This is a genomic window from Streptomyces sp. RKAG290, from assembly GCF_023701695.1.
GTDB lineage: Bacteria > Actinomycetota > Actinomycetes > Streptomycetales > Streptomycetaceae > Streptomyces.
Genome location: NZ_JAJOZC010000001.1, coordinates 859370 through 917040 on the forward strand (window position 1 = coordinate 859370; position 57671 = coordinate 917040).

At 72.3% G+C, this 57671-nt stretch carries 37 protein-coding genes and 7 pseudogenes (2 of these 44 running past the window's edge); 18 read left to right on the top strand and 26 right to left on the bottom strand.

Features of this window, described 5'->3' with window-relative positions; genetic code table 11:
• From LNW71_RS03680 to LNW71_RS03695, 4 genes and pseudogenes are all read right to left on the bottom strand, one after another.
• Positions 1-43, bottom strand: the beginning of a protein-coding gene (locus LNW71_RS03680; RefSeq protein ID WP_250966899.1) for an ABC transporter permease. Its footprint begins 857 nt before the window's first position; only the first 43 of its 900 coding nucleotides appear in the window; the start codon lies at positions 41-43; the stop codon falls past the left edge of the window.
• On the bottom strand, positions 40-1107 hold the full coding sequence (locus tag LNW71_RS03685; RefSeq protein ID WP_250966900.1) for an ABC transporter substrate-binding protein: 1068 nt from the start codon (positions 1105-1107) through the stop codon (positions 40-42). Before LNW71_RS03685 ends, LNW71_RS03680 begins: the two co-directional genes overlap by 4 nt.
• Positions 1108-1145: 38 nt before the next feature.
• A complete protein-coding gene (locus LNW71_RS03690; protein ID WP_250966901.1) occupies positions 1146-1667 on the bottom strand; it encodes a flavin reductase family protein in 522 nt (173 codons plus the stop codon).
• 364 nt (positions 1668-2031) lie between these two features.
• Positions 2032-3284, bottom strand: a pseudogene (locus LNW71_RS03695) (ROK family protein).
• A gap of 542 nt (positions 3285-3826) precedes the next feature.
• On the opposite strand from LNW71_RS03695, the gene LNW71_RS03700 reads away from it, so the two are divergent.
• Positions 3827-6253 carry an endonuclease/exonuclease/phosphatase family protein gene (locus LNW71_RS03700; protein WP_250966902.1) on the top strand — a complete coding sequence of 809 codons (2427 nt, stop codon included), beginning with the start codon at positions 3827-3829 and terminating at the stop codon, positions 6251-6253.
• 22 nt (positions 6254-6275) lie between these two features.
• Here LNW71_RS03700 and LNW71_RS03705 read toward each other — a convergent pair whose 3' ends face one another.
• From LNW71_RS03705 to LNW71_RS03715, 3 genes are read right to left on the bottom strand one after another with little or no spacing between them, the layout of a single operon-like run.
• Positions 6276-7190, bottom strand: a complete 915-nt coding sequence (locus LNW71_RS03705) for an alpha/beta fold hydrolase (RefSeq protein ID WP_250966903.1) — start codon at positions 7188-7190, stop codon at positions 6276-6278.
• A gap of 29 nt (positions 7191-7219) precedes the next feature.
• Positions 7220-8464, bottom strand: coding sequence for a beta-ketoacyl-[acyl-carrier-protein] synthase family protein (locus LNW71_RS03710; protein ID WP_250966904.1), 1245 nt, complete (start codon positions 8462-8464; stop codon positions 7220-7222).
• A complete protein-coding gene (locus LNW71_RS03715) occupies positions 8461-8694 on the bottom strand; it encodes an acyl carrier protein (protein WP_250966905.1) in 234 nt (77 codons plus the stop codon). Before LNW71_RS03715 ends, LNW71_RS03710 begins: the two co-directional genes overlap by 4 nt.
• Before the next feature lie 286 nt (positions 8695-8980).
• Here LNW71_RS03715 and LNW71_RS03720 point away from each other — a divergent pair, with 286 nt between their 5' ends.
• The gene (locus LNW71_RS03720; protein ID WP_250966906.1) at positions 8981-9700 is read left to right on the top strand and encodes a nitroreductase family protein; all 720 of its coding nucleotides are present in this window, start codon (positions 8981-8983) and stop codon (positions 9698-9700) included.
• Positions 9701-9932: 232 nt separating this feature from the next.
• The gene (locus tag LNW71_RS03725) at positions 9933-11486 is read left to right on the top strand and encodes a peptidoglycan-binding protein (protein WP_250966907.1); all 1554 of its coding nucleotides are present in this window, start codon (positions 9933-9935) and stop codon (positions 11484-11486) included.
• Positions 11487-11586: 100 nt separating this feature from the next.
• Here the strand turns inward: LNW71_RS03725 and LNW71_RS03730 are convergent, their stop codons facing one another.
• Positions 11587-12408 (bottom strand): NAD(P)H-binding protein, encoded by an 822-nt coding sequence (locus LNW71_RS03730; RefSeq protein WP_250966908.1) that lies wholly within the window; start codon positions 12406-12408, stop codon positions 11587-11589.
• 97 nt (positions 12409-12505) lie between these two features.
• Between LNW71_RS03730 and LNW71_RS03735 the strand changes: the two genes are divergently transcribed.
• Positions 12506-13099 carry a TetR/AcrR family transcriptional regulator gene (locus LNW71_RS03735; protein WP_374119332.1) on the top strand — a complete coding sequence of 198 codons (594 nt, stop codon included), beginning with the start codon at positions 12506-12508 and terminating at the stop codon, positions 13097-13099.
• Positions 13100-13114: 15 nt separating this feature from the next.
• Here LNW71_RS03735 and LNW71_RS03740 read toward each other — a convergent pair whose 3' ends face one another.
• The gene (locus tag LNW71_RS03740) at positions 13115-13519 is read right to left on the bottom strand and encodes a nuclear transport factor 2 family protein (protein WP_250966909.1); all 405 of its coding nucleotides are present in this window, start codon (positions 13517-13519) and stop codon (positions 13115-13117) included.
• A gap of 220 nt (positions 13520-13739) precedes the next feature.
• Between LNW71_RS03740 and LNW71_RS03745 the strand changes: the two genes are divergently transcribed.
• Both LNW71_RS03745 and LNW71_RS03750 read left to right on the top strand, forming a co-directional pair.
• Positions 13740-14780, top strand: a complete 1041-nt coding sequence (locus tag LNW71_RS03745) for a hypothetical protein (RefSeq protein ID WP_250966910.1) — start codon at positions 13740-13742, stop codon at positions 14778-14780.
• A 220-nt stretch (positions 14781-15000) separates the two neighbouring features.
• A complete protein-coding gene (locus LNW71_RS03750) occupies positions 15001-16248 on the top strand; it encodes an MFS transporter (RefSeq protein WP_250966911.1) in 1248 nt (415 codons plus the stop codon).
• Between the two features lie 120 nt (positions 16249-16368).
• On the opposite strand, the pseudogene LNW71_RS03755 reads toward LNW71_RS03750, so the two are convergent.
• The 6 genes and pseudogenes from LNW71_RS03755 to LNW71_RS03780 form a co-directional block, all read right to left on the bottom strand.
• Positions 16369-20126 (bottom strand): annotated as a pseudogene (locus LNW71_RS03755) (S8 family serine peptidase).
• A 105-nt stretch (positions 20127-20231) separates the two neighbouring features.
• Positions 20232-21383, bottom strand: a complete 1152-nt coding sequence (locus tag LNW71_RS03760; RefSeq protein WP_250966912.1) for an XdhC/CoxI family protein — start codon at positions 21381-21383, stop codon at positions 20232-20234.
• 71 nt (positions 21384-21454) lie between these two features.
• Positions 21455-22912, bottom strand: coding sequence for an NCS2 family permease (locus LNW71_RS03765; RefSeq protein WP_250966913.1), 1458 nt, complete (start codon positions 22910-22912; stop codon positions 21455-21457).
• A 267-nt stretch (positions 22913-23179) separates the two neighbouring features.
• Complete coding sequence (locus LNW71_RS03770; protein WP_250966914.1) at positions 23180-25564, bottom strand: molybdopterin cofactor-binding domain-containing protein; 2385 nt, start codon at positions 25562-25564, stop codon at positions 23180-23182.
• Positions 25565-25567: 3 nt separating this feature from the next.
• Entirely contained in the window at positions 25568-26161 is a 594-nt protein-coding gene (locus LNW71_RS03775; RefSeq protein WP_250966915.1) for a (2Fe-2S)-binding protein, read from the bottom strand.
• A gap of 2 nt (positions 26162-26163) precedes the next feature.
• Positions 26164-27054 carry a xanthine dehydrogenase family protein subunit M gene (locus LNW71_RS03780; protein ID WP_250966916.1) on the bottom strand — a complete coding sequence of 297 codons (891 nt, stop codon included), beginning with the start codon at positions 27052-27054 and terminating at the stop codon, positions 26164-26166.
• A 261-nt stretch (positions 27055-27315) separates the two neighbouring features.
• Between LNW71_RS03780 and LNW71_RS03785 the strand changes: the two genes are divergently transcribed.
• The gene (locus LNW71_RS03785) at positions 27316-29046 is read left to right on the top strand and encodes a PucR family transcriptional regulator (protein WP_250966917.1); all 1731 of its coding nucleotides are present in this window, start codon (positions 27316-27318) and stop codon (positions 29044-29046) included.
• Between the two features lie 263 nt (positions 29047-29309).
• Complete coding sequence (locus LNW71_RS03790; protein WP_250966918.1) at positions 29310-30095, top strand: hypothetical protein; 786 nt, start codon at positions 29310-29312, stop codon at positions 30093-30095.
• Between the two features lie 148 nt (positions 30096-30243).
• On the opposite strand, the gene LNW71_RS03795 is transcribed toward LNW71_RS03790, so the two are convergent.
• Positions 30244-31005, bottom strand: coding sequence for a GntR family transcriptional regulator (locus LNW71_RS03795; protein WP_250966919.1), 762 nt, complete (start codon positions 31003-31005; stop codon positions 30244-30246).
• Positions 31006-31151: 146 nt separating this feature from the next.
• Here LNW71_RS03795 and LNW71_RS03800 point away from each other — a divergent pair, with 146 nt between their 5' ends.
• The gene (locus LNW71_RS03800) at positions 31152-32000 is read left to right on the top strand and encodes a (2Fe-2S)-binding protein (protein WP_250966920.1); all 849 of its coding nucleotides are present in this window, start codon (positions 31152-31154) and stop codon (positions 31998-32000) included.
• Positions 32001-32191: 191 nt separating this feature from the next.
• The gene (locus LNW71_RS03805) at positions 32192-33277 is read left to right on the top strand and encodes a DUF2637 domain-containing protein (RefSeq protein ID WP_250966921.1); all 1086 of its coding nucleotides are present in this window, start codon (positions 32192-32194) and stop codon (positions 33275-33277) included.
• Positions 33278-33343: 66 nt separating this feature from the next.
• Here the strand turns inward: LNW71_RS03805 and LNW71_RS03810 are convergent, their stop codons facing one another.
• The gene (locus tag LNW71_RS03810; RefSeq protein ID WP_374119506.1) at positions 33344-33706 is read right to left on the bottom strand and encodes an ATP-binding protein; all 363 of its coding nucleotides are present in this window, start codon (positions 33704-33706) and stop codon (positions 33344-33346) included.
• Positions 33707-33978: 272 nt separating this feature from the next.
• On the opposite strand from LNW71_RS03810, the gene LNW71_RS03815 reads away from it, so the two are divergent.
• The 4 genes from LNW71_RS03815 (at position 33979) to LNW71_RS03830 (ending at position 40342) form a co-directional block, all read left to right on the top strand.
• Complete coding sequence (locus tag LNW71_RS03815; protein ID WP_250966923.1) at positions 33979-34371, top strand: ribonuclease domain-containing protein; 393 nt, start codon at positions 33979-33981, stop codon at positions 34369-34371.
• A gap of 145 nt (positions 34372-34516) precedes the next feature.
• The gene (locus LNW71_RS03820; protein ID WP_250966924.1) at positions 34517-36217 is read left to right on the top strand and encodes an immunity 49 family protein; all 1701 of its coding nucleotides are present in this window, start codon (positions 34517-34519) and stop codon (positions 36215-36217) included.
• A gap of 152 nt (positions 36218-36369) precedes the next feature.
• A complete protein-coding gene (locus tag LNW71_RS03825; RefSeq protein WP_250966925.1) occupies positions 36370-39483 on the top strand; it encodes a glycoside hydrolase family 38 C-terminal domain-containing protein in 3114 nt (1037 codons plus the stop codon).
• Positions 39484-39739: 256 nt separating this feature from the next.
• Complete coding sequence (locus tag LNW71_RS03830) at positions 39740-40342, top strand: ALF repeat-containing protein (RefSeq protein WP_250966926.1); 603 nt, start codon at positions 39740-39742, stop codon at positions 40340-40342.
• A 72-nt stretch (positions 40343-40414) separates the two neighbouring features.
• On the opposite strand, the gene LNW71_RS03835 is transcribed toward LNW71_RS03830, so the two are convergent.
• From LNW71_RS03835 to LNW71_RS03845, 3 genes and pseudogenes are all read right to left on the bottom strand, one after another.
• Entirely contained in the window at positions 40415-42157 is a 1743-nt protein-coding gene (locus tag LNW71_RS03835; RefSeq protein WP_250966927.1) for a pyruvate dehydrogenase, read from the bottom strand.
• 121 nt (positions 42158-42278) lie between these two features.
• The gene (locus LNW71_RS03840; protein ID WP_374119333.1) at positions 42279-43421 is read right to left on the bottom strand and encodes a protein phosphatase 2C domain-containing protein; all 1143 of its coding nucleotides are present in this window, start codon (positions 43419-43421) and stop codon (positions 42279-42281) included.
• A 919-nt stretch (positions 43422-44340) separates the two neighbouring features.
• Positions 44341-48107: pseudogene (locus LNW71_RS03845) on the bottom strand (S8 family serine peptidase).
• Positions 48108-48317: 210 nt separating this feature from the next.
• On the opposite strand from LNW71_RS03845, the gene LNW71_RS03850 reads away from it, so the two are divergent.
• The 3 genes and pseudogenes from LNW71_RS03850 (at position 48318) to LNW71_RS03860 (ending at position 52403) form a co-directional block, all read left to right on the top strand.
• Entirely contained in the window at positions 48318-49307 is a 990-nt protein-coding gene (locus tag LNW71_RS03850; RefSeq protein WP_250966928.1) for a helix-turn-helix domain-containing protein, read from the top strand.
• 103 nt (positions 49308-49410) lie between these two features.
• Positions 49411-49892 (top strand): annotated as a pseudogene (locus LNW71_RS03855) (DUF456 domain-containing protein).
• 370 nt (positions 49893-50262) lie between these two features.
• Positions 50263-52403: pseudogene (locus LNW71_RS03860) on the top strand (glycoside hydrolase family 95-like protein).
• 4 nt (positions 52404-52407) lie between these two features.
• Here LNW71_RS03860 and LNW71_RS03865 read toward each other — a convergent pair.
• A pseudogene (locus tag LNW71_RS03865) lies at positions 52408-53774 on the bottom strand (DNA-3-methyladenine glycosylase 2 family protein).
• Between the two features lie 72 nt (positions 53775-53846).
• Complete coding sequence (gene rsgA / locus LNW71_RS03870; protein WP_250966929.1) at positions 53847-55031, bottom strand: ribosome small subunit-dependent GTPase A; 1185 nt, start codon at positions 55029-55031, stop codon at positions 53847-53849.
• A 374-nt stretch (positions 55032-55405) separates the two neighbouring features.
• On the opposite strand from rsgA, the gene LNW71_RS03875 reads away from it, so the two are divergent.
• Positions 55406-55906, top strand: a complete 501-nt coding sequence (locus LNW71_RS03875; RefSeq protein ID WP_250966930.1) for a DUF5949 family protein — start codon at positions 55406-55408, stop codon at positions 55904-55906.
• 130 nt (positions 55907-56036) lie between these two features.
• Here the strand turns inward: LNW71_RS03875 and LNW71_RS03880 are convergent.
• The 4 genes and pseudogenes from LNW71_RS03880 to LNW71_RS03895 all read right to left on the bottom strand — a co-directional run.
• Positions 56037-56443, bottom strand: a pseudogene (locus LNW71_RS03880) (rodlin).
• A 118-nt stretch (positions 56444-56561) separates the two neighbouring features.
• The gene (locus tag LNW71_RS03885; RefSeq protein WP_250966931.1) at positions 56562-56762 is read right to left on the bottom strand and encodes a hypothetical protein; all 201 of its coding nucleotides are present in this window, start codon (positions 56760-56762) and stop codon (positions 56562-56564) included.
• Positions 56763-56942: 180 nt separating this feature from the next.
• Positions 56943-57353: a rodlin gene (locus LNW71_RS03890; RefSeq protein ID WP_250966932.1), complete on the bottom strand. Its 411-nt coding sequence runs from the start codon at positions 57351-57353 to the stop codon at positions 56943-56945.
• A gap of 182 nt (positions 57354-57535) precedes the next feature.
• Positions 57536-57671, bottom strand: the final stretch of a protein-coding gene (locus LNW71_RS03895) for a hypothetical protein (RefSeq protein WP_250966933.1). The gene runs 155 nt beyond the window's last position; 136 of the gene's 291 nt are visible here — the last part of the coding sequence; the start codon falls outside the window, past its right edge; it ends in the stop codon at positions 57536-57538.

Consider the following 57671-nt stretch of genomic DNA (forward strand, 5'->3'; position numbering starts at 1 on the left):
CGACCCGGCCGGCCGCGCGGGTGTTCGTCAGCAGTTCGGTCATGACGTCTCCCGATAACGGGCCGGTACGGCCTTGGCCGCCAGCCCCTCGAAGCGGCGGTCGAACAGCTCGGTGACGTCCTGTTTCGGCACGAAGCCGCCCGCGGCCATCAGGTCGGCGGTCTCCTGCTCCCACGCGATCGCCTTGTCCCAGCTCACCGGGAACTGCGGTTCGTGCAGGGAGGCGACGATGCGCTTGCCGTCCTCGCGTGAGACGCCCTGGTCCTTGACGTAGTACGTGTCGATCCACTCGTCGCCGTTCTCCCAGGCCCAGGTCAGACCGCGGGCCCACAGCGGGATGAAGCTGCGGACGGCGGCCGCCTTGGCCCGGTCGTTCAGCACCTCGTTGGGTGCCCAGAGGACCGTGAGCAGGTCCACGACGTCGGTCTTCACCCCGCGCGCCCCGTCCTTCCCGTACTGGGTGAGGTACTTGGTGAGGGTGGGCTCGCCGAGCGGGGCCACGTCGACCTGCTTGGACTGCAGGGCGGTGAGGAACTGGGTGCTGGGCAGCGCGACCAGTTCGACGTCCTTGTTGTCGATGCCCGCCTGCTTCAGTGCGCGCAGTACGACGACACCCTGTGCCTGGCCCTGCGAGAAGCCGATCTTCTTGCCGCGGAAGTCGTCCACGGCCTTGATGTCCGAGCCGGGCGCGGTCGCGAACACGTACGACGGGTTGTTGCGCACCTGCACGGCGACGATCTTCGCTCCGACACCGATGGCGTGGGCCTGGATCGGCGGAATTCCGGCGTTGACCGCGAGGTCGATGGAATGGGCCCGGAATCCCTGGATGATATCGGGACCTGCATTGAGGTTCGGCCATTGTGGAACGGAGAACGAGAGGTCCTTCTGCAATCCGGCGGGCTTGAGCTGGAGCCGTGTGGTGCGGACGGCTATGGAGAGTTTCGTGCCGGGCGGTGGAGCTCCCGAGGGGAGTTTCCCCGCGGGCTCCGCACTCGCCGCCGTTTCGGCCTGCGGCGAGCAGGCGGCAAGGCCCCCGATGATCGCTCCACCGGTGAGTGCGAGAAAGGACCTGCGACCGACGGTCCGGTATGTGTCGTGGCGTGCCATGGTGAATTCCCGATCAGTAGTCGTCGACGGCGCAGGTTTCAGAGGGAGTGGTAGGAGCCGTCGTGGAAGAGCAGCGGACTGCGCCCCTCGTCGAGCCATGCGTCCACCACCCGGGCTATGACGATGCGGTGGTCGCCGGCCGGGACCAGCTGCTCGGTCTCCAGCCGCAGCCAGCCGGCCACGCCTTCGAGCACCGGCTCCCCCTCCGGGAGGCGCCGCCAGCGGGTGGGAGCGGCGAACCGGTCGATGCCGCTGGTGGCGAAGGTGGTTGCCAGCGAGTGCTGTTCGGCGCCGAGGAAGTTCACGACGCTCGTGCGGGCCCGCTCGATGTGCGGCCACGACGAGGTGGTGGTGCCGATCCCGAACGACACGAGCGGCGGGTCCAGCGAGAGCGAACTGAGCGAGGTGGCGGTGAATCCGACGGGGCCGTGGCCCGCGTCGGCGGTGACGACCACGACTCCGGCGGGGTAGCGGCGGAAAGCCTGCTTGAAGCGGTCCGGGGCCACGCCCGTCGCGGCGGCCGCGGCAGGGGCCCGGTATGAGGACACGGTGACGGTCAACGTCTCTCCCGAGATGGAAAGCTGAAAAGGGGCAGGAAAATGCGGCAGGCGCACGGAAAATGGCAGGCCGGACAGGGCCATCGAATTCAGCAGGGCGAATTCGGCAGGACGCGCGTCGGCGCGAATCGTCCGCCGGAATTCAGCAGGTGATTACCGGAGGCCCGGACAGGGGCTACAACACAGGAGCCGGGCGGAGAGAGCCGACGGCGCGACCGGGCAGCACGAGCGCGTCACCGAGGAGGCGCTCCCTGAAATCCGCTGCTGGCTGGTCATGAATCCATCATCCCGTTCGGCTTCGCGCCCGGTCAACAATGCAACTGCCTGAATTAAGTCGGTTACGGGATCGGCCGAGGGTGAGGAGGCGTCAGGAGACCGCGGGCAGCGCCGGCCAGGGGCCGAGCGGGTCGGTGTACAGCGCGCCGAGCGCCACCGCTCCCCCGGCCGTGGCCAGGACGGAGCCGGTGAAGCTGGTCGGCACCACGGCCCGCTCCGGATCGTCACAGACCCAGGACCGCTCCGCCACCTCCGCCCGCAGGTCGGCCAGGCACTCCGGGATCCGGCCGGCCCCCGGCTCGACGACGACGAGCACCTCGGGGTCGAACATGTCGAGCAGGAGGGCCGCGGCCCGGCCCACCAGACGCGCCCGGCGCCGGAACAGCGCCACGGCCCGCGGATCACCGGCAAGGGCCCGCTCCAGCAGCTCCGGGAACGATCCGACGACCAGGCCCTTCTCGGCGGCGCGCCGCACCATGGCGCGCTCCGACACCTCCGACTGGAGGCAGCCGGTCCGGCCGCAGGAACAGGGTTCGGCACCGCCCGTCCCCCGGCGCCGAGGGGCAGATGCGCCACGCTGCCCGCTCCCGAGCGCGGGCCCCGGTGCATGGCCCCCTCGGTGGCGAAGGCCGCGTCCACGACCGCGCCGACGAACAACAGGACGGTACTGGTCCGGGTCGACTCCTCGCCGAACAGCTGCTCCGCCCGCGCCAACGCCCGGGAGTGGCTGTCCACGTGGACCGGCAGCCCGGTGGCCGCGGAGAGGATGTCGCGGACCGGGACGTCGCGCCAGCCGAGCTGCGGATGTTCCACGATCACCCCGGCCTCGGGGTCGACCCGGTGCCCGGTCGCGAAACCCAGGGCGAGCACGGTGCGCCCGCCGGCGTGCTCCGCGGTCAGCCGGGGCAGCCGGGCGGCGAGTTCGCCGAGCATCCGGCGTGGATCGGTGGTGCGGTGCGGCTGCCGGTCCTCGGCCACGATCCGGCCGCGCAGGTCCATCAGGGACACGGTGGAGTGGGCGACGGCGATGTGCACCCCGGCCACCAGGTATCGGCCGGTGTCGATCTCGACGGGGATGTGCGGCCGCCCGAGCCCCCTGGGGCCTACGGTCTCGGCGCTCTCCCGGACCAGCCCGCGGGCCAGCAGCTGACCGACGTGCCCGGTCACCGAGGCGGGCGAGAGGCCGGTCAGCCGGGCGACGGTGGAGCGGGCGACCGGTCCGTGGTCGAGGATCGCCCCGAACACCGACCCGGTGCCCGCAAGGCGGCGGGCGGGTGCGGTGGCGGGTATGTCGGAGCGGCGCAGCGGGGCGGGGCGACGGCCGGGCGCAGACAGACTCTTCACAGTGTCTTCCAGGTCCTCGATGGCAGCGGGTGACGCGGTGCGTGCTCCGGTACGTACGGAGCTCGTGGCAGTCCGCCGCCGGCCGGGGGCCGGGGAGGCGCTGCGTTCCGGTGGAGAGTCACCCTGCGGGGACCGGGGCGATGGTGCGGGGCGGGTGTGCCGTCCCTGCGCCGGGTCGCGCGGGCGTGGTGCTCTCAGGCCTGAGGACACACGGCGGAGCACACGCGCTTCAGGTCGATATGACCTCGCGTCGTCAGGTGTGCGGATCGCTGCATGTCGCGCAAGGTAGCCGGACCGGCTCAACCCGGTCAAACCCTTGCCGCATCATGGACACCCGCGCCCCGGCGGGATGTTGCCCGGGTGTTGCGGCGGCATGGCGGGCATCCGGCGCGGCTGTGAACGGCGTCGCCGCGCCCGGACGGTGCGGCCGCCCCGGCCCGGCGGCCGCCGCCGATTTCTGGAATTAACCTCTGATGCCTTGTCATGGCCGGTTCTACGCGCATAGCTTGTGCTCCCTCATCACACTCTGAGGGGCAGTCTCCGTGCGCATATCCACACCACGTTCCGTACTGCTGGCCGGCGCGGTCGCCGTGACCCTCTCGGCGACCGCGCTGCCCGCCGCATTCGCGGCCCCGTCCCCGACCGCCGTGATCTCCGAGGTGTACGGCGGCGGCGGGAACTCGGGCGCGAGCCTCACCCGCGACTTCGTCGAGCTGGCCAACGCGGGCTCGGCCCCGTACGACCTCTCCGGGTTCAGCGTCCAGTACCTGCCCGGTGCGCCGTCGGCAGGTTCGCTGTGGCAGGTGTCGGCGCTGACCGGTGCCGTCGCGCCGGGCGGCCGCTATCTGGTGGCCCAGGCCGCGGGCACCGGCGGCACCGTCGCCCTGCCCACCCCGGACGCCACCGGCACCGTCGCGATGTCCGCGGCCAGCGGCACCGTCGCGCTGGTCTCCGGCACCACCCCGCTGACGTGCAGGACGGCTGCCGACTGCGCCGCCGACACCCGCGTCGTCGACCTCGTGGGCTACGGCTCCGCGGTCGTCCGGGAGGGCGGCGGACCGGCGACGGGCGCCTCCGCGACCGCCTCCGTGGCGCGCGCGGCCTCGCTCGCCGACACCGACGACAACGCCGCCGACCTGTCCGCCGCAGCCCCCACCCCGGTGAACGCGGCCGGCGAGACGTCCGGCGGCGAGGACCCCGGCGACCCGGGCAACCCCACCGAGCCCGGCACCGTGCGGGTGCACGACGTCCAGGGCACCACCCGGGTCTCCCCGCTGGACGGCCAGGCCGTGACCGGGGTACCCGGCGTCGTCACCGCGGTGCGCACCACGGGCTCGCGCGGCTTCTGGATCCAGGACACCTCGCCGGACGCGGACCCCCGTACGTCCGAAGGCGTCCTCGTCTACACCGGCTCCGCCGCCCCGACGGTCGCGGTCGGCGACTCGGTGCTCGTGAGCGGCACGGTGGACGAGTACTACCCGTCGGCCACCACGCAGTCCGTCACCGAGATCACCGCCCCCAGGACCACGGTCCTCTCCAAGGGCAACGCGCTGCCGGCGCCGGCGGTGCTCGACGCGGCCTCGGTGCCCCGCGGGTACGTCCCCTCGGCGGGCGGCGGCTCGATCGACGCGCTGCCCCTCGAACCGGCCGCGTACGCGCTCGACCTCTACGAGTCGCTCGAAGGCACCCGGGTGCAGGCGTCCGACACCCGGGTCACGGGCGCGACCACCTCGTACGGCGAGGTCTGGGTGACCGTCGAGCCCCGGCAGAACCCGACCCGGCGCGGCGGCACGCTGTACTCCTCGTACACCGACCAGAACACCGGCCGGATCAAGGTGATGTCGCTCGACCCCGCGCGACCGCTCCCGGTGGCGAACGTCGGTGACGTGCTGTCCGGCACGACCACCGGCGTGCTGGACTACGACTCCTTCGGCGGCTACAGCCTCCAGGCCACCGCACTCGGCACCCGCACCGACCGGCACCTGAAGCGTGAGGTCACCAGGAAGCAGCGGGGCGGCGAACTCGCCGTCGCCACGTACAACGTGGAGAACCTGGACGCGCTCGACGCGCAGGACAAGTTCGACACGCTCGCCAAGGGCGTCGCGGTCAACCTGTCGGCCCCCGACATCGTGTCGCTGGAGGAGATCCAGGACGACAACGGCGCGGTCAACGACGGCACGGTCGGCTCCGAGGCCACCCTGAAGCGGTTCACCGACGCGATCGTCGCCGCGGGCGGCCCGCGGTACGCCTGGCGCTACATCGCCCCGCAGGACGGCAAGGACGGCGGCGAGCCCGGCGGCAACATCCGTAACGTCTTCCTCTTCAACCCTGCCCGGGTCTCCTTCGTGGACCGCGCGGGCGGCGACGCGACCACCGCGGTGAAGGCGGTGCGGACGAGGCACGGCGTCACCCTGTCGGCCTCGCCGGGCCGGATCAGCCCGGCGAACGAGGCCTGGTCCGACAGCCGCAAGCCGCTGGTCGGCGAGTTCCGGTTCCACGGCAAGCCGGTGTTCGTCGTCGGCAACCACTTCACCTCCAAGGGCGGCGACCAGCCGCTGCACGGCCGCTACCAGGAGCCGTCGCGCAGCTCGGAGACGAAGCGCGTCCAGCAGGCGGCGGAGGTCAACACCTTCGTCAAGTCACTGCTGGCGGTGGACAAGTCGGCGCAGGTCATCGCACTCGGCGACCTGAACGACTTCGCGTTCTCACCGACGATGTCCGCACTCACCGCCAGCAAGGTGCTCAAGCCGCTGATCACCACGCTGCCGGCGAACGAGCAGTACAGCTATGTCTACGAGGGCAACTCGCAGACGCTCGACCACATCCTGACGAGCCCCGGCATCCGGCGCCTCGACTACGACGTGGTGCACATCAACGCGGAGTTCGCAGACCAGGCCAGTGACCACGACCCGCAGATCGTGCGGGTGCGCACCGACGCCTCCGGCCACGGGCACCACGACCACCACTGATCCCGTTCGCGGGCGGGCGGGATCAGCCGCCCGTCCGCGGCAGGACCCGCGCCGCCGCACGCGGCCGCGGCAGCGTGGCAAGGGGCCACAGGGCGGGCGCCGCCTCCAGCGGGAGATCGCTGAAGAAGCGGGCGGCCAGGTCCGCCACGTCGTCCGGGCGCTCCAGGACGACCCAGTGGTCGGATTCGCTGATGGTCAGGAACCGGCTGCCCTCGATCGTCGCCGCGAAGGCGCGCTGGCGTTCCGGTGAGGTGACCGTGTCGTGCTCACCCGCGAACACCATCGCGGGCACACCGCTCAGCCCGCCGGAGAAGTCCGGGCAGTGGTCCAGGGCCCGGCGCAGCGACTGCGCGGCGTGCGGGGAATGGGTGAGCACGTGCAGGAACGACCGCCGGACATAGCGCCGGGCGAGTTCCCTGCGGTGCACGGTGCGGTCCGGGTCCAGGCACATCAGCGCCTCGGCGGTCAGGGTGGCGAGCCCCTCCAGGTCACCGGCCGCCAGCCGGTCGACCGCGCGGCCCCAGTGGCTGCGCTGGGACTCACTGATGTGGGCCGGTACACCGCCGAGGACCAGCCGGGCGATGCGGCCGGGGTTCTGCTGTGCGCAGCCGAACGCGATCGACGCACCGTAGGAGAAGCCGAAGAGGTTGACCCGGGGGACGCCGAGGTCGTCGATGATGGCGGTGACCGCCGCGTGCAGGATGTGGTCGCCGGTGCCCGGCGCCAGTGGGTCGGCGCCGCCCATGCCGGGCAGGTCGGCGGTGATGACCGGGGCCCGCGCCCCCAGGTGCTCGTCCATCTGCGGCCAGCCGTACATCCCCTGGAGCGCGCCGCCCAGCACGATGACGGGGTCGGTGCGGGGCGAGGGCTGCGGCAGGATCCGGTAGCTGTAGCGCAGCCCGTGCACCGACAGGTTCCGGATGATCTCGTCGGGCATGGTGATCGGTCCTTAGGTCCGCTGCGCCGTCAGGCCCTGGTGAGGACGAGTGCGGCGTTGTGCCCGCCGAAGCCGAGCGAGGTCTTGACGGCCGCGTCGAACGCTCCCGGCCGGGCCTCCTTGCTCACCACTTCGATCGGGATCTCCGGGTCGGGGGCGTCCAGATTGACGGTGGGCGGTACGAGTTGGTGCTGGAGGGCCAGCACGGTCAGCGCGGTCTCGATGCCGCCCGCGGCGCCGAGGGTGTGTCCGGTCATGGCCTTCGTCGAGGTGACGAGGGGGTGATCGCCGAGCACCCGGCGCAGCATCGCCGCCTCGATCAGGTCGTTCGACACGGTCGAGGTGCCGTGGGCGTTGACGTGCCCGATGTCCGCGGCGGCGACCCCGGCGTCCGCGAGGGCGGTGCGCAGGGCCCGTTCGATGCCGAGCCCCCCGGGGTCCGGTGCGACGGCGGAGTACGCGTCGCTGGACGCCCCGTATCCCGCGACGTGCGCGCGGACCGTGGCGCCCCGGGCACGCGCGTGTTCGGGGCGTTCCAGTACGAGGAGTCCGGCGCCCTCGCCGACGACGAACCCGTCGCGGTGGGTGTCGAAGGGGCGGCAGGCCGCCTCGGGGTCGTCCCGGCGGGTGGAGACCGCCTTCAGCTGGCAGGCGCTGGCGATCAGCAGGCGGGAGCAGACCGATTCGGCGCCGCCCGCGACGACGATGTCGCAGGCCCCGGTGCGCAGCATCTGGTGCGCGGTGCCGATGGCCACGGTCCCCGACGAGCAGGCGGTGGAGACGGCCTGGCTCGGGCCGTGCGCGCCGAGGTCCGTGGCGACGCTGCTGGCGGCGCCGTTGACGACGGTGAGCGGGGCGAGCTTGGGCGAGACCCGGCGGGCGCCGCGCTCGGTGAGGGCGGTGTGCTGCTCGTCGTAGAAGGGCAGTCCGCCGTGGGCGGAGCCGATGACGACGGCGACGCGGCCGCTGTCCCAGACCGAAGGGTCGAGCCCGGCGTCGGCGACGGCTTCGCGGGCGGCGATGACGGCGAGCTGCGAGAAGCGGTCCATGAGCCGCTGGGTCGCCACCCCGAGCACCGCCCTCGTGTCGAGGCCGGTGACTGTGTACATGAAGTCGCAGGGCAGGCCGTGCAGTTCGGGCCTGTGCAGCACGGAGGGCGCGTCGACGGCCTCGGACACCCCGCGCCAGGTGGCGGCGGTCCCGACCCCCGCCGCGGTGACGAGACCGATCCCGGTGACTGCGGCGGCGAAGGGCTCGGGCCGGTAAGGGGTCATACCGCCACCTTGCGGTGCACGGCGTCGACCAGTTGGCCGACGGTGTCGCGCGAGGTCAGCTGGACGTCGTCCAGGTCGACGCCCATCCGGTCCTCGATGAGGAGCCGCAGTTCCTCCAGGGCCAGCGAATCCAGCCTGAGTTGACGGAGCGACGCTTCGGGGCGGATGGCCACGGGATCGGTTCCGAAGTTCGCCACCAGCAAGGTGCTGATCTCGTCTGCCGTGCTCATGGGCACTCCTCCGCAGTCGTACGCGGTGACGCCTTGCCGCGTGGGGTGTGAGTGCCATCGGGGGACGCCGGCCGGTCCGGAGGGACCCTTTATACGCCTTGTCGGCGTCGCCTCCGGTCCCCGTTCCCCCGTGCGGTGGGGGGATGGGCAGGTGTACGAATCCGCTGGTGCACGTCTGGGGACGAATCGGCGGGCGCGCGGAGAGACCGCCCGTCGGCAGGCTCCGGCCGGCGGGCCGATCAACGGGCCTCCTCCCGGTGGGGCTTCGCCCGTACACTCCGCGATCATGAACATCGAATCGACACAGGCCACCGACGCCCGCGCCCTGTTCTCCACCATGTCCACGATGCGCGCCATGCGGCGCCTCAAGCCGGAACCCGTGCCGGACGAGACGCTGGAGCAGCTCATACAGGCCGCCGTCTGGGGTCCCAGCGGCGGCAACATGCAGTGTTACGAGTACGTCGTAGTGACCGACCGCGAGGTGATGGCCCGCCTCGCACCGCTGTGGAAGAGGTGTGTCGACGCGTATCTGGCGACGACCGGGAAGCACGCCCCGAAGGGGATGGACGACGCGGCGTACGGCCGGATGGTCGCCGCGATCGAGTACCAGCGCGACCACTTCGCCGAGACCCCCGCACTGATCGTGCCCTGCTACCGGTTCCCGGAGCCGCAGTTCGACGAGGAGGGGCTGCTCGCCTACGCGCAGGCGCTCGGCCCGGCGGGCGTCGAGCACATGACGGGCACCCAGACCCGCTTCCAGGCGCTCGCCGAGGGCTCCTGCGTCTATCCCGGCGTCCAGAACCTCCTGCTCGCCGCCCGGGCGCTGGGGCTCGCGGCGAACGTCACCATCTGGCACCTGATGCTGGAGCAGGAGTGGAAGGAGGCCCTCGGCATCCCCGAGGACATGCAGACCTTCGCCGCCGTTCCGGTCGGGTGGCCGCAGGGCAACTTCGGACCGGTCCGGCGCCGCCCGGTGGCGGACGTCATCCACCGCGACCGCTGGTAGGACGGCCGGCCCGCCCCGGCGGACAACCGGGGCGGGCCGGGCGCCGAGCGGTGCCCCACAGCCGGACCCGCCGTCGCCCCTCAACTCCATTGGAGTGAAACGAAGTTCGACACGCAGGTCAATGATTGTCATGCCCTGAACAGCTGGATACCCTGACCGGGCTTCGCGGCCCCTGCGCCCACCCCACCCGGGCCCGGGGGCCGTTCTTCTCCCCCACAGAGCAGGAGCAGGTATGCCCAGACGCGTCGCAGCCCACACAAAGGCCCGCGCATCCGTGCTGGCGGCCCTCACCGCCACCGTCCTGGCCACGACCGGCACCCCGGCCCTCGCCGCTCCGGACCCCGGCCGGCCGATGAACCGGGCGTTCGAGCGGGCGGCCGAACAGTTCGGCGTACCGCGTGATCTGCTCGCCGCCGTCGGCTACGGCGAGACCCGCCTCGACGACCACTCGGGCCGCCCCAGCCAGGCGAACGGCTACGGCGTGATGCACCTCGCCAGCAACCCCACGAACCGGACGCTGGAGCGCGCCGCCGCCCTCACCGGCGAACCCCTGGCCGACCTCCGCGCCGACACCGGCGCCAACATCCTGGGCGGCGCGGCGGTGCTGCGCGGCTACGCGGACAAGCTCGGCCTCGACGCCCGGGACCGCGACGACATCAACGCCTGGTACCCGGCCGTCGCCCGGTACAGCGGCAGCCAGGGGCCGGCCGCCGCCCTCTACGCCGACACGGTCTACACCTTCCTGGCGGACGGGCTCGACGTCGTCGCCCCGGACGGCGAGCGGGTCTCGGTGACGGGCCGTCCGGTCTCCCCGCACAAGGGATCGCTCGACACCGCGGAGCTGCGCACCCAGAGCCCCGACTACCCGTCCGCGCTCTGGGTCCCGGCCGACCCGAACAACTTCGCCACCGGCCGCTCGGCGGCCGTCGACAAGGTGATCATCCATGTCACGCAGGGCTCGTACGCGGGCTCGATCAGCTGGTTCCAGAACCCGACCGCCGAGGTGAGCGCGCACTACGTGGTGCGCTCCTCCGACGGCCAGATCACCCAGATGGTGCGCGACAGCGACACCGCGTACCACGCTCGGAGCGCCAACGCCTCGGCACTCGGCATCGAGCACGAGGGCTTCATCGACGACCCGACCTGGTTCACCGACGCGATGTACCGGTCGTCGGCGGCCCTGACCGCGCACCTGTGCGACCGGTACGGGATCCCGAAGGACCGGGCGCACATCATCGGGCACAGCGAGGCGCCGGGCAACGATCACACCGACCCCGGCCCGAACTGGGACTGGACCCGCTACATGCAGCTGGTGGGCGGGGCCACGGGGGGCGGCAGCACCCCGGACGGGCGCAGCTTCACCGCGTACGCCACCCAGCGGAGCGGCTCGACGGGCGCCCAGGTCACCGCGGTCCAGCAGCTGCTGAACGAGCAGGGCCAGGCGGCGGGCGCGGCCGACGGCGTCTTCGGCCCGGCCACGGAGGCCGCGGTGACGGCGTATCAGACGGCGCACGGGCTGGCCGCCGACGGCGTCGTGGGGCCCGGGACCTGGACCGCGCTGCTGTCGGCGGGTGCGACGGCGACCCTCCAGGAGGGCGCGTCGGGCGAGGGTGTCAAGCGGCTCCAGCGGGCGCTGACCGCGGCGCTCGGTTCGACGGTCGGCATCGACGGGAGCTTCGGCCCGGCGACGACGACGGCGGTGCGCAGCTACCAGACGAGCCGTGGCCTGACGGCGGACGGCATCGTGGGGACCGGCACCTGGACGGCGTTGCAGGCCGGCCGCTGACGGGCGCGCTCCCCGGGCGGGTGGTGCGCGGTGTGCACCACCCGCCCGTCGGAGGAAGGGCGGGCGGCGCCCCCGTGGACGCGGGGGCGCGACCCTGTGGTCACCGGAAGGCGGCGGCGTTGCGCTCCGCCCACGCGGCGAAGGTGCCCGGCGCCCGGCCCAGGAGCCGTTCGGTGTCGGGGCTCACCCGCCGTTCGCCCTCGGTCGGTTCACCCAGGATGGCCAGGGTGCCCTCGACCACGGGCAACGGCATGAACCGCGCCATCAGTTCGTGGGCCTGCGCACGGGTCTGTTCGGTGAACCGGACCGGTTCGCCGAGGGCGGCCCCGATCGCGGCCGCCCGCTCGCGCGGAGTGGTCCCCGCGGGACCGGTCAGGGTGTACGTGGCGCCCGGGTGCGGGTCACCGTGCAGCACGGCCGCGGCGGCCGCGGCGACGTCGTCCGGGTCGACGAAGGGCAGCGCCACGTCCGCGAACGGCGCCGCGGCCTCCCGTCGGGTGCGGATCGACTCGGCCCAGGCGAACGCGTTGGCAGCCATCCCGCCCGACCGCAGGACCGTCCAGTCGAGCCCGGACTCCCGCACGGCCTCCTCGAACCGGCCCGGGTGCCGGTAGGCCTCGGGGCGGGTCTCCACGCCCTGCGAGGACAGCAGCACCACCCTGCGCACACCGGCGGCCTTCGCCGCCGCCAGAATGCCGTCCGGGTCCTCGCCGGCCACCAGCAGGAACAGTGCGTCCGCCCCGGCGAACGCGGCGTGCAGACCCGCCGGCCGGGCCAGGTCCGCGGCCACCGCCCGCACCCCGGGCGGCACATCGGCATCGGTGATGTGCCGCGCCACCGCCGTCACCGGCACCTGCGCCCCGGTGAGAATCCGCACCAGCGTCCGCCCGACGTTCCCGGTCGCACCTGTCACCACGATCATGTCGATCTCCCCGCTCAGAAGTAAGTTAGTTGACTTACTAACTCCGTCGACCGAGAAGCTAGCACAGGCGGGCGGGCGGCTGTCTATAGTTAGTCGGGTGACTGACTCAATGGATTCCCGGCACCCTCGGGCCAAGGCGGCCGGCAAGCGGCAGCGGCTGACGGCCGCCACCGCAAGGGTCCTGCACGAGCAGGGCGTGGAGCGCACGACCATCGCCGACATCGCCCGCGCCGCCGACGTCCCGGCGGGCAACGTGTACTACTACTTCAAGACCAAGGACGAGCTGGTCCAGGCCGCCCTCGCGGAGCACGCGGGCCACCTGGGCGAACTCACCGGTCTGCTCGACCGACTCCCCGACCCGCGGGAACGCCTCAAGGCCCTCATCGGGGCGTGGGTCGGCCGGCGGGAGACCGCGGCCCGCTACGGCTGCCCGATGGGCACCCTGGCCGTCGAGCTCGACAAGCGCGCCGAGGGCGGCCTCGACGCCGAGGCGGGGCGGGTCATCCGCCTGCTGCTGGACTGGGTGGAGCAGCAGTACCGCGAGCTGGGCGCCGCCGACCCCGAGGGGCTCGCACTGGCGCTCGTCGGCGCCTACCAGGGCATGTCCCTGCTCTCCAGCGCCCTGCGCGATCCGGAGATCATGACGCGCGAGGGCGCCCGCCTGGTCCGGGAACTCGACAGCCTGGCCTGACGCCGGAAGAGGGGGTCAGGAGGCGCTGAGCGGGGTGCGCCGTGCGATGACCTTGCGGCGGGCGATGCGCCAGCCCCGCTCGCCGCGCACGACGGTGTCCTCGTACGTCACGCTGCCGCTCGTCCCGTCGGCGTTGATCCCGATGCCCTTGGACCGGGCCGACACCCGGCCGTCACCCAGGTCGGTGAGCACGATGTTCGTGACGTGATGACCGACCGGGTTGAGCGCGCCCATGGCGAGCGCGGCATCCCGGAAGGCGTCCACCCCCACCAGCGAGCCGTGGCCCAGGCTCGTGACGTCGTAGACCACGTCGTCGGTGAACAGCTCGTCCAGGCGGTGGAGTTCACCGTCGTCGACCAGATGGCCGTGCAGTGCGATCAGTTCCAGGACGGCCAGCCGGTCCTCGGTTCCCAGTGCCACGTGTTTCCTTTCGCCGGAGTCGGAGCGGGCCACGACACTACCGCCGCCCGGTCGGTTCACCGAAGCCGTTTCCGCGCGCTCGCGGCGCGGCGGGACGACCCGTCGTCCGACGCTTGACGTCGGCGGGCGGGCGCCGTAGTAGTCGGGGGAGAACGGATCTTGACCACCTCGCCACCGGGCCCCGTCGGGCGGTCCGGGGCCGTCCCCGAGGAGTTCAGCTGTGAGAGTCGGAGCGGCACGAGCCGCCGCGGTCCGCTGGGTGGCCGAACACGCCCCCTCCACCCCCGGCTACCGGGGGGCGTACTTCAGCGGCTCGACGGTGGGGCGGCCCGACGACGCCGAGCTGGCGCCCTCGTCCGACGTCGACGTCATGGTCGTCGTCGCAGAGGACGAACCGCCGGCCAAGCCAGGCAAAACTCTTTACGGGGGCGCCCTGTTGGAGATCACCTACGTACCGTGGGCGGAGCTCGACGCCCCGGACGAGGTGCTCTCCTCGTACCATCTGGCAGGCGGTTTCCGCAGCGACACGGTCATCGACGATCCCACCGGCCGGCTGCGCGCCCTGCACGAGGACATCTCGCGCCGGTTCACCGACCGGGCCTGGGTCCGTCGTCGCTGCCTGGACGCCCGGCGCCGCGTGGAGAACCGGCTCGCCGCGTCCGACGCGTCCGCGCCCTTCCACGAACAGGTGCCGGCCTGGATGTTCCCCACCGGGGTCACCACCCACGTCCTGCTGGTCGCCGCACTGCGCAACCCCACCGTCCGGCTGCGCTACCCGGCCGCGCGCGACGTCCTCACCGCGTACGGACAGCAGGAGCTCTACCCCGAACTGCTGGGACTTCTCGGCTGCGCCGAGGTCTCCGCCCGACAGGTGCGGCACCATGTGACCGAGCTGGCCCGGACGTTCGATGCCACGGTCCCGGTGGCCCGGACGCCGTTCTTCTTCAGCAGCGACCTCACCGGGGCGGCCCGCCCGATCGCCGTCGACGGCAGTATCGATCTCGTCGAGCGGGGCGACCACCGCGAGGCCGTCTTCTGGATCATCGCGACGCTCGCCCGCTGCCACACCGTGCTGGCCGTGGACGCCCCCGGCCTGCACGCCGAGCGGCTGCCCGCGTTCGAGGCGGCGGCCGCCGATCTCCTGGGCATCAGCGGCGCCGCGGACCTGCCGGCGCGGCGCGAGGAGGTCATCCGGTTCCTGCCCCGGCTGTGGGCGGTCACCGAGACCGTCCTGGCGGCCAATCCGGACATCACCGGATAGGCCTGCCCGTCCGGATCAGGCCGGGCTCGCGTGCCCTGGCGGCGCACCTCACGATATTCGCTGCCGCCGGCGGCAGCGGCTCTGCTATTTTTCCCGCATGACTCCTCCTCGTGCATAGGACCCGGCACTGACCGCACCCGCTCCACCGGGTGCGGCGCTCCGGTGTCCCCGCACGCCCGCAGCCCGGTGTTCCGGCGCTGCCCTCACGAGGAATGTCCTCATGTCCACACCTTCGTCCGCGCCTTCGCGCGCGCCCTCCTACGCCACCGTTCTCCGTACCCGCCACGCGTCCCGGACCTTCGGCGCCGCGCTGCTGGGGCGGCTGTCCTACGGGATGGTGTCGCTCTCCCTGCTGCTGGCCGTCAAGGACGCCACCGGCTCGTACGCCGTCGCCGGCGGTGTGATGGCCCTGTTCGGGGCCGCCAGCGTCTTCCTCTCCCCCGCCCGCGCCGCACTGATCGACCGGTACGGCCCGCGCCGGGCCCTGCCGCCGATGGCGGGTCTGTACGCGGCCCTGCTCACCGCACTGGCCGGCGCCACCTGGCGGCCCGGCGTCCCCGCGCTGGTGCTGGGGGCGCTGGCCGTGACGGCGGGCGCCTGCACCCCGCCGCTGGGGCCGGTCATGCGGACTCTGTGGAGCAGCCTCGTGCCCGACCGGGAGCTGCTCCAGCGCGCCTACAGCCTCGACGGCGTCGCCGAGGAACTGCTCTTCGTCAGCGGGCCGTTGCTGGTGGGCCTCGTGGTGAAGGCCGCCGAACCGGCGGCCGGGGTCCTGGCCAGTGCCGTGCTGGCCCTCGTGGGCACAGCGGCGATGGTGACGTCACCCGCCGTACCCCGTAAGCATCTTGCCGCCGCTCCGGCCGCGGAAGGCCGCCCCGCCGCGCCCCGGCTCCGGTTGCACGACATCGCCGCGCTGCGTCACGCGGTACTGGTGACCGCCGCGGTGGGCCTCTGCCTCGGAGGCCTCGACCTGCTGGTGGTCGCCTTCACCGAGCAGCGCCATCAGGCGGCGGCCGTGGCGTGGGTGCTCGCCGCGCTCTCGGCGGGGAGTGCGGTCGGGGGCCTGGCGTACGGCGCGGTCCGGTGGCGGTCATCGAGCCGGGTACGGCTGCCGGTGGCGGCGGGCGCGCTGGGTGCGGCGCTGCTGCTGGCCGGACTCTCGCCGCACCTGTACGTGCTGATCGCCGTGGTCGCGGTGGCCGGGATGTTCGTGGCCCCGGCCCTCACCACCGCGTATCTGATCGCGGACGAGTCGGTGGACGTCTCGCGGCGCACCCAGGCGGGCGCCTGGGTCAACACCGCCGTCAACGCGGGGTCTTCGGGCGGCACCGCGGTGGTCGGTCTGCTCGTCGGCCGGCTCCCGCTGCCCGTGTGCTTCGCCCTCGCGGCCGCACCCGCGCTGCTGTGCGCGGCGGCGGTGCTCCGGCGGCCTGCCGAGCTGCGTCCCAGAGTCCCGGACGCCGCGTAAGGGCTGCCGGGAGAGACCCCGGCGCCGAGCGGGTCCTGGTCCTGCGCAGGACCACGAAGAGGCGGCCGCGCACCCCGGGGGCCGGGGTGCGCGGCCGCCTCAAGAGGCAGTCTCAGCAGGTCACTTCAGGCCGAAGGCCCGGATGATCTCCTGGTCCACGCCGAGACCGCCGCCGGCCTCCGCATGCGCCTTGAGCGAGACCGCGGTGGCGCCCTTCTTCGGGGTCTTGAACCGGGCGGTCCAGGAACCGGCCGAGTCCTTCTTGAGCTGCACCGCGCTCCAGCTCTTCCCGTCGTCGTAACTGACGGACAGCGAGGCCTTCGACGCCTTCACGGCGCCGTCCAGCCACTCCTGCGTGGTCGACGAGAGACCGAGCTCGGTCCACTGCCCGGCCTTCACGTCACCGGCCAGGTCGGTGCTGACGTCGTAGTCCAGCTGGAGCAGCGGGATGTCGGCCTGCGTGGGACCGCTCGGGTCGAGCGCGCCGGAGACGAAGTCCCACTCGGTGTGCGTCCGGATCGAGGACTTCCAGGTCTCGGCGTCACGCGAGGCGTCGAGCACCAGCCGGTACGGGAGCTTCTCGGCGGAGAGGTCCCCGACGTAGCCCGCGCGGCCCGGCGACTCGTCGATCAGGGTGTCGCCCTGGTAGAAGGCGACGGTGCCGGTGTCGTACTCCTTGTCGGGCATGGAGCCGGAGTGGCCGGTGCCGGAGTCCGTCCACGGCGTCATGTTGAACTGGATGTCGTTGTACGAGGTGCGGAACGGACCCCAGAAGCCGGTGCCCAGGCGCGGGTGGGTGACCGGTGCGAACCACTCGTCCCGGTAGCTGCGGCCCGCCGTGTAGTCCGCCTCGGCGCCGCGTTCCTCCAGCGAGACGTCGCTGCCGTCGGCGTTGTAGACCGCGTGGTCCTCGTACCAGAACGAGGCGCCGGGCAGCGGGTTGACCCACTCGGTACGGGTGGCGGGGTACTTCTCGTACTCCGCGAAGCCGATGCCGAAGCCGTAGTCGGGGATGTCGTAGCGGTAGCCGCCGCCGACTACGTCACGGTTGCCGTGGAAGGTGTTCTCCACCTTCGCGAGCTGACGGGTGGCCGGGGCGAAGGCCAGCGAGCGGTCGGGGATCGTGCCGTCGTGGCGGTCGACCAGGTCGTACACGTAGCTCGCGAACCTCCGTTGGCCGACCGTCACCTTCCGGCCCCGCTGGGCGGCCTTGACGAGAGCGTCGCCTGCGAGGCGCCGGACGGAGGCGACCGGGACGGCCGCCGTGGCGCCGTCGCTGCCGGCGTAGGACTCCATCAGCACGCCGTCGCCCTCGTTGACGACGAAGAGCGCCTTGGCGCCCGCGGCGACCGCGGCCGCCATCCGGTCGGCGGGGGCCACCGCCGCGCTGCTGCGGATCACGACGGCCTTGCCCCTGGCGTCGATCTTCCGGTAGTCGGCGGAGGCGCCGTTGCCCGCGAAGACGGTGCCGAGTTGCTTCCTGCTGTCCTCGGCGACGGGCGAACCGCCCTGCACGGCCACCGGCACATCGCGGCCGTCGGCCGTCAGGTCGATCAGCTTCTCGCCCTGCCGCCAGCGGGTCAGGAAGGAGAAGCTGCCCTGGGTGACCTTCTTCGTCGGGCTCGCCCACAGCTGGTCGTACGTCAGCGGGATCTGGAAGGCGTCGCGCTGGACGGTGCCGTCCGGTGCGGTGCGCGCCATGTCGTAGCGCAGCTGACGGGTCTCGGTCTCCTTCGGCGTCCGCACGCTGACCTTGTGGGCCTTGGAGGCGTCGAGGGAGACGGTGGTCGGCTTGTCGAGGATGATCTCGGGGGCGGCCAGGAAGGCGAGGGCCTTCGAGTCCGCGGTGTCACCCTTGATGTCGGCGGCGGACCAGGCGGTGTAGTTGCCCGGCGGCAGTCGCAGCGTGGTCGTGCCCGGCACCGCGACGACGCCGAGGTTCGGGTCGCCGAGTGCGGCGAGGACGACCTGGCCGTCCATCGGCTTGCCCGCGCGGTCGCGCAGCTGGAGCGTCAGGTCGTAGAGCTCCTGCTCCTTGTTGAGCGCGAAGCCGGTGTGCGCGACGGTAGTGCCGGTGGCGTCCTTCGCGGTCACCTGTCCGGAGAAGGTGGTGTTGTTCTCGGCCTTCGACGGGTCGAGCGAGAGCACGGCATCGGCGGTCGAACCGGCCGGGACTGTCAGCTTCTTGACCGAGAGCGTGTAGGCGGCTTCGTCCGTGCCGGTCGCCAGGTCCAGCGTGACGTCCTTGTCACCGGTGTTGCGGTAGGTGATGGTGCGCTCGGCGACCGGGTCGGAGGCGGAGTGCGGCCAGTCGTACGACGCGACCGCGACGGAACCGGTGGCCTCGATCGTGGTGTCGATCGCCGCCTTCACGTCCAGCCGCCCGGAGCCCTGCTCGTACGGGGTGTAGTCGGGCAGCTCCTTCGACGAGGTCATCAGCGCGTCCTTGATGCGCTGGCCGGACCAGTCGGGGTGACGCTGCTTCATGATGGCCGCGGCGCCCGCGACATGCGGCGTCGCCATCGACGTGCCGGACATCGACTGGTACATGCCCTCGATGCCGGGAACCGACTGCGAGGCGGCCGCGTTGATGTCGACGCCCGGTGCGGAGAGGTCGGGCTTGAGGCCGTAGGACCTGGTGAGCGGGCCCATGGAGGAGAAGTCCGCGCGGTTGTCCTGCTTGTCGACGGCGGCGATGGTGAGCGCCTTGTCCGCCGAGCCGGGTGCGCCGATGGTGCCCGCGCCGTACGCGTTGCCCGCCGCGATCACGAACAGCGGGCCACCGTCGGCCGAGAGGGTGTCGACGGCCTGCGACATCGGGTCCGAGCCGTCGTCCGGGATGCTGGAGCCCAGGCTCATGGAGACGACGTCGGCGCCTTCCGCCTTGGCCCACTCCATCGCCTCGATGATGCCGGAGTCCGCGCCGGAGCCCTCGTCACTGAGCACCTTGCCGATGATCAGGTCCGCGGCGGGGCGACCCCCTTGTTGAGACCGTCCGACGCGGCGCCGGAACCGGCGATCGTGGAGGCGACGTGCGTGCCGTGGCCGTTCTTGTCGTCGACCTCCTGGCCGGGCACGAAGCTCCTGGACTCCAGGATGCGGTCCTTGACGTCCGGGTGCGTGGCGTCGATGCCGGTGTCCAGGACGGCGACCTTGGAGCCCTTGCCGTCGTAGCCCGCGGCCCACGCCTGCGGGGCGTTGATCTGCGGGACGGAGTCCTTCAGCGCGGCCTCGGCCCGGCCGTCGAGCCAGAGCTTGGAGATGCCGTTGTCCAGCGCACGCGCCTGGGACGTGGCCGCGATGTCGTTCCAGAAGGTGCGGGTGGTGTCCTTCTGCGCCTTCAGCGCCGCTCCGTGGATGCTCTCCAGCCGGCGGACCGCCTTGCTGCCGCGGGGCGCCGCGGGCAGCGAACGTGCCTTGCTCGCCGGGTAGGTGGCGATCAGCGGGATGCCGCCGGTCTTCTTGTCGTCGTAGCCCATCTTCGCGAGCGCGGTGACGTCGAAGAGCCGGCGGTCCAGCTTGCCGGCTGCGATCAGGCCGGCCGCCTCGTCGGGCAGGACGTAGATGTCGTCCCCCGCCTGCTGGACGTGCACCCCGCCGGCCGCGCCGTCGGGGCGGTCCACGGTGACGGTGTCCTGCTTGCCGGCGCCGTCGGTGTAGTGGACGACGTCGCCCGTGAGCAGCGTGATGTCGTAGCTCTGGGCCGGGGCGGCGTGGCGGTCGGTGGACGGGGTCCGCCCGGTGGCGGCGGACGCGGAGCCCGTGGCGGGGAGCAGTGCGCCGCTCACCAGGGCGACGGATGTCGCTATGAGGAGGGCTCTGCGCCCCGCGCGGGCGGGTCTCACCCGGCCGGAGGCGGTGGAGGGCGTGAATGTCATGCAGCTGATCTACCGGTAAATGGGCGGCTGCGGTGAGATTCACACCTGGCGTGAATATGCCGTGGCGGCAACCCGCCGGTCGGCGTGAGCGCACACGGGGGCTGATCAGGCCACGGAACCGATCCGCCCGGTGGGCGGCAGGGCGCCGCTGTGGTGGATCGGGGTGTGCGCACCGGTCAGCGGGACGCCGCTGCCGCCGCGCCGGTCCGCGACTATCTCCGCGACGATCGACAGGGCGGTCTCCTCGGGCGTACGGGCGCCGAGGTCGAGGCCGATGGGCGAGTGCAGCCTGGCCAGTTCCAGCTCGGTGACCCCGGCCTCGCGCAGCCGGTCGTTGCGCGCCAGGTGGGTGCGGCGCGAGCCCATCGCGCCGACGTACGCGACGGGAAGCCTCAACGCCGCCTCCAGCAGCGGGACATCGAACTTGGCGTCATGGGTGAGCACGCACAGGACGGTGCGGGCGTCGACGTCGGTGCCGGCCAGGTAGCGGTGCGGCCAGTCGACGACCAGTTCGTCGGCCTCCGGGAATCTGGCCTTCGTGGCGAAGACCGGGCGGGCGTCGCACACCGTGACGTGGTAGCCGATGAACTTCCCGGCCCGCACCAGCGCGGCGGCGAAGTCGATGGCCCCGAACACGATCATCCGGGGCGGCGGGACGCTGGACTCGACGAACAGGGTCAGCGGCTGCCCGCACCGCGAGCCCTCGGCGCCGATGGTGACGGGGCCGGTGCGGCCCGCGTCCAGCAGGGCGCGGGCCTCGGCCGCGGCGGTGCGGTCCAGTTCCGGGTGTCCGCCGAGCCCGCCCTCGTAACGGCCGTCGGGGTGGACCAGCAGGGGCCGGCCGAGGAGTTCGGCGGGCCCGTCGGTGATCCGGGCCACCGCCGCCGCCTCCCCCCGTGCGGCGGCGGCGAGCACGGCGGCGAACACCGGGCGGGCGGGATCGTGCGCCCGGACCGGTGTCACCAGGATGTCGATGACGCCGCCGCAGGTCAGACCGACCGCGAAGGCGTCTTCGTCGCTGTATCCGAACCGCTCCCGGACGGTCGTGCCGTCGTCGAGGGCCTGTCGGCACAGCTCGTACACCGCGCCCTCGACGCACCCGCCGGAGACCGAGCCGATCGCCGTGCCGTCACGGTCGACGGCCAGGGCGGCACCCGGCTGGCGGGGCGCACTGCCGCCGACGGCCACGACCGTGGCAACGGCGAATTCGCGTCCCTGCCCGGCCCACCGGTCGAGCTCCTCGGCGATGTCCAGCATCTCGGTCCCCTTGGCGGATGTGTGGCGGGGGCCTGTCGTCGGACACAGGTGCGGCGACAGGCCCCGGGGCGTCAGCTGACGCCCAGCCAGCTCTCGATCGGATGGAGCGCGAAGTAGACGATGAAGATCACCGTCAGACCCCACATGAAGGCCCCGATCTCGCGGGCCCGGCCCTGGGCGACCTTGATCGCGACCCAGGAGATGACACCTGCCGCCACACCGGTGGTGATGGTGTACGTGAACGGCATCAGGACCACGGTCAGGAAGACCGGGATGGCGACGGCACGGTCGCTCCAGTCCACGTGCCGGGCGTTCTGCATCATCATGGCGCCGATGACGACCAGGGCGGCGGACGCCACCTCGGCCGGCACGATCGCCGTGAGCGGGGTGAAGAAGAGACAGGCGGCGAAGAAGAGGCCGGTGACGACGGAGGCGAGCCCGGTCCTGGCGCCCTCCCCCACACCGGTCGCCGACTCGACGAAGACCGTCTGCCCGGAACCACCGGCGACACCGCCGATCGCACCGCCCGCGCCGTCGATGAACAGCGCCTTGGACAGACCCGGCATCCGGCCCTTGTCGTCGGCCAGTTCGGCCTCCGTACCGACACCGATGATGGTGGCCATCGCGTCGAAGAAGCCGGCCAGCACGAGGGTGAAGACGATGAAGCCGACGGTCATCGCCCCGACGTCGCCCCAGCCGCCGAACTCGACGTCGCCGAAGAGCGAGAAGTCGGGCGAGGAGACCGCGGAGCCCTGGAGCTCGGGCGGGCCGCTGCTCCAGATCTTCGGGTCGACGTCGGCGACCTTGTTGATCACGATGGCGACCACGGTGCCGACGACGATGCCGATCAGGATCGCGCCGGGGACGTTGCGGGCCTGCAGCATGAAGATCAGCAGCAGTGTCACCGCGAAGATGAGGACGGGCCAGCCGGCGAGTTCGCCGGTCGCGCCGAGACTCACCGGGGTGGCGACGCCCTTGCCCACGAAGCCGGCCTTGTAGAGGCCGATGAGGGCGATGAACAGACCGATGCCCATCGTGATGCCGTGCTTCAGTGCGAGCGGGATCGCGTTCATGATCATCTCGCGCAGGCCGGTGACCACCAGGAGGCAGATCACCAGGCCGTACATCACGCACATACCCATGGCCTGCGGCCAGGTCATGTGGGGGGCGACCTGTGAGGACAGGACGCCGGACACACTGAGCCCCGCGGCGAGCGCGAGGGGGACCTTGCCGACGAAGCCCATCAGCAGGGTGGTCGCGGCCGCGGCGAACGCGGTGGCCGTGATCAGCCCCGGCTGGCTGAGGATGTTCCCGTCCACGTCCTTGCCGCCGAGGATCAGCGGGTTGAGCAACAGGATGTACGCCATGGCCATGAAGGTCGTGACACCGCCGCGCACTTCGCGTGCGACGGTCGTTCCGCGCTCGGATATGTGGAAGTACCGGTCGAGCCAAGATCTGCCGGCGGGGACGCGCGAGCCGGGGCCCGCTTCCTCCGCGGCGCTCTGGGGTTCCACTGACTGCTGGGTCATGATGCCTGACTCCCAAGGTTCACAGGGGCACCCGCGATGGAGAATGGAGATGCGGGATTTGGGATGACTGCGCGGGCGGCACGACCCGGGGGACGGCCCAGGACGAACTGTTCATGCAGGGTGGATGTGCGGGTACTGCTTGTGGGGGTGCATCCGGTCAAGAGCCGCGAGCGGTGCGGAGCTTGGGTTCTCCGGGCGGTGTGGGCGGAGGAAGTGTGACGTTCCCTTGGAGGCGCACACCGCCCGGAGAGCTGTGGAGGAGCTCGGTCAAGTGCCGGTGATGTGCTCGGGTCGTACCGGCGTCCTGTTGAGCTCCAGTCCCGTCGCGTCCCGGATCGCCGCGAGGACGGCCGGGGTGGACGACAGGGTGGGGGCCTCACCGACGCCACGGAGCCCGTACGGGGCGTGGTCGTCGGCGAGTTCGAGCACATCGACCGGAATGGCCGGGGTGTCGAGGATGGTGGGGATCAGGTAGTCCGTGAAGGACGGGTTGCGCACCTTCGCGGTCTTCGGGTCGACGATGATCTCCTCCATGACGGCGACACCCAGGCCCTGGGTGGTGCCGCCCTGGATCTGGCCGATGACGGAGAGCGGGTTCAGCGCCTTGCCGACATCCTGGGCGCAGGCCAGTTCGATGACCTTGACCAGGCCGAGCTCGGTGTCGACCTCCACGACCGCGCGGTGTGCGGCGAAGGAGTACTGGACGTGGCCGTTGCCCTGTCCGGTGCGCAGGTCGAAGGCCTCGGTGGGGCGGTGGCGCCACTCCAGCTCGACGTCGACCACTTCTTCCTCCAGCACGTCGGCCAGATCGGCCAGCACCTCGCCGCCGTCGGTGACGACCTTGCCGCCCTCCAGGAGGAGTTCGGCGGTGGCCCAGGCGGGGTGGTACGTGCCGAACTTGCGGCGGCCGATCTCCAGGACCTTCTCGCGGACGGCCTCGCAGGAGTTCTTCACGGCGCCGCCGGTGACGTACGTCTGCCGGGAGGCGGAGGTCGAGCCGGCCGAGCCGACCCGGGTGTCGGCCGGGTGAATGGTGACCTGGGCGACACCGAGTTCGGTACGGGCGATCTGGGCGTGCACGGTGACGCCGCCCTGTCCGACCTCCGCCATGGCGGTGTGCACGGTCGCGACGGGTTCGCCGCCGATGACCTCCATGCGCACCCGTGCGGTGGAGTAGTCGTCGAAGCCCTCGGAGAAGCCGACGTTCTTCAGGCCGACCGCGTAGCCGACGCCGCGGACGACGCCTTCGCCGTGGGTGGTGTTGGACAGCCCACCGGGCAGCGCCCGTACGTCGGCGTGCTCGCCGGCGCTCTCCCACTGGCGCTCGGGCGGCAGCGGCCTGGCCTTGACCCGGCGCAGCAGTTCCGCGACCGGGGCGGGCGAGTCGACCGGCTGCCCGGTCGGCAGCAGGGTGCCCTGCTCCATGGCGTTGAGCTGTCTGAACTCGACCGGGTCCATGCCGAGTTCGGCGGCGACCTTGTCCATCTGCGCCTCGTAGGCGAAGCATGCCTGGACCGCGCCGAAGCCGCGCATCGCGCCGCACGGGGGGTTGTTGGTGTAGAGGGCGAGCGCCTCGATGTCGACGTCCTCGACGGCGTAGGGGCCGACCGAGAGCGAGGAGGCGTTGCCGACGACGGCCGGGGACGCGGAGGCGTATGCGCCGCCGTCCAGCACGATGCGGCACTTCATGTGCGTGAGCTTGCCGTCGCGGGTCGCGCCGTGCTCGTACCAGAGCTTGGCGGGGTGGCGGTGGACGTGTCCGAAGAAGGACTCGAAGCGGTTGTAGACCATCTTCACCGGCTTGCCGGTGCGCAGCGCCAGCAGGCAGGCGTGGATCTGCATCGACAGGTCCTCGCGGCCGCCGAAGGCCCCGCCGACGCCGGAGAGCGTCATGCGGATCCGGTCCTCGGGCAGGCCGAGGACGGGCGCGATCTGGCGGAGGTCGGAGTGCAGCCACTGGGTGGCGACGTACAGGTCGATGCCGCCGTCCTCGGCGGGCACGGCCATGCCGGACTCGGGGCCGAGGAAGGCCTGGTCCTGCATGCCGAAGACGTAACTGCCGCTGACCACGACATCGGCGCGCGCCTTCGCCGCGTCCGCGTCGCCGCGGACGATGGGCTGGCGGTGGACGATGTTGGGGTGCGGTACGTGCCCGACGTGGTGGTCGTCGCGGTCCTCGTGGACGAGGACCGCGTCGGGGGCGGTCGCGGAGGCCTCGTCGGTGATGACGGGGAGTTCGCGGTAGTCGATCCTGATCTTCGCGGCGGCGCGGCGGGCCGTCTCCGGGTGGTCGGCGGCGACGAGGGCCACCGGCTCGCCGTGGTGTCGGACCTTGCCGTGGGCGAGGACGGGGGTGTCCCGGATCTCCAGGCCGTAGTTCTTCACCGCGGTCGGCAGGTCGTCGTAGGTGAGCACGGCGTACACGCCGGGGGTGGCGAGCGCCTCGGAGGTGTCGATCGAGACGATCTCGGCGTGCGCGACGGTGGACCGCAGGGTGTGACCCCAGAGCATGTCCTCGTGCCACAGGTCCGAGGAGTAGGCGAACTCGCCGGTGACCTTCAGGATCCCGTCGGGGCGCAGCGTGGACTCGCCGACGCCGCCCTTGGTGCGGGTGCCCTGGCTGAGGTCCGCGGGGGAACCGTTGACGCCCATCGTCTACACCGTCCCTTGCGCCCGGGCGGCCGCGAGGCGGACCGCGTCGAGGATCTTCTCGTAGCCGGTGCAGCGGCAGAGGTTGCCGGAGAGCGCCTCGCGGATGTCCGCGTCGGACGGCTCCGGGGTGCGCTCCAGCAGCTCGTCGGCCGTGACCAGCAGGCCGGGGGTGCAGAAGCCGCACTGGACGGCGCCGGCATCGATGAAGGCCTGCTGGATCGGCGAGAGCTCACCGGTGTCCCGGGTGTCCTCGCCGGCCGGCTCGGCCTCCCACCGCCGGGCCCGGTCGAGCGCGGTGCCGCAGGCGCCGGAGGGGCAGCCGGCGCCTGGGTGGGCCTCGGTGCGGTGGGCGGCGAAGTCGGCGAGACCTTCGACGGTGACGACCTCGCGGCCCTCCACCTGGCCGGCGGCGACCAGGCAGGAGCAGACCGGAACCCCGTCGAGGCGGACCGTGCAGGAACCGCACTCGCCCTGCTCGCAGGCGTTCTTCGAACCGGGCAGACCCATCCGCTCACGCAGGACGTACAGGAGGGACTCGCCCTCCCAGACGTCGTCCGCCTCGTGCCTGCGGCCGTTGACCGTGAAATTGACGCGCATGGTCATGCAGCTCCTTCGGTGCTGCGGCCGTTGCCGCGGTACGACTCCCAGGTCCAGCCGAGCGTCCGGCGGGCCATGATCCCGACCGCGTGCCTGCGATAGCTCGCGGTGCCGCGCACGTCGTCGATCGGGTTGCAGGCGGCCGCGGCGAGCGTGGCGAACTGCTTGGCGACGGACGGCGTGATGACCGACCGGCTGTCCCAGAACCCGCCCTCCTCCAGTGCCGCGTTCAGAAAGATTTCGGCGTCCTTCGCCCGTACGGGTGTCGGAGCGGCGGATCCGATGCCGGTGCGGACCGTGCGGGTCGCGGGGTGCAGGGCCAGACCGAAGGCGCAGACGGCGATGACCATGGCGTTGCGGGTGCCGACCTTGGAGAACTGCTGCGGACCGTCGGCCTTCTCGATGTGCACGGCCCGGATCAGCTCGTCCGGTTCGAGGGCGTTGCGCTTGACGCCGGTGTAGAAGTCGTCGATGGGGATCAGCCGGGTGCCGCGCACGGACTGCGCCTCCACCTGCGCTCCCGCGGCGAGCAGCGCCGGATGGGCGTCACCGGCGGGCGACGCGGTGCCCAGGTTGCCGCCGACGCCGCCGCGGTTGCGGATCTGCGGGGAGGCGACGGTGTGCGAGGCGATCGCCAGACCGGGCAGCTCCGCTCGCAGGTGCTCCATGATGGCGCTGTACGGGACCGAGGCGCCGAGCCGTACGCTCTCCTGGCCCACCTCCCACTCGGACAGCTCACCGATGCGGTTCAGGTCCAGGAGGTACTCGGGCCGGCGGTGGTCGAAATTGATCTCGACCATCACGTCGGTACCGCCTGCGATGGGCACAGCCGTGGGGTGCTCGGCCTTGGCGGCGAGCGCCTCGTCCCAGCTGGCGGGGCGAAGGAAGTGCATGAGTGGCTCTCTTCCTCTCGAACGGGTCGTTCGCTGGGGCTGCGGACGACCGACCCCCGGCTGTGGTTGTTCATGTGTTGTTAACGCGGTGTGTGGCCCAGTACACAAGCCCTGCTCCACCTGGTGCAGTCACCGAAACCATGAAGGAGTTGGCTGGTCTTCGCCCATGTCTTGTAGATTCGAACGAATGACGGGTCTCTGCGACCCCACCGCAATACCCAGTTTTCACCCGCACCAACGAAAGAGATCGGCGGCGACGAGATGCGGCTGCGCGCACTGCTGGAAACCGACGCGCTGGGCCTGCGGCTGCTCGGCGGCGACGACGAGCTGGACCGGTCGGTCCGCGGCGTCATGACCACCGACCTGCGGGACCCCAGCCGCTACCTCACGGGCGGCGAGCTGGTCCTCACCGGCCTGGCCTGGCGCCGGGACGCAACGGACTCGGAGCCGTTTGTCCGGATCCTGTCGGCCGCCGGGGTCGCCGGCCTCGCGGCGGGCGAGGCGGAGCTCGGCGACATCCCGGCCGATCTGGTCGAGGCGTGCAGCCGGCACCGGCTGCCGCTCTTCGCCGTCCACGAGACCGTCGCCTTCGCGATGATCACCGAGTACGTGGTCCGCCAGGTGTCCGGTGAGCGCGCGGGCGACCTGGCCGCGGTGGTCGACCGGCACCGCAGGCTGATGACCTCGGGCCCGGCGGGCGGTGGCCCGGAAGTGGTGCTCGATCTGCTCGGCTCCGATCTCGACCTGCAGGCCTGGGTGCTCTCGCCCACCGGCCGGCAGATCGCGGGCGCCGGTGAGCCGCTGCCCGCGGCGACCGGCGCGGAGCTGGCCGGCCTCCATCTGGCCGCGGTCCGCTCCGGCCGGCGCGCCCCGCACCGGGTCGCGGTCGGCGGGGTGACGTACTCGCTCTTCCCGATCCGCAACAACGCCCGGGGTGCCGAACCGGCCTCCCGCGACGTGCGCGAATCGGTGCTCTCCGACTGGCTGCTCGCCGTCGAGGCCGACGCGGGCGACTGGCCCGCCGCCCGGCTCGACCTGCTCCAGGGCGTCACCCAGCTGATCGCCGTCGAACGGGACCGGCGCGACGCGGCCCGCACGGTACGCCGCAGGCTCGCCCAGGAGGTCCTGGAGCTGGTCCAGGCGGGCGCCGCGCCCGCCGAGATCGCGGCGAGGCTGCGGGTGGCCGCCCCGGTCCTGCTGCCCGGCCTCGGCACCGCGCCGCACTGGCAGGTGGTGGTGGCCCGGGTCGACTGGGACGCGGAGGGCACGCCCGGCGGCACCGGATCCGCCATCGCGGGCGGCCCGGTCGCCCAGGCCCTGCTGGAGGAGATCCTGGTCGACCCGGCCGTGACCGGCCCCGACTCCGCGGACCGGATCGCGGTCGCGCACACCGGCGACGAGGCCATCGCGCTGGTGCCGCTGCCCGCCGTCGGGGCCCCGCTGCCGGACCCGGACGACGACGCGGCGGTGGACGGCAAGGAGGCCGAGGAGGATCCCGCGCTGCATGCGGACGCCCTGCTGGCCGCGGTGCGCGCCCCGCTCTCCGCGGGCCTCGCCGACGACGGCCGCCTGACACTGGGTGTCAGCGCCTCCGTGCACTCGCCCGAGGGGCTGCGTGGCGCCCTGGAGGAGGCCCGGCACGCCCGCCGGGTGGCTGCGGCCCGTCCGGGGCGGGTCTGCGCGGCCGGCCACCACGAGCTGGCCTCGCACGTGCTGCTGCTGCCGTTCGTCCCGGACGACGTGCGCCGTGCGTTCACCGCACGGCTGCTCGACCCGCTGCGGGACTACGACCGGCGCCACCGCGCGGAGCTGATCCCGACCCTGGAATCGTTCCTGGACTGCGACGGTTCATGGACCCGCTGCGCGGCCCGGCTGCATCTGCACGTCAACACGTTGCGCTACCGGGTCGGGCGAATCGAGCAGTTGACGGGGCGTGATCTTTCGCGCCTGGAGGACAAGCTCGATTTCTTCCTCGCCCTGCGTATGAGCTGACTCCCGGGGGCCACCGCCGCCCCGGGCGCTCCGGCCGATTGTGAAAACTTTCACCTGACATTGCGTCGACCCCTTGGCCCGGCGTGCCATTCCGTGCTGTGATGCGGCCAGACTCGGAGCGTCCTGCAGTTCGGGGGTGGGTGGAGGAGCGGGGCCGGGTGCGCTGCGGATGCGCGCGCCCGGCCCCGCCGCCGCCCCTGACTGCCGGACGCTCTCACCAGCTCGATGGCGCGCTCGGGGAGGGCAATGTGGCGTCTACCGCCATGTCTGGTTCCGGAACGACAGCAGATGACGATCCGCCGCTCCAGACAGCGGTATGGCGGTTGCGCTCGCGCGCCTGTTGGACGGATGCGGCGGCGCTGCTCGAACACGACGCCGCCACCGATCCGGCCGCGGCGCTGCAGCGGACCGCCCTGCTGACCGAACGGTGCCTGTACACGGGGCAGGGCTGGACCGACGCCGAGGACGCGCTGCGCATCGCGGAGGCCATGGCCCACGACGACGCCGAGCGCGGGGCCGCCGCCTGCGAGCGCGGCTACCTGGCGTACGCCTCGACCCTGCTGGGAGTACGGGACCGGGCCGACGAGGCCCGGGTGGCGCTGAGCCGGGCCGCGGCGCTGCTCGCCCCGGCAGCACCGGGCCGCCCGCTGCTCGACTTCCGGCGGGGCCTGATCGCCCAGAACATCGCCGATTCGCCGCAGGCCGCCCGCGCCGCGTACCGCAGGGCCCATGCCGGTGCCACCGCTCAGGGCGACGCGCTGCTGCTCTCCTCCACCTGGCGCCACCTCGCCCTGATCGCCCTGCGCGAGGGGGAGCTGGCGGAGGCCAGGCACGGCTTCGCGGAGTCCCTGCGGATAAGGGAGGAGCTGGGCTATCTGGTCGGTACGGCCCCGGCGCTCATCGCCATGGCGGACGCCGAACCGGAGCCCGAGGTGGCCACCAGGCTGCGCGCCGAGGCGGGCAGGCTCTTCCGGCTGCTCGGGGGCGTGCCGACCTGGCTGGCCCCGCATCTCGACCCGCCGCAGCCGCAGACCGCCGAGGCGAACTGAGGGCCGCGTGGCCGCCCCCGGCGGCCGCGTGCGGTGCTCCTGAAGCCCGGGGCGCCTTCGTTCCGGCCGGGTGCGGTCCACGGCCGGACCGCCGGCCCGCGTCGCCGCGTGCCGGGGAGGTCCTGGGGGCGGGTGGCGCGGGCGGAAGTCAGCCCGCGGCGCCCGTGAAGTGTTCCCGCACGAGTGACTGCACGACCAGCACGTCCTGGGCGATCAGCGCGTCCAGCAGCGCGGTGTGCTCGGCGGCGTCCGCCAACAGGTCGGCGCGGCGGGTGACGGGGTTGGTCTGCAGCGGCCACTGGGAGCGGCGGTGCAGCTCGTCGGCCACCGCCACCAGCTGGGCGTTGCCGGAGAGTGCGAGCACCGCACCGTGGAAGGCCCGGTCGGCCTCTGCGTAACTCGCCCGGTCGCCGACGGCCGCCGCGGCCACGGTGGCGTCCGCCAGCGGGCGCAGGGCGCACCAGCCGGCCGGCGGGACGGTGCGCGCGAGCCGCAGCATGACGGGGACCTCGATCAGCGCCCGCACCTCGGCCAGCTCGGCCAGCTCGCGCGGGCCGCGCTCGGCGACCCGGAAGCCGCGGTTCGGCACGACCTCGACGGCCCCCTCGCCGGCCAGCTGCTGCATCGCCTCACGCACGGGGGTCGCGGAGACCCCGAAGCGGGCGCCGAGCGCCGGGGCGGAGTAGACCTGCCCGGGAATCAGCTCACCGTCCACGAGGGCGGCGCGCAGGGCGTCCAGGATCTGGCCGCGCACGGAGTGCCGCTGCACCACGGCCCGGGGAGCGGGCGGCTCGCCGTGGGTGTGCTCGCCGCGGGCCTGTTCGGGCACCCGGACGGGCGAGTGGGCGGTCACGGAGGCGTCGGCCGCGTACGGCGGCCGCACCTCCTCACGCGCTCTGCCCTGCTCCATGGGTCCTCCTCGGCCTTCCGTGGGCCCGGCTCGCGCGTGCCGTGCCCCGTGTGCACGATAGGCGGCGCAGGCCGCAGTTCAAACATCGATCCGGTCGGGTAAGGTAAGGCTTACCTGCAAACGATCGCGATTCGGTGGTCCCCTGCATGACCCTCCCCACCCTGCTCCCCGCCGAGACGGCCTCGGCCGTGACGGACGCCTACGCGCGTCTGGCCGAGGTCTTCCCCGGGCTGCGCGCCGAAGTACTCACGGACGGCGAGACCGCCCCGGGCGGCGTCGGCTGGGTGGGTGCGCACGAGCTCGCGGCCGGCGGCGGCGCCCTGGACACCTTCCTCGCCTGGGACAACGCCCAGGTGCTTCGGGACTACGGGCAGCAGGCCCGGCCCGACGTGGTCGCCAGCTTCGGCCTCCACCGCTACGCCTGGCCGGCCTGCCTGTTGGTGACGGTGCCGTGGTTCCTGCACCGGCGGGTACCGCGGATCCCGGTTCAGGACGTCTCCTTCCAGCGGGCACTGGGCCATCTGACCCTCCGGGTGAGGGAGTTCGCCTGCCTGCCCGACGATCCCGCGGCCGCGCTGCCGGGCGCCAGGGTGGTGGCCGACGAGGCCGCACTGCGCGCCGAGGTGCTCGCGTCCGTGGCCGAGCACCTCGGACCGGTGCTCGACGGCTTCGGTCCGCGGATGCGGCGCGGCAAGCGGGCCCTGTGGGGCATGGCGACGGACGAGATCGTCGAGGGCCTCTGGTACATCGCCCACCTGCTGGGCGAGGAGCGGCGCGCGATGACCGAGCTGGAGGCCCTGCTGCCGGGCACCACGAAGCCGTACGTGGGCACGGCGGGCTTCCGGGAGCTGACCGGACCCGACGGCGAATCGCTGCCCACCCGGGACCGGGCGAGCTGCTGCCTGTTCTACACGCTGCGGCCCGAGGACACCTGCGTCACCTGCCCGCGTACCTGCGATGCCGACCGGCTGCGGAAGCTGACAGCCACCACCTGATCCACACCGCCCGCAAGGGTGACGTGATTCGAACACAACTGTCCTTCCACTGCTGGGCATTCGACCAGATCACGGTAATTCGACGGCTCTGCCACCCCATTGGCGTTCTCTTGCCCCGAAACCGCCTGGACGTGAGGGAATCTCCGCAACGATTGCGCCCGAAACGCCCTACGCGACGCAAGGGACCGCGCATGAGACTGACCGACATATCGCTTGACTGGCTGCTTCCGGGCGCCGTGCTGCTCGCGGGGGTCATGGCGGCGTGGGCAGTGGTCGCGCGCGGCAAGCGCGCCTCTGACACATCCGCATCCGCGGCCGACGACACCTGGGAACGCAGCGAGGACCGGCGCAGGCGCAAGGAAGCGCTCTACGCAACCGCTTCGTACGTTCTGCTGTTCTGCTGCGCGGCGGTCGCCGCCGCGCTCTCCTTCCACGGACTGGTCGGCTTCGGCCGGCAAAACCTCGGCCTCTCCGACGGCTGGGAGTACCTGGTCCCGTTCGGCCTCGACGGGGCAGCGATGTTCTGCTCCGTACTGGCCGTGCGTGAGGCCAGCCACGGCGACGCGGCACTGGGCTCGCGGCTGCTGGTGTGGACCTTCGCCGGTGCCGCCGCCTGGTTCAACTGGGTGCACGCACCGCGCGGTCTGGACCACGCGGGCGCTCCGCACTTCTTCGCGGGGATGTCGCTCTCGGCGGCGGTGCTCTTCGACCGGGCGCTGAAGCAGACCCGGGTGGCCGCGCTGCGCGAGCAGGGCCTGGTGCCCCGCCCGCTGCCGCAGATCCGCATCGTGCGGTGGCTGCGTGCCCCTCGGGAGACCTTCGGCGCCTGGTCGCTGATGCTGCTCGAAGGCGTACGCACGCTGGACGAAGCGGTGGACGAGGTGCGGGAGGACCGCAGGGAGAACGAGCAGAACCGTCTCCGCAGGAAGGACCAGGAAAAGCTGGACAGGGCGCAGATCAAGGCCCTGAACCGGCAGAACCGGGCCTGGGGACGCGTCGGCCGGGGCAGTGCCCAGGTGGACGTCCAGGCCATCTCCGCCGCGACGGGCTCCGCACAGTCCGTCGCGGAGCCCGCCATATCCGAGCCGGGTCAGCTGCCCCTGCGACCCCGGCCATCCCTGCAAGCCGTCAGCGGCTCGAACTCCAAGAGCAACTCGGAACTGAGCACGACTGATCCGAGAGCGGTCGACCTCACTGCCGAGGACGACACCCAGGCCCTGCCCCGGCTCGACTCGCTGGAGCAGAAGCTGAAGGACCTGGAGCAACAGTTCGGCTGACCCGTACGGGCCGGCCTGCAGGTCACATGGCAACCGATGGGCGGCCCTGACGATCCGACAGGATCGTCAGGGCCGCCCACCGTCCAGCTCGAACCAGACCATCTTGCCCAGCGCCTTCGGGCTCACGCCCCAGGCGTCCGCGAGACTCTCCACCAGGACCAGACCCCTGCCGTGCGTACCGTCGTCGGCGTTCGGTACGTGCGACACGGGCATCCCGGGGACAAAGTCCCGCACCTCCACCCGCAGTCTCTGCGGGGCCACACTCACGGCGACCACCGCGCCGTCATCCGTATGGACCAGCGCATTGGTCACCAGCTCGCTGAGCAGCAGCTCGGCCACCTGCGCGGGCTCCTCCTGCCACCGGTAACGCAGTAATTCCCGCACCGCGCCTCTCACTTCGGCAATGGCCGCCAGATCGGCGCGGCCCAGTCTGCGATGCAGCCGGCCCAGTTCCTGACGCTCCATCGTCTCCCCCGCCCACACAGTGAATCGCCCCCATCTCCTCGTACTTCCTTCACGCAATGCATGCCCCTACCCACGGGCTGTCACGCTTACCGATTCGTCACCGGCCGAGAAACACGGGGTCGGGGGCGGATCCGGCGCCGCCGGATGTCGTCCTACCGCTGTTCCGGTTAACTTCCGAAAAATTCACCTGAGTTGGCGTTGACGGGACCGCATCTACGCGCGTCATCATGGTGGGTATGCGAATCCCCCCACGGATCACCACGCTCGGCGGCGTCGCCGCCCTCCTGTCCGTCCTCTTCGTCGGCGGCCCCGTCACGGCGACCGCGAGCGCCGCCACCGCCTCGGTCGGCAGCATCTGCTACTCCGCCCTCCCCTCCCAGGCCCACGACACCCTCGACCTCATCGACGCGGGCGGCCCCTACCCGTACGACCAGGACGGCGTCGTCTTCCAGAACCGCGAAGGCGTCCTGCCCGGCCAGAGCACCGGCTACTACCACGAGTACACCGTGATCACCCCAGGCTCGCCGACCCGCGGCGCACGCCGGATCGTCACCGGCGAGGAGAGCCAGGAGGACTACTACACCGCCGACCACTACGCGACCTTCGACCTCGTCGACTTCGGCTGCTGAATCCATCCCGGCAAGGTCCGCGCCGCAGTCCCCCACCTGCGGCGCGGACCCGTCGGGCCGTCAGGCCCCGTACGTCCGGACGCGGATCCGCACCCGGACGCCCCGCCATCAGGCCGCCGCGCACCCGGATCGTAGAGTCGCAACGGTGAACAACGACGACACCCTTGACCTGCAGGGCAGCCCCGACCCCGCCCTGCCGATGCTGACCTCCGGCCAGGCGGCACACCTACGGGCACTCGCCGCCCCGTACGCCGAGGACGGTCACACCCACCCGCTGCACCACCTCGCGCAGACGTGCCGCCGGGCGCCGCAGGACAGTTGGCCCGGCCTGGTGGAGGCGCACTTCGCCCGTCTGCGGGAGGCGAGCCGGGGCGGCGAGGACGCCGCGGAACTCCTGCGCGGCGTGCACGCGAGGCTGCTGCCCACCGATTCGCTGACGCCGGAACTCGCCGCCGCACTGAGCTACGCCCGCGTGGTGGCCGAGGGCCTGGTCTTCGCGTACGCCCTCGACGGGCCCACCTCCGTAAGGATCCTCACCGATCCCGACGTGCGGCGCACCGAGCCGGACGCACTGGGACAGGCGGCGTACGCGAACCTGATGCGCGTGCCCGTGCAGCACGAGGAAGTGCCCGTCGAGGGCGGGGCGTTGCTGCACACCGTGTACGGCGACTCGCCGTTCGTCGCGAGCAAGGCACTGTTCCTGTCCGAACTGGCCCGGCAGCTCACCAGGGAGCCGCTGCCGGACGCCGGCGCCCTCGTCGTCGTGCCGACCCGGCATCTGCTGGCCTACCACCCGATCACCGACGGGTCCGTCGCCGATGCCGTCAACGCCCTTGCCGCGTACGCCTTCGGCGCCCACCAGGACGGGCCGGGGTCGCTGTCCCCGCGGGTCTACTGGTGGCACCGGGGCGGCCTGACATCGCTCACGGTCATCGACGAGGACACCCGGACCTTCTCCCTTCAGCCGCCGCCGGAACTGCTCGGCATCATGAAGGGCCTGGTCCGCCTCGGCCGCGCCGGACGGCTCGTCGGCCGCGTCGCGGACAAGGCTCCCGACATCGGCGAACTCACGCACGCCACGGCGGCGTCGATAGCCCGGCTCGCCGAGGAGCCGGCCGGACTCGGCGCCGCCTTCGCGTCGGCCCTCGCACTCGGCCACGCCCGCTGCGCCGTCGACCCCGACGTGGCGGACATCGACACCTGGGACGCGTGGGCCACCGCCGTACAGCTCGGCTCGGCGCTGTTCACCGGTGCGCGGCCGCAGGAGTGCCATCTGGGTGAGGACCTCGTACGGCAGTTGCCCGCCGTCCCCGCCGAACCCCCCGCTGACCCCCGCGCCTGGCTGGACGCCTTCTACCTCGCGGTCGCGTGCCGCCGGCAGGACCTGGTCGACCTGCTCTGCCAGGTGCCGCTGGAGGCGCTTCGCGGGGACGACTCCACCGACGCCTACGTCCTGCACTGGATCGACACGCTGCAGACCCACCGCTCCGGGCGCCCCATGGACGACGTCGTGGAGAAGCTGCTCGCCACCATGCGTACCTCCGCGCCGGAGGCCGTGACCCGCGCGCCGGCGGACTTCGTGAACCGGATCGACTACCAGCCGGTCGCACTCTTCCACCGCCTGATCACCGGCGAGCACGACGCCTTCGCCGAGGCTCTCGGCGAAGCCCTCAAGCTGCACGGCGAGTACTGGGGGGACTCGACGGCGCCGCGCGCCCGGGTGGCGCTCGGACCGCTGGCGATGGCGAGCCTGGCGTTCGATCGCGGATTCCCCCTCGCCCAGGACCAGCCGTACCTGCCGGCGTACCTGCTCAACCGCGCACGAATCGAGACGATGCCCGGCTGAGCGCCCGGGGGCCCGGCCGGGGTCCTGGCCGCGGTCCGGCCCGCCCGTCGCAGCGCCACCCGGGTCCTCATCGGCGGCCGGTGGGGGTGGAGCCGGACCGCCGGGGAAAGCAAGCCCTTGACCACGCGCAGGCGCCGACCCGAGGAGCAGGGATGCACGACGACAGCACACTGGTGGAGGGCCGGCTGGAGCGGGCCCTGCGCCAGTTCATCCGCCCCGCCGAGTACGCGGCGCGCACCCCGCTCACACTGTCGGTCTGGCACGCGCCGGGCGAACCGGTGCCGGTGGCGGAGGCACTCGCCGCACGGTACGAACCGTTCGAGCCCGGCACCGCGTGGGGCAGTCCGTGGTCCACCAGCTGGTTCCGGCTCGACGGAGCCGTGCCGCAGGAGTGGGCCGGCCGCCGGGTCGAGGTGGTGGTCGATCCGGGCTTCTCCGGCCAGGCGCCCGGCTTCCAGGCCGAGGGCATGCTGTACGACCCCGAGGGTGTGCCGCTCAAGGGCGTGCACCCGCGCAACCGCCATCTGACCGTCGGCGCACCCGCCGCCGGCGGCGAGCCGGTCTCCCTGCTCCTGGAGGCCGCGGCCAACCCGGCGGTGCTGGCACACGGCTTCGAGCCGACGCCGCTCGGGGACGTGCTCACGGCGGGCGACGATCCGCTCTACCGGTTCGCGTCCGCCGACCTCGCCGTGCTGGACGAGGAGGTCTGGCACCTGGTCCTGGACATCGAGGTGCTGTCCGAGCTGATGCGGGAGCTGCCCGCCGACCGGTCGCGGCGGCACGAGATCCTGCGGGCGCTGGAGCGGATGCTCGACGCCCTGGATCTGCACGACGTGGCCGGGACCGCGGCGGCCGGACGGGCCGAGCTGACCGAGGCCCTGTCCAGGCCGGCGTCGGCGAGTGCGCACCGGATCTCGGCCGCGGGGCACGCCCACATCGATTCGGCGTGGCTGTGGCCGCTGCGGGAGACGGTGCGCAAGGCCTCGCGCACCTTCGCCAACGTCACCGCGCTCGCCCGGGACTACCCGGAGCTGGTCTTCGCCTGCTCGCAGGCCCAGCAGTACGCCTGGGTCAAGGAGCACCAGCCGCACATCTGGGAGCGGATCGTGCGGGCGGTGGCGGACGGGCAGTGGGAGCCCGTCGGCTCGATGTGGGTGGAGTCCGACGCCAACATGCCCGGCGGTGAGGCGCTGGCCCGGCAGATCGTGCACGGGAAGCGGTTCTTCGAGCAGGAGCTGGGGGTGGAGACCGAGGAGATCTGGCTGCCGGACTCCTTCGGCTACACCGCCGCGTTCCCGCAGCTGGCCCGGCTGGCCGGCATCCGGTGGTTCCTGACCCAGAAGCTGTCGTGGAACCAGACGAACAAGATGCCGCACCACACCTTCTGGTGGGAGGGCATCGACGGCACCAGGGTCTTCACCCACTTCCCGCCCGTCGACACCTACAACGCCCACTTCCATGCCGCCGAACTCGCCCACGCGGAGCGGAACTTCAGGGACAAGGGCAGGGCCACCCGCTCGCTCGTGCCGTTCGGCTGGGGTGACGGGGGCGGTGGCCCGACCCGCGAGATGCTGGAGAAGGCCCGCAGGCTCGCCGACCTGGAGGGCTCGCCCCGGGTCGAGATCGAGAAGCCGTCGGCGTTCTTCACCGCGGCCGAGGAGGAGTACGGGGCTCAGGCGCCGGTCTGGTCGGGCGAGCTGTACCTGGAGCTGCACCGGGCGACGTACACCACCCAGGCGAAGACCAAGCAGGGCAACCGCCGCAGCGAACACCTGCTGCGTGAGGCGGAGTTGTGGGCGACCGCGGCGGCCCTGCGGGCGCCCGGGTACCGGTATCCGTACGAGGCGCTGGACCGGATCTGGAAGACGGTGCTGCTGCACCAGTTCCACGACATCCTGCCGGGCTCGTCGATCGCCTGGGTGCACCGCGAGGCCCGTGACACCTACGAGCGGGTGCGCGAGGAACTGGCGGACCTGGTGGCGGAGGCGGTGGCCGCACTCGGTACGGCACAAGGTCTGGTGGCGCTCAACTCCTCCCCGTACCTGCGGAGTCAGGTGATCGAGCTGGACGCCGAGGCGAGCGCGGTGCTGCCTTCCGGGGCGCATGTGCAGCCGCTCGGCGAGGGACGTACGGCGGTCCTCGCCGAGTCGCCGGGGCTGGGCTCGGGGCTGCTGGACGGCGCCGCGCTCCCGGAGCGGGGCGTCTCGGCCGTGGCCTCGGCGGACGGAGGGACCGTCCTCGACAACGGGCGGCTGCGCGTCGTCGTCGACCGGGACGGGCTGATCAGCTCCGTCCGCGACCTGACGGCGGACCGCGAGGTACTCGCCCCCGGCCACCGGGCCAACCTCCTCCAGTTGCACCCCGACCACCCGAACAACTGGGACGCCTGGGACATCGATCACCACTACCGCCGCTCGCGCACCGACCTCACCGACGCGGAACTGGTCGAGGTGGTGGAGGAGGGGCCGCTCCGTGCGGCCGTGCGCGTGGTGCGTGCGTTCGGCGCGTCCCGGATCGTCCAGGAGATCCGGCTGGCCGCGGGAAGCCGTCAGGTCGACGTGGAGACCGAGGTGGACTGGCAGGAGTCGGAGAAGGTCCTCAAGGCGGCTTTCCCGCTCGACGTGCACGCCGAACGGTCCACGGCCGAGATCCAGTTCGGCCACGTCCACCGCGCGACGCACGACAACACCGGCTGGGAGGCGGCCCGTTTCGAGATCTGCGCCCATCGCTGGCTACGGGTCGCCGAACCGGGATACGGGATCGCACTGCTCAACGACTCGACGTACGGGCACGAGGTGACCAGGACCCCGCACGGGACGGGCCTCGGCACCACCGTACGGCTGACTCTGCTGCGCGCCCCGCACAGCCCCGACCCGGAGACCGACCTCGGCACGCACCGGTTCCGGTACGCGCTGGCACCCGGCGCGGAGATCACCGACGCGGTACGGGAGGGTCTCGCACTCAATCTGCCGTTGCGCGCGGCGGTCGCCCCGGTGGTGCCGTCCCTGGTGGAGACCGGCCATCCGGCCGTCACCGTGGAGTCGGTGAAGCTCGCCGAGGACCGCAGCGGCGAGGTGATCGTCCGGCTGTACGAGTCGGCGGGCGGCCGGGCAGACGCGGCGCTCCGGGTCTCGTTCCCCGTCGTGGCGGCGCGGATCACCGACCTCCTGGAACGGCCGCTGCACGACGCGGCGACCGACGAGCACGGCCTCGTCCTGGCGCTGCGGCCGTTCCAGATCGTGACGCTGCGGCTGACCCCGGCGTGAGCGGACACCCCGCGCCGGGGCGCAAGCTCCGGCCGACGGCCTGGCCCACAACCCCTGGCGGGCGCACGAAGGGCTCGCCTGCCCCGGCACGGTGGAGCCGTGCCACGCATGCTCACGGCAATGTCAAAAGTGCAACAACTGCCGGAACCAGGCAGTGATCGCAGGCGCCGCCACGGGCGATGATTCCGGCACCGGGGGGATGCGCGCCACCACCGGTGCCCCGACCATCACTGCGTTCCGAAGGCAGGCCCACCGTATGAGACTGACCCGTGCCGCTCTGGCCGTCGCGGCCACCGCCCTGACGCCGGCCCTCCTGCTGGCCAACCCGGCCTTCGCCGCCCACGCCGGCCCCTCGTCCACCACCGCCACGTCGGCGACGGGCACGGCCGGCTCCGCCACGCCGGCCGGCGACTTGTCCGAGGACGACCTCCGCATCGCGATCCTTCGCATTCTGGCGGACGAGGACAGCGGCACGCGGGTCACCCGGGAGGCGAACGAGGCCCTCGACGGCACGGTGGAGGACATGCGCACCTTCCTGGAGACCGGCTACCGCCTCGCCCAGGCCGAGGACGACAGCGTCGCCGTCGCCCGCATCCTCGCCGACCCCGACAGCGGCAGACGCGTCACCCAGGAGGTCAACGACCTCCTCGACCACGGCACCCCCGAAGACCTGCGCACCTTCCTCGAAACCGGCTACCGCCTCGCCCAGGCCGAGGACGACAGCGTCGCCGTCGCCCGCATCCTCGCGGACCCTCACATCAGCAGCGCGCTCCGAGCGGCGGCCGAGGACGTCATCGACGGCACACCGGAGGAGCTGCGGTACTTCCTGGAGTACGGCAGGTACGAGGTCGACGCGTAGAGGTTCACCGGATCGGGCCGGGCCTCGCGGGCAGGGAGTCCGCGAGCCCCGGCGCGATCCGGGGGCAACGCCTCAGGGGCGGGGCACGTTACGCAGGTTGGAGCGGGCCATCTGGACCATCCGGCCCACTCCGCCGTCCAGCACGATCTTGCTGGCGGAGAGCGCGAAGCCGGTCACCATGTCCGCGCTGATCTTCGGCGGGATGGACAGCGCGTTGGGGTCGGTGACGACGTCGACGAGGGCCGGCCCCTTGTGCTTGAAGGCGTCCTTGAGGGCGCCTTCGAGCTCCTTGGGCTTCTCCACCCGCACCCCGTACGCGCCCGAGGCGCGCGCGATGGCGGCGAAGTCCGGGTTCTTGTTGGTCGTCCCGAACGAGGGCAGCCCCGCGACGAGCATCTCCAGTTCGACCATGCCGAGCGCGGAGTTGTTGAACAGCACGACCTTCACCGGCAGGTTGTACTGGACCAGCGTCAGGAAGTCCCCCATCAGCATGGTGAATCCGCCGTCCCCGGACATCGAGACGACCTGCCGGCTGCGGTCGGTGAACTGCGCGCCGATGGCCTGCGGCAGCGCGTTGGCCATCGAGCCGTGGCTGAACGAGCCGATCACCCGGCGCTTGCCGTTCGGCGTCAGGTAGCGGGCCGCCCATACGTTGCACATCCCGGTGTCGACCGTGAACACCGCATCGTCGTCAGCGAGTTCGTCCAGCACCGAGGCGACGTACTCGGGATGGATCGGGACGTGCTTCTCGACCTTGCGGGTGTACGCCTTGATCACGCCCTCCAGCGCGTCGGCGTGCTTCTTGAGCATCCGGTCGAGGAACTTGCGGTCGGTCTTCACCTTCACCCGCGGGGTGAGACAGCGGAGCGTCTCGCGGACATCGCCCCAGACCGCCAGATCGAGCTTGGAGCGGCGGCCGAGGCGCTCCGGGCGGACATCGACCTGGACGATCTTCACATCGGTGGGGAGGAAGGCGTTGTACGGGAAGTCCGTGCCGAGCAGGATCAGCAGATCGCACTCGTTGGTGGCCTCGTAGGCGGCGCCGTAGCCCAGCAGGCCACTCATGCCGACGTCGTACGGATTGTCGTACTGGATCCATTCCTTGCCGCGCAGTGCGTGCCCCACGGGTGCCTTCACCCGCTCGGCGAACTCCATGACCTCCGCGTGCGCGCCCGCGGTGCCGCTGCCGCAGAACAGGGTCACCCGTTTGGCCTCGTCGACCATCCGGCAGAGCTTGTCGATCTCGTCGTCGCCCGGCCGCACGGTGGGCCGCGAGGTGACCATGGCGTGCTCGACGGACTTGTCCGGGGCGGGCTGCGAGGCGATGTCACCGGGCATCGAGACGACGCTGACGCCGCCCCGGCCGATCGCGTGCTGGATGGCGGTCTGCAGGAGCCGCGGCATCTGCTGCGGGTTGGAGATCATCTCGTTGTAGTGGCTGCACTCCTGGAAGAGCAGCTCCGGATGGGTCTCCTGGAAGTAGCCGAGGCCGATCTCGCCGGACGGGATGTGCGAGGCGAGCGCGAGCACGGGGGCCATGGAGCGGTGGGCGTCGTAGAGGCCGTTGATGAGGTGCAGATTGCCGGGGCCGCACGACCCGGCGCAGGCCGCCAGCGTGCCGGTGATCTGGGCCTCCGCACCGGCGGCGAACGCGGCCGTCTCCTCGTGCCTGACCTGGATCCACTCGATGTCGGCGTTGCGGCGGATGGCGTCGACGACCGGATTGAGGCTGTCGCCGACGACGCCGTACAGGCGTTTGACGCCCGCCCGGGCGAGGATGTCGACGAACTGCTCCGACACGTTCTGCTTGGCCATGGGTGCGCACTCCCTCTGCCCGTGCTCCGTGCACGTTCCGCTGACGGCGGTCCGTCGTTCCGGGGCTCGCGAGCTCCGGAACGACGGGTATCCGGAATCCATCAACCCATGGCGGGCGCGGTTACGCCTCCCAGACGCCGACCGCCGTCCGGTCGTCGGCGTACCCCTTCACCCTGAGCTGGCTGTCCGCGAGGAACGCCCCCAGGCCCGGTGCCAGGTCTGGGGACCAGCGCTCGGCGAGCTCGTCGGCCAGTGCCGGCTCGCCCCGCAGCGGCTCGGCGAGGCCGGTGCTGCACAGCAGCAGGGTGTCGCCCGGCCGGGCGACCGACGCACGGAAGCGGAACGGCTCGGCGGGAGGCGGGACGGGTTTCTCGATGTACGGCGGCGGGGCCGTGGTGATCGCCAGGTCCATGGTCAGCCGGTCGCCGTCGGGCCCGCTCTCGGGTGACGCGGAGCCGTAACCGACCACGCCCTCTCCGGTGAGGTCGCCGGAGTGCGGGAGCGCCGGTTCGAGGTCCTGCCAGCTGCCGTCCCGCAGCCGGAAGAGCCCGCCGCCGCCGACCCCGAAGAAGACCCGGGTGCGGCAGTCGGGATCGGCGGGCAGCAGGAGGCAGCGCAGGCCGGACGTGTACTGGTCCGGTTCCAGTCCGAGTTCGGCGGCGCGGGCGCGCAGCCTGCCGTAACTGCGGTCGGCGAGCCGGTGCAGGCCGGACTTGAGGTCGCCTCGACGGCCCGCCCTTATGTCCTCGGAGAGCCGGGCATGGCTGCGCCCGACGGCTTCGGCGATCCAGCGGCACGCGTCGGCGGCAGCCGCGGGGTGCACGCCCTCGGTGGCGCGCGCCCCGCCGGCCACGGCGACCAGGACGACGGCGCTCTCGGCCGTGCCGAAGCGCACGGTGAGCAGCGCGTCGCGCCGGGGCTCGCCCCGGAACCGGGCGGAGTCGCCCCGCACGGACGCGGCTCGCAGGGTGTACGTCCCGTAGCCGGCGCCGTCGAGCACGGTGTCGGAGACGACGGCGTGGATCTCGCGCGGGTCGGCGGCGGGCAGCGCGGTGGGCTCGGCGTCGTACGTGGGCGGCCTGGCGCCGACGTGGGCGACGGCCGGGCGGGGCCCCGTCGGGGCGGGGGCCGGTGCGGCCGGGATCTGTGCGTCGGGCCGCTCGCCGGTGCTCTGCTCATCGGCCGTCCGCTCGACAGCCGGCCGCCTCGGCGGCGCGGGGACGGGCGGTGCGGAGGGCGGCGGCGCGGCGGGCGGCCGGGACACGGAGGACGGCGCCTCCGCGGCGGACGGCTCCTGCGCGTCCTGGCCCGGCGCCCTGCTTCGGGCGACGCGCGGATCGGCGGGCGGCGGCGGGAGTGGTGGAGCTGACGGGGCAGGGCCAGGGGCGGGGCGGGGGCGGACGCAGGGGCGGGCGGTGGGACCGGAGCTACCGCCGCCTCCGGGGCCGGGGCCGGTGCGGGCGGTGGGACCGGTGCGGGCGGCGGGGCCGCGAAGGTGCGGGGTCCTGGCGGGCCCGCCGGGGCCTCCCAGGGAGCGGGCGGCCCGGACGGGGCCTCCCAGGGAGCGCGTACGGGTTCCTGGGGCGGTGACGGCCATGAAGATGAAGGCGATGGCGGCGGTGGGGGAACTGACGGGGTGGGAACCGGCGGGGCCTGTGCCGACCGGCCGGACTCCGGCGGCGCCACCCGTGGCTCCGGCACCGACGCGGCGGCCTCGTAAGGCTCTCGGCCACCGGGCCCCACGGCACCCGACACCGAGTCGAAGCGGTCGTCGAGACTGTCGGCCGCCTGGCTCGCCCCGGTGTCCGGGACGGATTCGTCGTACAGCCTGCGCCACCAGTCGTCCTCGTGGGCGGCGGGCCTCTCCCCCTGCTGACTCATGCCCATATTGGTTACCGCGGGGGCCGCGCGAAAACGGGTCATCCGGAAAAAGTGACCTGGGGCCTCTCGTTCGGGTCAGGCCGGATCAGGGAGCGGGGTCTGCTGCTGTGCCTCGCAAGGCGGAGGAGGGAGTCGACGCGGAGCGTCGGCGACTGACGACGACGCCGCGAGGTGCGGCGCCGGCGCGCGCGAGCCCGGCATGATCCCAACGAGAGGCCCTGGGCCCGCCGGGAAAAAGGTCCGCCGGGCGGCCCCACCCCCCACGGGAAGGACGCCCGGCGGACCGGTCGGTGTGAGCGGCGTCAGCGCACTGCGTAGGCGTCGGTCACGGTCTGGACGACGGAGTTGCCGTTGGCGTCCGTCAGTTCGGTGCGCAGGGTGACCGGCTTTCCGGCCGCGTCCGCGTGGTTCACGGTCGCGGTCCAACGGCCGTCCTGCTGTGCGGTGGTGGCCGCGGTCCAGGTCTTGCCGCCGTCGTACGAGTACGAGACCTTGGCTGCCGTGAGCTTGCCCGGCGTGTAGCCGGCGTGGCCCGTGACGCTCAGCGCGATCCGCTGACCGTCCTTCGCCGCAAGGGTCTTCATGCCGTCCGACGGCAGATCGTAGCCTGGGAAGAGCAGCGGGATCCCCTGGGAGTACGCGCTCTCGTCCCGGTGCGAGCGGAACTTCCAGGTGGTCTCGGTGGCGGTGGACCGCTTCCACACGGCGGCGGGCTGCCCGGACTTCATGGTCTCCATGGTGAGTTCGTACGCGGCGTCCTCGGCCGGGACGGTGAACACCCCGGACGGCCAGCCGGATTCACCGAGCACCTCTCCCCCGCTGCTGAGCCGCATGTTGCCCATGTCCCCGAAGGACCCCTGCAGACCGCTGTGTTCGCTGTCGCTCCAGAAGCCGGGGGCGACGCCGATCAGGTTGTCCTGGCGTTCGGCGGCGAGCTGTTCCCTGCCCTGGTCGTCGCGGGGCGCGGACGGGACGAGGACGCCCCGGTACCAGTTCTCCGTGCGGTGCGCCCCCGCCTTGTAGGTGCGGAACCTGTCCATCATGAACTCGCCCCAGGGGAAGCTGGAGGAGATCGCGTGCTGCCAGGTGCTGTCACCCGCCGAGTAGTACTCGGTGCGCGTGCCGGGCGCGGCGACCGTGTCGAAGCCGCCGATGCCGAACGTGGTGCCGTAGGGGCGGGCGACCAGGAGCGTGTCCATGAAGTCGGCCTTGACGCCCATGGACTCGTAACGGGACGTGGTCGTGGCGAGTGCCTTGTCCCTGACCTTGTAGGTGCGGTCCGAGGTGACGGTGCCCGTCTCGGGGAACGCCAGGTTGTAGACGAACGGGCTGACCGCGGTGGCCTTCCAGCTCAGCTTCACCGGCCCGGTGGCGAGCGCCGCGGTCAGCGCGGCCGCCTCGTGGGCCTGGATCCCGAGGGAGGGCAGGGGGCCGAACCGTAGCCGACGGACGGCTGCCAGGGGCCGGCGGACGGGCGGTGCGCGATGATCGCCACGGCGCCCGCTGCCCGGGCGTCGCGTGCCTGGACTGCCATGGACGTGCCGTCCGCGATCCGGACCAGCGCGATCTTGCCCGCGACGTCTGCGGACTTCAGCTCCGCGGGGGTGCCTGCGCCGGCGTCGACGAGCCCGGCCTGCCCCGTCCCGTCGAGATTGACGGAACCGTTGGACGCGGCGACGGGGTGGAGGGTGGCGCCGCCGACGACCGCGAGCTTGTCGATCTGCGGGGCGTACGCGCGCCAGAAGCTGTCGAACTCGAAGTCGCCGTCCCGGGCCCTGCCCTGGATGTCGACCAGGTAGTCCTTGACGATGCTGCCGCCGGTGAGGGAGCCGGCGTGCAGCCAGACGTCGTCCCAGCTGCGGCCGAAGGCGAGGGTCGCGCTGCGGGTCTCGGTGGTCCGGTCCTCGGTCTTCAGCTTGATCCGGTGCGCCTTGCGGGCGTCCAGCACCAGGGTGGTGTCCTTGGTGACGTTCAGCTGCGGCCTGGCGAGGTAGCCGACGGACTTCGCCAGCTGTCCGGTGGCGTCCTCGGGGTCGGCCGAGGTGATGAAGCTGGAGACGAAGTAGGCGCCGGGGCGCACCTGGTACACCTGGTCGGCCGAGCCGTCGTTGAACCGGCGCTCGCCGCTCGCGGTGTCGGTGCCGATGACGTCGAGGGACGACGAGCCGTCAGCGGGCCTGCCGTTGGCGTCGATCAGCTTGACGCGCAGGGTGACGGTCTCGGCGCCGACGTACAGCGAGAACGGGGTGGAGACCTTGACCCCGCCGGGGCCGGTGGCCAGGACCCGGCCGGTGACGTCGCCGTACTGGCTGTCCTGGAGGTGCGCGGCCGGGTCGAGCTTCAGCGGGACCTCGACCGTCGCCCCTGCGGGCACGGTGACGCTCTTCGCGCCGAGTGCGGCGACGGATGACCCGACGGCCGAACCGTCGTTGCCCGTGACGCCCTGGAGCTTGAGCGACAGCTTCACCGGCTCGGTGCCGGTGTTGGTGTACGGGACCTGGACGGTGGTGCGGTCGGTCCTGTCCTGCGGCCAGTTGAAGGTGCCGCCCTGGACGGCGGGGGCGCCGGTGAGGGTCGTGTCGATGGCGGCCTTGACGTCGAGGCGGCCACCGCCGGTCTCGCGTACGTCACCGGGTATGTCGCTCTTCGCGGACGACACGAGCGCCGCCTTGACCTGCTGTGCGGTCCAGTCGGGGTGGCGTTCCTTGACGATGGCCGCGGCGCCTGCGACATGCGGGGTGGCCATCGACGTACCGGACATCGACCGGTAGGCGTAGACGCCGCGGCCGCCCGCGGCCGCGGCCGAGATGTCGACGCCCGGGGCGGCGATCTCGGGCTTGAGGGTGTGCGAGACGATCGCGGGCCCGCGGCTGGAGAACTGGGCGGTGGAGTCGTCCCGGTCGACCGCGCCGACGGTCAGCACGCTGGGCGCGCACCCGGGCGAGGAGACGGTGTTGAGTGTGGGACCCGAGTTGCCCGCCGCGATGACGAACAGGGTGTCCTTGCTCTTGCCGAACTCCTCGGCGGCCACGCTCATCGGGTCGGTGCAGTCGGTCGGCGTGGCGCTGCCCAGGCTCATGGAGACGACGTCGGCCTTCTGGTCGACGGCCCACTGCATGCCCGCGATGATCCAGGACGAGTCGCCGGAGCCGCTGTCGTTGAGCACCTTGCCGACGAGCAGGTCGGCGCCGGGGGCGACGCCCTTCTTCTTGCCGTCGCTCGCTGCTCCGGAGCCGCCGACGGTGGAGAGGGTGTGGGTGCCGTGGCCCTGGCGGTCGTCGGTGGTGTCGGAGTCGGTGAAGTTCTCCGACTCGGTGATCCGGCCCTTGAGGTCGGGGTGCTCGGCGTCGGCGCCGGTGTCCAGAACGGCGACCTTGGTGCCCTTGCCGTCGTAGCCGGCCGCCCAGGCGAGGTCGGCGCGGATCTGCTTGGTGGACCTGTCGAGGCTGGCCTCGACCTTGCGGTCCAGCCAGAGCTTCTTCATCCCGGCGGCGGCGCGCGAGCGGTTGCCGGTGACGTCCGCCCAGAAACCTGCGGCCTTGTCCTTGTCCGCCTTGAGTGCCACACCGTCGATGACCGGGAGCGCGAGTCCGCGCTCGGCGCCACGCGGGGTGGCGGGTGCGGAGCGGGCGGCATCCGCCGCGTAGGTGGCGATCAGCGGTACGGAGTCCGCGTGCGCGTCGTCGTACCCCTGGCGGATCAGTCCGGTGACGTTGAAGAGTTCCTCGTCGACCTTGCCCGCGGCCAGTGCCTCGACCGCGGTGTCCGGGTAGACGTAGAGGTCCTTGCCCGAGCGGCGGGTCTGCACGAGGGGGAGGGTGCCGTCCTCGCGGGGCAGTGCGGTGGCCGAGGCGTTCCCCGAACTGTCCTTGCTCACCAGCACCTTGTCGCCGGTGACCAGGGTCACGGTGACCGGCTTGCCGCCCTTGGCGGCCGCCGCCGCGCTGCCGGTCAGCGGTCTCTTCGTGCTCGTGTCGCCCTGTGGCGCTGCCACGGACGGCGCGATCACCGTGACGGCCAGGACCGCGGCGGTGGCCGCCCCCAGTGCCGTACGCGATATCGGACGCATCGCTCTCCCCAGGTAAAACCGGAACAGGCAGCACAAAGCACCGTGTTCCGGAGGTTGTTGGTGCTGCGGTGGCGCCACATTGGCAGAGCGGCGGGTGGTACAGGGATGATGTGCGCGGCGGGTTTACGCCGTGGCCGCTTTCCGCCACGGCCGGTCGCCCGACAAGCGCGACATCACGCGGAAGCACTGCGTCCGGGGAGGGGTCCGAGGATGCTGGGAGCCATAGGTCTCGACGAGCGGCAGGAGTCGGCCTACCGGGCGCTCGTGGCGCTGGGAGCTGCGGAGGTGTCCGATCTCGCGCACCGTCTCGCGCTTCCCGAGGCGGACACCGAACGGGCGCTGCGGCGGCTGGAGCAGCACGGCCTGGCCGCCCAGTCGTCGGCGCGTACGGGGCGGTGGGTGGCGGCGCCGCCCGGGGTCGCGCTGGGGGCACTGCTGACGCAGCAGCGCCATGAGCTGGAGCAGGCGGAGCTGGCGGCGGTGCTGCTGGCCGAGGAGTACCGGGCGGACGCCGCCGAGCCGGCCGTCCACGACCTGGTCGAGGTGGTCACCGGCGCGAGCGCGGTGGCCCACCGGTTCCATCAGCTGCAGCTGGGCGCGACCAGCGAGGTGTGCGCCCTGGTGACCGGGAAGCCGATCGCGGTCAGCGGTCTCGACAACCAGTCCGAGGAGCGGGCCGCCATCCGCGGGGTGTCGTTCCGGGTGGTGGTCGAGCGCGAGGTGCTCGCGCTGCCGTCCGGGATTCTGGAGCTGTCGGCGGCGCTGAGCCGTCACGAGCAGTGCCGGGTCGTGGACCGGGTGCCGACCAAACTGGTCGTCGCCGACGCCGCGCTGGCGATGGTGCCGCTCACCGGGCGCGGCGCGGAGCCCGCGGCCCTGGTCGTGCACGCGTCGGGGTTGCTGGAGTCGCTGATGGGCCTCTTCGAGGCGGTGTGGCGCGAGGCGATGCCGCTGCGGCTCGGCGAGAGCGGCCTGCCCCGGGAGGACGTGACCGGGCCCGATCCGACGGATCTGGAGATCCTCTCGCTGCTGCTGGCCGGGCTGACCGACGCCAGCGTGGCGAAGCAGCTGGAGCTCGGCCTGCGGACGGTGCAGCGCCGGGTCAAGGGCCTGATGGAGCTCACCGGGGTGTCGACCCGGCTGCAGCTGGGCTGGCACGCCTACGAACGGGGCTGGGTATCCCGCGAGCCGCGCGCCTGAACCCGGCCCCCGGCCCCGCAGTACGCCCCTGAGCTGCGCGGACGGCCCTTGCACGGGGCATCGACGACGGGCGGGACCGGCCGGGTTCCGGCAGGCTGGTCAGATGAGTGTGTGGCAGCTCGTCGCCGTGGGGCTGGTCATGCTGCTCGGCCTGATCGGGGTGCTGCTGCCCGGCGTGCCCGGCCAGGCGATCGTCTGGGCCGCGGTGCTGTGGTGGGCGTTGACGGACATGACTCCGGCCGCCTGGGCCGTACTGATCGGCGCCACGGCACTCCTGCTGCTGAACCAGGCGCTGAAGCCGCTCCTGCCGCCCCGCCGCCCACACGAGTCCGGGGCGCCACGCAGGACGCTGATGCTCGGCGGGATCGGCGGGATCGTCGGCTTCTTCGTCGTCCCGGTGGTCGGCGCGATCGCCGGGTACGTGGGCGTCATCTACGGCGCGGAGCGGCTGCGGCTGGGCAGCCGGGGGCGGGCTGGGCCTCGGTCCGCTCGGTGATGCGGGCCACCGGCTACTCCGTACTCGTCGAACTGTTCGCCTGCCTGCTGGTCACGGGAGCGTGGCTGGGCGCGGTGCTCTGGGGCTGACGTCAGGTAGGCGAAGCCCGATCACATGGACAGAAACACATCGGATCTCTCGCACCCTATTGACGCTCCGATGGCGCAAGTCTACCTTCCGTGAGGACATAGCTCGGATGAATTGCCGCGCCCGCATACGTACGAGTCGCCAGGAGACGCCTTGCCCACAGCACCGGATCCCGCCTCGGCCCCGCTCACCGGTCCCCCGTCGCCCGCGCCTTCCCGCAGACGGGTCCTCGCCACCGGAACCGCCCTCGGCGGAGCCTTGGTGGTGGGCGGCGCGGCGCTCCCCGCCGAGGCCGCCGCCCCGGTCACGCTGCGCGCCCCCGCGGACAGCTGGAACACCGTCCTCGACGACGCCGACCTGCACTGGCAGAAGATGCCGAGGACCTGGTACGAGGGCCCGTACCTGGGCAACGGCCGGCTCGGCTCCGGCATCTACGCGGAGCCGGGCGCCGAGACCACGGCGGTCCGGTTCAACGTCCAGCACTCCGAGGTGCAGGACCACCGCCCGGAGTACGGCTCGCTCTTCGGCCTCGCCCGGCTGCCGATCGGCCACTTCACCCTGGAACCGGCCGGCACGATCACGGGCGTCGACTGGCGGATGCGGCTGCGCACCGCCGAACTGCGGGGCACCGTCACCACCTCTGCGGGCACCCTCACGCTCCGCGCCTTCGTGCACTCCACCGGCGACGTACTGACCGTGGAGGTGACCCCGAGCGCCGGCGAGAAGGACTTCCGCTGGGTGTTCCACCCGGCGGAGGCGATCAGCCCCAGGGCTGCCTTCAAGCCGCTGCCCGACGGCTACACCGGCCACCCCCGGCCGTCGTGGAGGAGCACGGCGGGTCGACAGCCGCGGTGCAGTCGCTCCTCGGCGGCGGTCAGCACGTCACCGCCTGGCGCGACCGGACGCGCGGCGGCAGCCGCACCCTGTACGTGACCGTCGCGCACTCCCATCCGAAGAACACCGCCCGCGACCGGGCGCTGCGTGCGGTCACGGCCGCCTCGGCGCTCCCGTACAGCGCGCTGTCCGCCCCGCACCGCGCCTGGTGGGACCGCTTCTACCGCAAGAGCTTCCTGTCCCTGCCCGATGCCCGGCTGCAGCGGTTCTACTGGATCCAGCTCTACAAGACGGCCTCGGCCGCGCGCAGGGACGCGCCCGTGATGGCCACCTCGGGCCCCTGGCTGGAGCCCACGCCGTGGCCCAACACCTGGTGGAACCTCAACGTCCAGCTGGAGTACTGGCTGATCCACGGCTCCAACCACCTGGAGCTCGACGCCGTCACCCGGGCCCTCAGCGAGTTCCGCGACCAGCTCTCCCGTGAGGTCGCCGCCCCCTACCGGGCGGACTCGGCGGGCATCCCACGGACCACCGACCCGCAGCTGGTCAACGGCGCCGCGGTCGCCGACGGCGGTTACGGGGTCGGTATCCCCGGCCAGGACCCGCCCACCCCCGAGGTCGGCAACCTGACCTGGGCGCTGCACAACGTCTGGCTCTCCTACCGCCACACCATGGACCGGTCGATCCTGCGGGACACCCTCTTCCCGCTGCTGCGCAAGGCCGTCAACTACTACCTGCACTTCCTCACCCCGGGCGCGGACGGCAGGCTGCACCTGCCGGCGACCTTCTCCCCGGAGTACGGCGTCAACGCCCCCGACTGCAACTACGACCTGATGCTGCTGCGCTGGGGCTGCCGCACCCTGCTCGACTCGGCCCGTGAGCTGGGGGTCCGCGACCCGCTGACCGCCCGCTGGGAGGAGGTCCTGGCCAGGCTCACCCCGTACCCGGTCGACGAGAACGGCTACATGATCGGCGCCGGGGTGCCGTTCGCGATGTCCCACCGCCACTACTCGCACATGCTCGCCGTCTACCCGCTGTACGAGGTCAACGGCTCCACCGAAGCGGACCGCGCGCTGATCGAGAAGTCCCTCGCCCACTGGGTCGGCTTCGAGGGCGCCCTGCAGGGCTACACCTTCACCGGAGCCGCCTCGATGTCCGCGCTGCTCGGCAAGGGCGAGGACGCGCTGCGGTACCTGGGGCAGCTGATGAGCCGGTTCATCCAGGCCAACACGATGTACAAGGAGTCCGGCCCGGTCATCGAGACCCCGCTGTCGGCGGCCCAGTCGATGCACGACATGGTCTGCCAGTCCTGGGGCGACACGATCAGGGTCTTCCCCGCACTGCCCGCCGCCTGGCAGGACCTGACCGTCCACGACTTCCGCACCCAGGGCGCCTTCCTGCTCAGCGCGGTCCGGGAAGGGGGCCGGACCCGCTGGGTGCGCGTCACCAGTGAGGCGGGCGCGCCCTGCGTCGTGCGGCACGGCATCGGGGGCGACATCGAGGTACGCGACCGGCACGGACGCCCCCTGGACCACCAGGAGACGGCCGACGGGACGGTCCGCATCGCGCTCCGCAAGGGCGACTCGGCACTGATCACCGCGGCGGGCGACCGCCCGGACCTGACCATCCGCCCGGTCGCCGCGTCCGAACCCGCACCGAGCTGGGGCCTGCCTGCCTGACCCGTCAGACGCGCACCAGGCCGGTCAGCCCGGCATGGCGTACGCCGTAGGAGCGCCACGGCCGCCACCGGTACGCGCCGGGCGTCCCCGCCGGGTCGACATCGGGGTCACCCAGTGCGCGCATGCGGATCAGCGCCGCGGTTGCCGGGGTGATGCCCGGCAACCGCAGCAGCCCCTGTTCGGCCTCGTCGCGGTCGGCGCCCGCGTCGAGCCTGACCTCGCCGTCGGCGAGCGCCGCCGCGAGCGCGCGCAGCTGCGGGCCGGGGGCCGAACCGGCCAGCACGCCCGGTTCGGGGAACACATGGGTGAGCCCGCCGCACGGCACGTCCAGGCGCTTCCCGTACGCCTCCACGAGCTCCTCGGCCGCCGCAGGACCCACCAGGGTCCGTACGGCGAACTCCTCCGGGTCCGCGGCGCCCGGCGACCGCAGCCCCGGACGGGCGGCGACGTGCGGGGCGAGCAGCGGATCGGCCGCCAGCAGTTCGTCGACGGCGTACGGGTCGGCGTCCAGGTCGAAGAGGCGGCGCAGCCGCTGCACCGCGGTGGTCAGGTCCCGCAGATCCGTGAGGTGGATCCGGGCCTCCAGCCAGCTCCCGGCGGACCGCTCGTCCACCGCGGCGATCGCGGTGCCGTACGGGAGTCGCAGGGTGCGCCGGTAGGTGCGGGCGCCGGGCTCACCGCTGACCTCCTCGATGCGGGCGACGGTCTCGGCGGCGAGCAGGTCGAAGACCTCGCGGGCCGCGTACGGCCCCCGGTGCGCGAGCCGGAGCGGGATGCCGGTGGTGCGGGCCTCCCGGACCGCGGCGCCGAGTCCGGTGCCCGCCTCGGTCCGCAGCGCGCTCGGGGTCCGGGCGTAGATCTGGCGGATGGTGTCGTTGAACTGGCGCACGCTGGCGAACCCGGCGGCGAACGCGATCTCGGTGACGGGCAGCGCGGTGGTCTGCAGGAGCACCCGGGCGGTGTGCGCGCGCTGGGCCCGGGCGAGGGCGACGGGCCCGGCACCCAGCTCCGCGTTCAGCTGGCGCTGCACCTGCCGTGAGCTGTAACCGAGCCGGCCGGCGAGACCGGGGACGCCCTCCCGGTCCACCACACCGTCGCCGATCATGCGCATGGCGCGGCCGACCACGTCGGCCCTGACGTTCCAGTCCGCCGAGCCGGGGACGGCGTCCGGGCGGCAGCGCCTGCACGCCCGGAAGCCGTTGCCCTGGGCGGCGGCCGCGGTCGGGTAGAACCGGACGTTCTTCCGCTTGGGGTGACGGCGGGGCAGCTCGGCCGGCAGTAGATGCCGGTGGTCTCGACGGCGAAGAAGAACTCCCCGTCGAAACGCGCGTCGCGGCTGCTCACCGCCTCGTACCTGGTCTCTTCGTCCATCACACCGTCCAGTGTGCGGCATCGCGCACCGCCGCACTCGCGGTTTTCGGACGCCGACCAGGGGGGCCGCGGCTACCGCACCCGGCCGCGCTTGACCTCCATGGCGGCCCTGCCCTCGGCGCCCTTGCGCTTCCAGTCGCGCAGGATCTCGGACCTGACCCGGGCATCGGTCTTGGCGACGATGCGCTGGTTCTCGCGCAGCAGCTTGCGGTAGCTCTCGAAGCGCCGCTCGGGCAGCGATCCGTCCCCGATCGCCGCCAGGACCGCGCAGCCCGGCTCGGCCTCATGGGCGCAGTCGTGGAACCGGCACTGCCCGGCCAGCTCCTCGATCTCGGAGAAGACCTGGCCGACGCCGGTCTCCGCGTCCCACAGGCCGACCCCGCGCAGCCCCGGGGTGTCGATCAGGACCCCGCCGGAGGGCAGGACCAGGAGGTTGCGGGTCGTGGTGGTGTGCCGGCCCTTGCCGTCCATGTCACGGGTGGCCTGCACCTCCATCTCGTCGTATCCGAGCAGGGTGTTGGCGAGGGTGGACTTGCCCGCGCCGGAGGCACCCAGGAGCACGCTCGTACCCCCGGAGACGATCGCCGCGAACACGTCGACGCCCTCACCGGTGGTGGAGCTGACGGGCAGCACCTGCACCCCCGGGGCGAGGCGCTCGATGTCCTGGACGAGGTGGGACAGGGTGACGGCGTCCGGGACCAGGTCGGCCTTGGTCAGGACGACTACGGTCTCGGCGGCCCCGTCCCCGGCCGACGCGGTGTCGCGCAGCAGGGCGTCACCGCTGGAGCTGGACATGGCCAGGGCGAGGAAGCGTTCCACCCGCCCCAGATCGAGTTCCACCGCCAGCGAGACGCAGATGGCGATGTGGTCGACGTTGGTGGCGAGCACCTGGCCCTCGGACCGCTTGGACGAGGTCGAGCGGACGAAGGCCGTCCGCCGGGGCAGCAGCGCACGGACGAACTGCGGGTCGCCGTCGGGGTCGACGGCCGCCCAGTCACCGGTGCAGACGATGCGCATCGGGTCACGGGGTACGACGAAAGCGGTGTCGGCACGGACGGTGCCCTGCGGGGTGACGATGTCGCACTGCCCGCGGTCCACCCGCACCACACGTCCGGGCAGCAGCCCCTGTGCGGCGTACGGGGCGAACTCGGCCGCCCAGTCGTCGTTCCAGCCGTACGCGGACAGCGGGTGCGACAGGGAGGAGCCCTGAGAGGTGGCGGAGAGAGAGGAAGGAGAAGAGGAGGACGGGAAAGACAAGGGGAACCCTTCACAGGGTGGCCCCGGCAATGCGCGCGGCGGCGCAGAAGTCTCGAAGAAGGTCAGCCGGTGGCCACGGGGTGGGATTGATGTGCTTCGGCTCGTGGGCAGCGCCCACCGCAACGACAGTCATCAATGACCTCACCTCCTGGTTCACCACACGGTCCGGCATCAGCGGTCTCGTCCGCCGTCCGCAACACTGCACACGATAGCCCGCAGCGCTCAGGAGTCGTCAACCCATTTGTTTCGGCCGCCTGTCGGCCGTGCCGCAGGACAGAAGGGCGGGTGCGCCCGGCCGCCGATGTCGGCAACTCTCCCCCGATCGGGTGATACGCATGGAGATCGACCGGTCGCAGACGGTTAGGGTGCCGGACATGACCTCCCCCCAGACATCCACCGGCACCTTCACCCAGGCCCAGTTGGGCACTCTCACCCTGATCGGCTGGAGCGGCGAGCACCCCCAGGGCGGGCACGACGTCGCCTTCCTGCTCGTCTACTCGCTCGGCGACGGATCCGACGGCCCGGCGGCCGGTGAGGCCGCCATGCGCATCGCCCTGGAGCGCAGCGGGCTGCACATCGGCGGCGCCCCCGTGCGCGCCGACGAGACGCCGGGGCTCCCGGTGAAGCTCCTCGTCCAGGCGGGTCAGGCGGTCCTGACGCTGCCGCACTTCACCGCCCAGTACCCGGCACGGCCGGAGTGGCTGGCGGCCGCCCGCGAACAGGGCGAGGTGCAGGCGATGTTCGCCACCCGGCCGTGGCCGCAGGGGTCGCCGGGGCGCCCGGTGACCGAGGAGACGCTGCGGTCCTTCGCCGGTGACCTGGAGGTCATCGCGACCTCCGCCCACTGCGTGCTGCCGGTACGCAGCCTGGGCTGACCGCCCCCGGGTACGCGTGATGCCCACCGCCCCCCGTGGAGCGGTGGGCATCTGCGTACCCGAGTGCCTCGACGACGGACCGCGGGCGGCCCGGGGCTTCCCGGACCGCCCGCGGCACGTGTGTCCGGCGTCAGTTGTTGGCGACGCCGTTCCCGGAGAGGACCGGGATGCCGTCCACCAGGTGCGACAGGGGCTCGTCACCCTTGGCCTGCACGGAGTTGTCGGCGCACTGCTGGTTCTGCGGGTTGGACAGGACGTTGACGTCCTGGACCGCGATCGGGATGAGCCCGATCAGCGAACCGACGTTGGCCTTGACCGGCACACCGAGGCAGAGGTCGTTCAGCGTGCCCTGGATGAGCTGGGCCTGCGGGCTGCCGTCGCCCCGGGTCACGCTGTTGCCGTACGAGGACTCGGCACCGTTGCCGTTGACCGACGTCGTGCCCTGGTCATTACCGATCGCCATGGCCGAGGGGCCACCGCGGCGGACAGGCCGACCATGGACACGGCTACTGCCGCGCCGGCCATCATCTTCTTCATCAGACTCACCTTTCGAAGCGTTCCGTTCTGGAACGTACTGATCAACCGCTCAAAGCTCCGACAGTTGCGCAGTACCACTCAAATGGGTTGGATTCCGAGTAAGTTCGACACCGTCCCGTCAACCTCGGAAGGCCTCACCGGAGGTACGCGCCGCTGGCACGAGGCCGCCCGTGCGGGGCCGGACGGGTTCCGCGGGCTCAGGCGGCTCCGGGTCGCCCCGGGCCGCCCGCCACTCGGCGAGAAGCCGGTCGTAGATCGGTGTGACGCCTTCGGGGCTGTGGTGACGGTCCTGCGGGTACCTGCTGTCGTACTGGTCCATGGGAGGGCCATACCCGGTACGGCGGGCACGGCCCGACGGCACTGGGGCAACCGGCCCAACGGGCGCCCTTTCGAAGGAGCCGAGCCGCGCCGGCACACGACGTGGGGCCGACGCGTCCCGGGCGGCCGTTGATCGGCTGCCGCGTGGATGGGTCGGCCCCACGGGTCGGAGCAGGAACCGCTAGTTGTTCGCGGCGCCGTTGCCGGACAGGATCGGGATGTCGTCGAGGATGTGCGACAGCGCCTCGTCACCCTTGGCCTGGGTGGAGTTCTCGGTGCACTGCTGGTTCTGCGGCGACGACAGGACGTTGAGGTCCTGGACCGAGATCGGGATGAGGCCGATCAGCGAACCGGCGTTGACCTTGGCCGGCAGGGCGATGCAGGGCTTGTTGAGCGAACCCTGGATCAGCGCGAACTGCGGGCTCCAGTCACCGTGGGTGGCGGAGTTGCCGTAGGACTGCATGGCGCCGTTGCCGTTGACCGTGGTGGTGCCCTGGTCGTTGCCGATCGCCATGGCCTGCGGCGCGATCGCGGCGGAGGCGCCGACGACCGAAGCAGCGACAGCTGCCGAGGCCATAATCTTCTTGATCATGAAATAGCCCTTCTGGGGTTTTCTGTTGCCCGCCTGTCCTGAGCGCTTGGATCAACTCGCGGCGACGGGAATGGTTGTGGCGCTTCACTCGAACGGTGACTCCGCCATCCCTCCGCTCACGGGACACACGGCACCGGAGAACGCAGGAAGGCGTCGGAACGGGAACTGCCGACCGGGGCGGGTCAGCCGCCGATCGGGAGACCGCCCATGAGGGGGGCCGCGCTCTTGGCCGCACCGGTGGCCTGGTCGGCCACCTTGGTGACGGTGCCATCCTTCTGCAGCGTGTCGGCGGCGTCGTCGACCGTGTCGACGAGCGGG

Excerpts from the sequence above, each read along its gene's own strand:
- LNW71_RS03685 (WP_250966900.1), bottom strand. The coding sequence starts at position 1,107 with ATGGCACGCCACGACACATACCGGACCGTCGGTCGCAGGTCCTTTCTC.
- LNW71_RS03705 (WP_250966903.1), bottom strand. The coding sequence starts at position 7,190 with ATGCCCGACGAGATCATCCGGAACCTGTCGGTGCACGGGCTGCGCTAC.
- LNW71_RS03710 (WP_250966904.1), bottom strand. The coding sequence starts at position 8,464 with ATGACCCCTTACCGGCCCGAGCCCTTCGCCGCCGCAGTCACCGGGATC.
- LNW71_RS03715 (WP_250966905.1), bottom strand. The coding sequence starts at position 8,694 with ATGAGCACGGCAGACGAGATCAGCACCTTGCTGGTGGCGAACTTCGGA.
- LNW71_RS03720 (WP_250966906.1), top strand. The coding sequence starts at position 8,981 with ATGAACATCGAATCGACACAGGCCACCGACGCCCGCGCCCTGTTCTCC.
- LNW71_RS03725 (WP_250966907.1), top strand. The coding sequence starts at position 9,933 with ATGCCCAGACGCGTCGCAGCCCACACAAAGGCCCGCGCATCCGTGCTG.
- LNW71_RS03730 (WP_250966908.1), bottom strand. The coding sequence starts at position 12,408 with ATGATCGTGGTGACAGGTGCGACCGGGAACGTCGGGCGGACGCTGGTG.
- LNW71_RS03750 (WP_250966911.1), top strand. The coding sequence starts at position 15,001 with ATGTCCACACCTTCGTCCGCGCCTTCGCGCGCGCCCTCCTACGCCACC.
- LNW71_RS03760 (WP_250966912.1), bottom strand. The coding sequence starts at position 21,383 with ATGCTGGACATCGCCGAGGAGCTCGACCGGTGGGCCGGGCAGGGACGC.
- LNW71_RS03765 (WP_250966913.1), bottom strand. The coding sequence starts at position 22,912 with ATGACCCAGCAGTCAGTGGAACCCCAGAGCGCCGCGGAGGAAGCGGGC.
- LNW71_RS03770 (WP_250966914.1), bottom strand. The coding sequence starts at position 25,564 with ATGGGCGTCAACGGTTCCCCCGCGGACCTCAGCCAGGGCACCCGCACC.
- LNW71_RS03775 (WP_250966915.1), bottom strand. The coding sequence starts at position 26,161 with ATGCGCGTCAATTTCACGGTCAACGGCCGCAGGCACGAGGCGGACGAC.
- LNW71_RS03780 (WP_250966916.1), bottom strand. The coding sequence starts at position 27,054 with ATGCACTTCCTTCGCCCCGCCAGCTGGGACGAGGCGCTCGCCGCCAAG.
- LNW71_RS03785 (WP_250966917.1), top strand. The coding sequence starts at position 27,316 with ATGCGGCTGCGCGCACTGCTGGAAACCGACGCGCTGGGCCTGCGGCTG.
- LNW71_RS03790 (WP_250966918.1), top strand. The coding sequence starts at position 29,310 with ATGTCTGGTTCCGGAACGACAGCAGATGACGATCCGCCGCTCCAGACA.
- LNW71_RS03795 (WP_250966919.1), bottom strand. The coding sequence starts at position 31,005 with ATGGAGCAGGGCAGAGCGCGTGAGGAGGTGCGGCCGCCGTACGCGGCC.
- LNW71_RS03800 (WP_250966920.1), top strand. The coding sequence starts at position 31,152 with ATGACCCTCCCCACCCTGCTCCCCGCCGAGACGGCCTCGGCCGTGACG.
- LNW71_RS03805 (WP_250966921.1), top strand. The coding sequence starts at position 32,192 with ATGAGACTGACCGACATATCGCTTGACTGGCTGCTTCCGGGCGCCGTG.
- LNW71_RS03815 (WP_250966923.1), top strand. The coding sequence starts at position 33,979 with ATGCGAATCCCCCCACGGATCACCACGCTCGGCGGCGTCGCCGCCCTC.
- LNW71_RS03825 (WP_250966925.1), top strand. The coding sequence starts at position 36,370 with ATGCACGACGACAGCACACTGGTGGAGGGCCGGCTGGAGCGGGCCCTG.
- LNW71_RS03830 (WP_250966926.1), top strand. The coding sequence starts at position 39,740 with ATGAGACTGACCCGTGCCGCTCTGGCCGTCGCGGCCACCGCCCTGACG.
- LNW71_RS03835 (WP_250966927.1), bottom strand. The coding sequence starts at position 42,157 with ATGGCCAAGCAGAACGTGTCGGAGCAGTTCGTCGACATCCTCGCCCGG.
- LNW71_RS03850 (WP_250966928.1), top strand. The coding sequence starts at position 48,318 with ATGCTGGGAGCCATAGGTCTCGACGAGCGGCAGGAGTCGGCCTACCGG.
- LNW71_RS03875 (WP_250966930.1), top strand. The coding sequence starts at position 55,406 with ATGACCTCCCCCCAGACATCCACCGGCACCTTCACCCAGGCCCAGTTG.
- LNW71_RS03885 (WP_250966931.1), bottom strand. The coding sequence starts at position 56,762 with ATGGACCAGTACGACAGCAGGTACCCGCAGGACCGTCACCACAGCCCC.
- LNW71_RS03890 (WP_250966932.1), bottom strand. The coding sequence starts at position 57,353 with ATGATCAAGAAGATTATGGCCTCGGCAGCTGTCGCTGCTTCGGTCGTC.